The 57,671-nt window shown below is 42.4% G+C and carries 54 protein-coding genes (2 of these 54 running past the window's edge); 31 read left to right on the top strand and 23 right to left on the bottom strand.

Features of this window, described 5'->3' with window-relative positions:
- Positions 1 to 449 carry the 3' portion of a hypothetical protein gene (locus QEP08_RS02540; RefSeq protein WP_285055358.1) on the top strand. Its footprint begins 316 nt before the window's first position, so the window shows 449 of its 765 coding nt (coding positions 317–765); its start codon lies beyond the left edge, outside the window; it ends in the stop codon at positions 447 to 449.
- A gap of 78 nt (positions 450 to 527) precedes the next feature.
- Here the strand turns inward: QEP08_RS02540 and QEP08_RS02545 are convergent, their stop codons facing one another.
- The 10 genes from QEP08_RS02545 to QEP08_RS02590 form a co-directional block, all read right to left on the bottom strand.
- Positions 528 to 1,202 (bottom strand): hypothetical protein, encoded by a 675-nt coding sequence (locus QEP08_RS02545; RefSeq protein WP_285055360.1) that lies wholly within the window; start codon positions 1,200 to 1,202, stop codon positions 528 to 530.
- A 94-nt stretch (positions 1,203 to 1,296) separates the two neighbouring features.
- A complete protein-coding gene (locus tag QEP08_RS02550) occupies positions 1,297 to 1,659 on the bottom strand; it encodes a helix-turn-helix domain-containing protein (protein ID WP_285055363.1) in 363 nt (120 codons plus the stop codon).
- Positions 1,660 to 1,792: 133 nt separating this feature from the next.
- Complete coding sequence (locus tag QEP08_RS02555) at positions 1,793 to 2,395, bottom strand: hypothetical protein (RefSeq protein ID WP_285055364.1); 603 nt, start codon at positions 2,393 to 2,395, stop codon at positions 1,793 to 1,795.
- On the bottom strand, positions 2,395 to 2,649 hold the full coding sequence (locus tag QEP08_RS02560) for a hypothetical protein (RefSeq protein WP_285055368.1): 255 nt from the start codon (positions 2,647 to 2,649) through the stop codon (positions 2,395 to 2,397). The genes QEP08_RS02555 and QEP08_RS02560 overlap by 1 nt, the downstream gene beginning before the upstream one ends.
- 318 nt (positions 2,650 to 2,967) lie before the next feature.
- Entirely contained in the window at positions 2,968 to 3,684 is a 717-nt protein-coding gene (locus QEP08_RS02565) for a DUF2625 domain-containing protein (RefSeq protein ID WP_285055372.1), read from the bottom strand.
- Positions 3,685 to 3,977: 293 nt separating this feature from the next.
- A complete protein-coding gene (locus tag QEP08_RS02570) occupies positions 3,978 to 4,352 on the bottom strand; it encodes a hypothetical protein (protein WP_285055375.1) in 375 nt (124 codons plus the stop codon).
- Positions 4,353 to 4,504: 152 nt separating this feature from the next.
- Entirely contained in the window at positions 4,505 to 5,035 is a 531-nt protein-coding gene (locus QEP08_RS02575; protein WP_285055378.1) for a hypothetical protein, read from the bottom strand.
- A gap of 414 nt (positions 5,036 to 5,449) precedes the next feature.
- Positions 5,450 to 6,310: a hypothetical protein gene (locus QEP08_RS02580; RefSeq protein ID WP_285055381.1), complete on the bottom strand. Its 861-nt coding sequence runs from the start codon at positions 6,308 to 6,310 to the stop codon at positions 5,450 to 5,452.
- A 105-nt stretch (positions 6,311 to 6,415) separates the two neighbouring features.
- Entirely contained in the window at positions 6,416 to 6,703 is a 288-nt protein-coding gene (locus QEP08_RS02585; RefSeq protein WP_285055384.1) for a hypothetical protein, read from the bottom strand.
- A 164-nt stretch (positions 6,704 to 6,867) separates the two neighbouring features.
- Entirely contained in the window at positions 6,868 to 7,956 is a 1,089-nt protein-coding gene (locus QEP08_RS02590) for a DUF695 domain-containing protein (RefSeq protein ID WP_285055386.1), read from the bottom strand.
- A 190-nt stretch (positions 7,957 to 8,146) separates the two neighbouring features.
- Here QEP08_RS02590 and QEP08_RS02595 point away from each other — a divergent pair, with 190 nt between their 5' ends.
- From QEP08_RS02595 to QEP08_RS02605, 3 genes are all read left to right on the top strand, one after another.
- The gene (locus QEP08_RS02595; protein ID WP_285055388.1) at positions 8,147 to 9,058 is read left to right on the top strand and encodes a hypothetical protein; all 912 of its coding nucleotides are present in this window, start codon (positions 8,147 to 8,149) and stop codon (positions 9,056 to 9,058) included.
- Between the two features lie 316 nt (positions 9,059 to 9,374).
- The gene (locus QEP08_RS02600; RefSeq protein WP_285056900.1) at positions 9,375 to 9,743 is read left to right on the top strand and encodes an STM3941 family protein; all 369 of its coding nucleotides are present in this window, start codon (positions 9,375 to 9,377) and stop codon (positions 9,741 to 9,743) included.
- A gap of 101 nt (positions 9,744 to 9,844) precedes the next feature.
- Complete coding sequence (locus tag QEP08_RS02605; RefSeq protein WP_285055391.1) at positions 9,845 to 10,018, top strand: hypothetical protein; 174 nt, start codon at positions 9,845 to 9,847, stop codon at positions 10,016 to 10,018.
- A 509-nt stretch (positions 10,019 to 10,527) separates the two neighbouring features.
- Here the strand turns inward: QEP08_RS02605 and QEP08_RS02610 are convergent.
- Entirely contained in the window at positions 10,528 to 10,785 is a 258-nt protein-coding gene (locus QEP08_RS02610; protein ID WP_285055394.1) for a hypothetical protein, read from the bottom strand.
- Between the two features lie 144 nt (positions 10,786 to 10,929).
- Here QEP08_RS02610 and QEP08_RS02615 point away from each other — a divergent pair, with 144 nt between their 5' ends.
- Positions 10,930 to 11,313, top strand: coding sequence for a GreA/GreB family elongation factor (locus QEP08_RS02615; protein WP_285055396.1), 384 nt, complete (start codon positions 10,930 to 10,932; stop codon positions 11,311 to 11,313).
- A gap of 108 nt (positions 11,314 to 11,421) precedes the next feature.
- Here QEP08_RS02615 and QEP08_RS02620 read toward each other — a convergent pair whose 3' ends face one another.
- Positions 11,422 to 11,943: a TlpA family protein disulfide reductase gene (locus tag QEP08_RS02620; protein WP_285055399.1), complete on the bottom strand. Its 522-nt coding sequence runs from the start codon at positions 11,941 to 11,943 to the stop codon at positions 11,422 to 11,424.
- A 101-nt stretch (positions 11,944 to 12,044) separates the two neighbouring features.
- Between QEP08_RS02620 and QEP08_RS02625 the strand changes: the two genes are divergently transcribed.
- Positions 12,045 to 12,542: a putative periplasmic lipoprotein gene (locus QEP08_RS02625; RefSeq protein ID WP_285055401.1), complete on the top strand. Its 498-nt coding sequence runs from the start codon at positions 12,045 to 12,047 to the stop codon at positions 12,540 to 12,542.
- Positions 12,543 to 12,557: 15 nt separating this feature from the next.
- Here the strand turns inward: QEP08_RS02625 and QEP08_RS02630 are convergent, their stop codons facing one another.
- Together QEP08_RS02630 and QEP08_RS02635 are read right to left on the bottom strand one after the other, a co-directional pair.
- A complete protein-coding gene (locus QEP08_RS02630) occupies positions 12,558 to 13,472 on the bottom strand; it encodes a helix-turn-helix domain-containing protein (protein WP_285055402.1) in 915 nt (304 codons plus the stop codon).
- Positions 13,473 to 13,481: 9 nt separating this feature from the next.
- Positions 13,482 to 14,411, bottom strand: coding sequence for an alpha/beta hydrolase family protein (locus tag QEP08_RS02635; RefSeq protein ID WP_285055404.1), 930 nt, complete (start codon positions 14,409 to 14,411; stop codon positions 13,482 to 13,484).
- Positions 14,412 to 14,628: 217 nt separating this feature from the next.
- On the opposite strand from QEP08_RS02635, the gene QEP08_RS02640 reads away from it, so the two are divergent.
- Both QEP08_RS02640 and QEP08_RS02645 read left to right on the top strand, forming a co-directional pair.
- Positions 14,629 to 15,834 (top strand): ATP-binding protein, encoded by a 1,206-nt coding sequence (locus QEP08_RS02640; RefSeq protein WP_285055406.1) that lies wholly within the window; start codon positions 14,629 to 14,631, stop codon positions 15,832 to 15,834.
- A gap of 405 nt (positions 15,835 to 16,239) precedes the next feature.
- A complete protein-coding gene (locus tag QEP08_RS02645; protein WP_285055408.1) occupies positions 16,240 to 17,688 on the top strand; it encodes an ATP-binding protein in 1,449 nt (482 codons plus the stop codon).
- A 284-nt stretch (positions 17,689 to 17,972) separates the two neighbouring features.
- Here QEP08_RS02645 and QEP08_RS02650 read toward each other — a convergent pair whose 3' ends face one another.
- Together QEP08_RS02650 and QEP08_RS02655 are read right to left on the bottom strand one after the other, a co-directional pair.
- Complete coding sequence (locus tag QEP08_RS02650) at positions 17,973 to 19,514, bottom strand: serine hydrolase domain-containing protein (protein ID WP_285055410.1); 1,542 nt, start codon at positions 19,512 to 19,514, stop codon at positions 17,973 to 17,975.
- A gap of 93 nt (positions 19,515 to 19,607) precedes the next feature.
- On the bottom strand, positions 19,608 to 21,890 hold the full coding sequence (locus tag QEP08_RS02655; protein ID WP_285055412.1) for a M60 family metallopeptidase: 2,283 nt from the start codon (positions 21,888 to 21,890) through the stop codon (positions 19,608 to 19,610).
- 167 nt (positions 21,891 to 22,057) lie between these two features.
- On the opposite strand from QEP08_RS02655, the gene QEP08_RS02660 reads away from it, so the two are divergent.
- The 3 genes from QEP08_RS02660 (at position 22,058) to QEP08_RS02670 (ending at position 25,043) form a co-directional block, all read left to right on the top strand.
- Positions 22,058 to 22,561 carry a hypothetical protein gene (locus tag QEP08_RS02660; RefSeq protein ID WP_285055415.1) on the top strand — a complete coding sequence of 168 codons (504 nt, stop codon included), beginning with the start codon at positions 22,058 to 22,060 and terminating at the stop codon, positions 22,559 to 22,561.
- Positions 22,542 to 23,729, top strand: coding sequence for a retropepsin-like aspartic protease (locus QEP08_RS02665; RefSeq protein WP_285055417.1), 1,188 nt, complete (start codon positions 22,542 to 22,544; stop codon positions 23,727 to 23,729). The genes QEP08_RS02660 and QEP08_RS02665 overlap by 20 nt, the downstream gene beginning before the upstream one ends.
- 117 nt (positions 23,730 to 23,846) lie before the next feature.
- Complete coding sequence (locus tag QEP08_RS02670; protein WP_285055419.1) at positions 23,847 to 25,043, top strand: ATP-binding protein; 1,197 nt, start codon at positions 23,847 to 23,849, stop codon at positions 25,041 to 25,043.
- A 93-nt stretch (positions 25,044 to 25,136) separates the two neighbouring features.
- On the opposite strand, the gene QEP08_RS02675 is transcribed toward QEP08_RS02670, so the two are convergent.
- A complete protein-coding gene (locus QEP08_RS02675; protein WP_285055422.1) occupies positions 25,137 to 26,249 on the bottom strand; it encodes an acyltransferase family protein in 1,113 nt (370 codons plus the stop codon).
- A 160-nt stretch (positions 26,250 to 26,409) separates the two neighbouring features.
- Between QEP08_RS02675 and QEP08_RS02680 the strand changes: the two genes are divergently transcribed.
- Positions 26,410 to 26,970 carry an NADPH-dependent FMN reductase gene (locus tag QEP08_RS02680; protein ID WP_285055424.1) on the top strand — a complete coding sequence of 187 codons (561 nt, stop codon included), beginning with the start codon at positions 26,410 to 26,412 and terminating at the stop codon, positions 26,968 to 26,970.
- Positions 26,971 to 27,036: 66 nt separating this feature from the next.
- Positions 27,037 to 28,155: a serine hydrolase domain-containing protein gene (locus tag QEP08_RS02685; RefSeq protein WP_285055426.1), complete on the top strand. Its 1,119-nt coding sequence runs from the start codon at positions 27,037 to 27,039 to the stop codon at positions 28,153 to 28,155.
- A gap of 80 nt (positions 28,156 to 28,235) precedes the next feature.
- On the opposite strand, the gene QEP08_RS02690 is transcribed toward QEP08_RS02685, so the two are convergent.
- Both QEP08_RS02690 and QEP08_RS02695 read right to left on the bottom strand, forming a co-directional pair.
- Positions 28,236 to 28,787, bottom strand: coding sequence for a dihydrofolate reductase family protein (locus QEP08_RS02690; protein WP_285055428.1), 552 nt, complete (start codon positions 28,785 to 28,787; stop codon positions 28,236 to 28,238).
- Positions 28,784 to 29,179 (bottom strand): DoxX family protein, encoded by a 396-nt coding sequence (locus tag QEP08_RS02695; protein WP_285055430.1) that lies wholly within the window; start codon positions 29,177 to 29,179, stop codon positions 28,784 to 28,786. Before QEP08_RS02695 ends, QEP08_RS02690 begins: the two co-directional genes overlap by 4 nt.
- 217 nt (positions 29,180 to 29,396) lie before the next feature.
- Here QEP08_RS02695 and QEP08_RS02700 point away from each other — a divergent pair, with 217 nt between their 5' ends.
- The 9 genes from QEP08_RS02700 (at position 29,397) to QEP08_RS02740 (ending at position 43,183) form a co-directional block, all read left to right on the top strand.
- Positions 29,397 to 29,951: a DUF1572 family protein gene (locus QEP08_RS02700; protein ID WP_285055432.1), complete on the top strand. Its 555-nt coding sequence runs from the start codon at positions 29,397 to 29,399 to the stop codon at positions 29,949 to 29,951.
- A 108-nt stretch (positions 29,952 to 30,059) separates the two neighbouring features.
- On the top strand, positions 30,060 to 30,629 hold the full coding sequence (locus QEP08_RS02705; RefSeq protein WP_285055434.1) for an RNA polymerase sigma factor: 570 nt from the start codon (positions 30,060 to 30,062) through the stop codon (positions 30,627 to 30,629).
- Positions 30,630 to 30,847: 218 nt separating this feature from the next.
- Positions 30,848 to 31,951: a FecR family protein gene (locus QEP08_RS02710; protein ID WP_285055437.1), complete on the top strand. Its 1,104-nt coding sequence runs from the start codon at positions 30,848 to 30,850 to the stop codon at positions 31,949 to 31,951.
- A 163-nt stretch (positions 31,952 to 32,114) separates the two neighbouring features.
- Positions 32,115 to 35,687 carry a SusC/RagA family TonB-linked outer membrane protein gene (locus QEP08_RS02715; RefSeq protein ID WP_285055439.1) on the top strand — a complete coding sequence of 1,191 codons (3,573 nt, stop codon included), beginning with the start codon at positions 32,115 to 32,117 and terminating at the stop codon, positions 35,685 to 35,687.
- A 9-nt stretch (positions 35,688 to 35,696) separates the two neighbouring features.
- On the top strand, positions 35,697 to 37,106 hold the full coding sequence (locus QEP08_RS02720) for a RagB/SusD family nutrient uptake outer membrane protein (protein ID WP_285055441.1): 1,410 nt from the start codon (positions 35,697 to 35,699) through the stop codon (positions 37,104 to 37,106).
- A gap of 106 nt (positions 37,107 to 37,212) precedes the next feature.
- Positions 37,213 to 38,160, top strand: a complete 948-nt coding sequence (locus QEP08_RS02725; protein ID WP_285055443.1) for an ABC transporter ATP-binding protein — start codon at positions 37,213 to 37,215, stop codon at positions 38,158 to 38,160.
- Between the two features lie 12 nt (positions 38,161 to 38,172).
- Positions 38,173 to 40,485: a Gldg family protein gene (locus QEP08_RS02730; RefSeq protein WP_285055444.1), complete on the top strand. Its 2,313-nt coding sequence runs from the start codon at positions 38,173 to 38,175 to the stop codon at positions 40,483 to 40,485.
- Between the two features lie 2 nt (positions 40,486 to 40,487).
- Positions 40,488 to 41,843 carry a MutS-related protein gene (locus tag QEP08_RS02735; RefSeq protein WP_285055447.1) on the top strand — a complete coding sequence of 452 codons (1,356 nt, stop codon included), beginning with the start codon at positions 40,488 to 40,490 and terminating at the stop codon, positions 41,841 to 41,843.
- Entirely contained in the window at positions 41,840 to 43,183 is a 1,344-nt protein-coding gene (locus QEP08_RS02740; protein WP_285055449.1) for a MutS-related protein, read from the top strand. The genes QEP08_RS02735 and QEP08_RS02740 overlap by 4 nt, the downstream gene beginning before the upstream one ends.
- Before the next feature lie 40 nt (positions 43,184 to 43,223).
- Here QEP08_RS02740 and arr read toward each other — a convergent pair whose 3' ends face one another.
- Both arr and QEP08_RS02750 read right to left on the bottom strand, forming a co-directional pair.
- Entirely contained in the window at positions 43,224 to 43,637 is a 414-nt protein-coding gene (gene arr / locus QEP08_RS20865) for an NAD(+)--rifampin ADP-ribosyltransferase (protein WP_349019023.1), read from the bottom strand.
- A 349-nt stretch (positions 43,638 to 43,986) separates the two neighbouring features.
- Positions 43,987 to 44,463, bottom strand: coding sequence for a MarR family winged helix-turn-helix transcriptional regulator (locus QEP08_RS02750; RefSeq protein WP_285055452.1), 477 nt, complete (start codon positions 44,461 to 44,463; stop codon positions 43,987 to 43,989).
- A gap of 211 nt (positions 44,464 to 44,674) precedes the next feature.
- Here QEP08_RS02750 and QEP08_RS02755 point away from each other — a divergent pair, with 211 nt between their 5' ends.
- The 8 genes from QEP08_RS02755 (at position 44,675) to QEP08_RS02790 (ending at position 56,587) form a co-directional block, all read left to right on the top strand.
- Positions 44,675 to 45,598, top strand: coding sequence for an AraC family transcriptional regulator (locus tag QEP08_RS02755; RefSeq protein ID WP_285055454.1), 924 nt, complete (start codon positions 44,675 to 44,677; stop codon positions 45,596 to 45,598).
- Between the two features lie 84 nt (positions 45,599 to 45,682).
- Positions 45,683 to 46,915 carry an MFS transporter gene (locus tag QEP08_RS02760; protein WP_285055456.1) on the top strand — a complete coding sequence of 411 codons (1,233 nt, stop codon included), beginning with the start codon at positions 45,683 to 45,685 and terminating at the stop codon, positions 46,913 to 46,915.
- 78 nt (positions 46,916 to 46,993) lie between these two features.
- Positions 46,994 to 47,377: a hypothetical protein gene (locus tag QEP08_RS02765; protein WP_285055458.1), complete on the top strand. Its 384-nt coding sequence runs from the start codon at positions 46,994 to 46,996 to the stop codon at positions 47,375 to 47,377.
- 402 nt (positions 47,378 to 47,779) lie between these two features.
- Positions 47,780 to 48,379 carry an RNA polymerase sigma factor gene (locus QEP08_RS02770; RefSeq protein WP_285055461.1) on the top strand — a complete coding sequence of 200 codons (600 nt, stop codon included), beginning with the start codon at positions 47,780 to 47,782 and terminating at the stop codon, positions 48,377 to 48,379.
- Between the two features lie 199 nt (positions 48,380 to 48,578).
- The gene (locus QEP08_RS02775) at positions 48,579 to 49,991 is read left to right on the top strand and encodes a FecR family protein (RefSeq protein ID WP_285055463.1); all 1,413 of its coding nucleotides are present in this window, start codon (positions 48,579 to 48,581) and stop codon (positions 49,989 to 49,991) included.
- Between the two features lie 398 nt (positions 49,992 to 50,389).
- Positions 50,390 to 53,824 (top strand): SusC/RagA family TonB-linked outer membrane protein, encoded by a 3,435-nt coding sequence (locus QEP08_RS02780; protein ID WP_285055465.1) that lies wholly within the window; start codon positions 50,390 to 50,392, stop codon positions 53,822 to 53,824.
- A 27-nt stretch (positions 53,825 to 53,851) separates the two neighbouring features.
- Positions 53,852 to 55,240 (top strand): RagB/SusD family nutrient uptake outer membrane protein, encoded by a 1,389-nt coding sequence (locus QEP08_RS02785; protein WP_285055468.1) that lies wholly within the window; start codon positions 53,852 to 53,854, stop codon positions 55,238 to 55,240.
- Between the two features lie 27 nt (positions 55,241 to 55,267).
- Positions 55,268 to 56,587: a redoxin domain-containing protein gene (locus tag QEP08_RS02790; protein WP_285055471.1), complete on the top strand. Its 1,320-nt coding sequence runs from the start codon at positions 55,268 to 55,270 to the stop codon at positions 56,585 to 56,587.
- Positions 56,588 to 56,689: 102 nt separating this feature from the next.
- Here the strand turns inward: QEP08_RS02790 and QEP08_RS02795 are convergent, their stop codons facing one another.
- On the bottom strand, positions 56,690 to 56,899 hold the full coding sequence (locus QEP08_RS02795) for a GNAT family N-acetyltransferase (protein WP_285055473.1): 210 nt from the start codon (positions 56,897 to 56,899) through the stop codon (positions 56,690 to 56,692).
- A 39-nt stretch (positions 56,900 to 56,938) separates the two neighbouring features.
- Complete coding sequence (locus QEP08_RS02800; protein ID WP_285055475.1) at positions 56,939 to 57,148, bottom strand: hypothetical protein; 210 nt, start codon at positions 57,146 to 57,148, stop codon at positions 56,939 to 56,941.
- Positions 57,149 to 57,491: 343 nt separating this feature from the next.
- On the opposite strand from QEP08_RS02800, the gene QEP08_RS02805 reads away from it, so the two are divergent.
- Positions 57,492 to 57,671: the beginning of an RNA polymerase sigma factor gene (locus QEP08_RS02805; protein WP_285055478.1), read on the top strand. 390 nt of this gene lie beyond the right edge of the window; 180 of the gene's 570 nt are visible here — the first part of the coding sequence; its start codon is at positions 57,492 to 57,494; its stop codon lies beyond the right edge, outside the window.

Genomic DNA, 57,671 nt, shown 5'->3' on the forward strand with positions numbered 1-57,671 from the left:
TAGTCGAGGATCATCCCGACCAAACCCTGAGTTTCCCGGATATCAGGACCCGTTATTATTACGATGATCGAAAATTCTTAAAAAGCAGTACTGAGGAGCGTATGAATAATTCTAATGAGTTTGTGTTGCGTAGCAAAACGGACTATGTTACTGATGATAAGGGGAATATTTTAAGAGAGGAATTCAGTTCTCTTCTTTTCGGATCTTCTACGACTGTCTATAAATATGGCGACAAAATCAACGTGTATTATAAGCATTTCCATAACCCACAATCGCTGGCATATTTTTCTCCGAATAATATAACTGAAGTCCAGCAGATAGCTCCAACAGAAGGACAAGTTTTTAAGTCTAGTGTGGAATACAACCAACTCGGTCAACCGGTAAAAGCCTTCGAAATATTGGCCGGTGGTGAGAAGCGACTGAGCACGGAATGGGAGTATTATAAGTAAAATGCCGATTTTTAAGGCCTTTCGTACTCTGTAGCGTCTGGGCGAGAATGAAAATAATAACTTGGTTTGTATAGCGCCTTATTTGGCTTTTACGGTCAATAAATACGTTTTTACAATAATTGTATCTCTATCTCCAATTCTATTGATGACATCGGCATTGAATTCGTTAATGACCAGGCCGCCTCTGCGGTTTAAACCGCTAACCGGACCATTGATCCAGGAGGATGTAACATATGCAAACATGGGGATTTTGTATTCACTGTAACCATTGCCATACGCAATTCTGATATCCTTGCTGATTTCTATGTTACCTTCAGTTTTGATGGACTGATATTTGGCAACATGATGGTACAACTGGTTCTGAAGAACTGGCAATGGTGAAATGGATTCAATGGCAGAGGTCAGGGTAAGCATTTCGCCATTTCTGGAAATTACATAAGGAGAATGCCTGTTAAAGAAGTCAACGCTATCTTTGGCTATGAAAGTCATAAAGGTTTCACCTGCATTCTGCAGCTCCTGTTCTAATTTAAAATGACGGCTATAAGTCCACATGAGCTCCTGGTTTTTTTTCGGATCGTTTAGCAAGCCGCCTTTAACATAGACTTTAGTGTCTGAAACTACGGTTGCTTTTTCAGCGTATAATGTAATTGGAAAATTGGTAGTATTCTCGTCCTTTTTCCCGTCTTTTTTACATCCGGATAGGGCTACTATAAATAAGAAGTAAAGTGTGCTGTACTTGGCAAATGTCTTCATGGTAGCGTTTAATTGGGTATTGCGTAGACGAATATAACATTTACTCAGGAAATAATATTGTACCCTTCTTTGTGCTTTCAAGAAGAGCTTACCTTCAAATCGCTTTTGGTAAAAATACTTCTGGTGGAATTCCTAAGAATACTCTTAATGCTCTTGCCATTTTTAATGTTACTTCTCTCTTGCCTGATAAAATAAGGGATACATGGCCTTTAGACCCGATTATCGGCTCTAAGTCCTTTGCCTTTAAGCCTCTTTCTTCCATTTTGAGTTTAATCACCTCAATCGGATCTAATTCAGGAATTATAATATGTTTGTCTTCATAATCCTTAACAAGCAGTAATAATAACTCCAGTTCTTCAAATTCTGATGTACCTGAATCTGCATGAAAAATTTGAATAGTCCTGTTGAGCGCTATTCTGTATTCTTCCTCAGTTTTTAACACTTTGTAATGATTCATACTTAGCATAGTATAATTGTTTTGGGCAACTTATACTAAGCTGAGCAATTAATGGTAATGGGAATAATTTTTTCGTAACAATACCTTTGCGGCTATCCCTTCCCGGACAATGTTGCTCATAAGCTTTAAACTCTCAAGAGTCTACAACAAGAACGAGCACTAGTTTCTTGCCTGAGGTTTCATAGACTTGTATCTCTGCAAGAACCAGGTCTGCGATATCATGGCCCCAGATTCCGTATTTACCATTGGTCTCGTTGCGATTGTACATCTCAGTTCGTTTTTCTGTCGGGATAGTTTTTACAGTTGACGTAGCTTCCTCTTCGTCATAAATTTTATAATATTCCTTGCTGATTTCTTTGAGCAGAAACTCCCTTGTAAAGCCAGTTTCAGAGTTGAGTTCAAACTTATATTCATTTCTCAATGGATAATCTATCAGTACAGTGACCGCTTTTTGGCTGATTAATGTCTCTTGTGCGTCTTTAAGTTCTGGGATATCATGCTCAGGTTTCTCCAAACTAGCCCAGGGTATAAGACCATCTTTGAAATTGGCAGTGTCGGTTGTCTTGACCTCAAAGGAAATGGTGCCAAGGAATTTACCCAAATAAGCGTAGTCTTTTTCCCCTGATGCTTTCTCTCTTTTTTTGATGACTTCTAGAGGATCGGCTAGTTGTTTATTTGTTTTGGCACTGCAACCAAACAATGCGGAAAGGATCAGTACCGATAGCAGATATTTCATTAAGATTTGGTCTGTGAATATTTTGAAATGGAGAATTTGATTGCCCATGCCAAAATCGCCGCTATAAGCACATCATACAGTAAATTCAGGGGGCGCCAGGCAATTATTAATGCATTTCCATCTGCGGCATCAAACGTTTTCTTAAATAAGTAAATGAATGGAAATCCTGCTTCAACAAATGAAAATTGATTCCATAAAATAGGCAGGGCAGACATCAATAGGAGACACAAGATGAAGGTGATAAAGAATTTCATACAGAGGTTAATTTGTAATACGAATATAATAAACAGATCAGACATTCGGAATAATAGCACCTATGGTGGCAATCCGCAATAATGATGTTAAGACTCAAGATTATCCATCGGACAATTAAAAAAACAGGTAGCATGACCGAGGTTGCTCAAATTTCAGAAACCGTTAGTCCTGTCGAGTTGACAACGTGTCCGACTGGCGTTGATGGCGTTTCAAATCGGGTTACCAACCCGGCTATGTCGTCACCGATGATGCATTTATGAAAGGTAAAACCATCGTCGTACGCAATTACACCGTTATCTAGCTGTTTGCCCTTGCGCCTACAATTGCTTTTTTAAATCTATATTCAGATTATACTGCTCTTCTATCGGAATGGCTTTCCTTGTGCACTTATTAATATCTTGCCCTTCATCTGTCCAAAGAAAAGGGAAAAAATTAAAAACTTCATCACCACCCAGTTTTGATAAGTCTGTTTTCCAATTTTTCCATCTCAGTCCATTGTAGAATTTACCCAGATCACCGTTGAAGCAGAAATCAAGAAATTCAGAATAGCTGCGGTCCAACGGTTCATAATTAAGATTATCTGGTGAAAAATAATATACCTTCCCAAAATCAGACCCTAATCCACCTCCGTTTAAAATAAAAAATCCACCAACAGCATCATCTGCAATCAATAAGTAATCTTTTGATTTGTTCTTGTTCCAACCGGGCAGTGATCTGGATAGCTTTTCATTTCCAGATCCAAGTATCCTGATCCATCCGTTGTCTATGAGCAACCCGCCAGAGTGATAAACTATTGCACCCATTGGAGATCTGGTTGTAACCTGTGTCTGTAACAGTGCTTCTTTAGCTTTCACGGTATCGACACGCAGAACCTCAACCTTGTTCTTCGCTGACTTGACCCAGTCGAGTACAATCGGCCATCCCGAATCTTCAATGTTAACTAATTTATCAAGTGGCTGCATTTTGTTTTGGGCGAATGTATAACTGGCTATTGCCATAAGAACCAATGAAATGAGTGTCACCAGAGATTTCATGAAAAGGTATATTATTGTTGTGCTAATATAATCCTTTGTCCACAATTGCTCAGAGGAAATATTTTCCACCACAACCAAGTTTTTAGAAACGTTTACCGATCGTGATATGATAGCAGTGCAGGTCGTTATGCGTAAATTCAAATGGAAGTATTTTTTGTCGTCCAGTATCCTTAAAACAAGGCTCCCTCTCCTGAAGATATACGAAACAACCACTGGAATGATCAGATACGGTAATAGAAATAAAAGATACTTTAGTTCCATACACTTAATACGGGTTGTCTTGCAAAGTAATCCTACCTTAAAGTCACGACCCAATTTAAACTGTCAAGATCTTCCCTGCTGAGCGTTACCATTTTATATTTCTTCTTCTTTATAAGTGTGTCATTACCTTTGTAAACTTTCAGGTCATCAGAACTGAAAACATATAGCCTGATTTTCCCTCCCTGAGTTTCTTTTATAATATTTTTCCAGCCGTTTGGGCCACTTTGAGCAACTTCCAGTGTATCATCGAGCGCTAGTGGACTATTTAAGAAGGCCTGCCCATCGAAGTTGTTGTCTTTAGAGAGCAGTTCAGTCTTTCTGCCAATAATGTACACGTCAGCCTGCGTACGATTTACAATATAAAGGAAAGAGTCTCCTGGATCATAGATGCATGATGTCAAAAACATGAAACATAGATGCCGGTATTTCTTTCCGCACGCAGTAAAAACAAACTCTTTATTTGTTAGTATTGGAAATTTGAGATCATCTCGCTTTCTTTGAGTTTTTGGTTTGCCATTGAAGATGCTGGTAATGAGGTTTAAAATTTTCATATTTTTTATTACCACTTCCAGTCAAGCTGCACCTCATGATCAATCTTGTGACGCTCGATCATGGCCAATATTTCTTCATTTAATGCGGCATTCGTTTTTGGGAGAATCAGAGTAGGTCCGGTTGTTAATCTTATCAGATAATGATTTGGAACCTCAATCACTACACTAATTTCTGAGATTTTGACGGTGCTTGAACCAGTTTTCTCAACAGTGCTGATCACATCATCAGAAATTTCAATTTCAAATTTTTCATCAGTCAATTTCTTATACGCGTCTCTGACATGATCAATGTAATGTTTCTTTGCAGCCCACTTAAAGTACATAGAGCCAAACATTGCAGCCAAAACAAACCAAGCTATCCCGAAATAGAATGCAAAATCATAACCATTTCGATATCCATGGAATATGAAGGGGAGCGATGCTAAGGTGATAATGATATAGCCTCTTCTCCTGGCTTTTCTTTTAGTTGGATTTGTGGAGGAGTCGTACAGCTGAAAAGTGAGGTAGTCATTTTCAGTGAGCGTTATCTGATGTTTCATTATGATTTGGTCTGTTGATATTTTGAAATGGAGAATTTGATTGCCCCAGCTATGGCCGCTGCAATAAGCAGGTCGTATAACAGATTCAGAGGTCGTGAACCAATTATTAATGCACTCCCGTCTGCTGAGTCAAAACTTTTTCTAAACAGGTAGGGGAATGGAAAGCCGGCTTCAACAAATGAAAATTGATTCCACAAAAAGGGAAGTAAGGACATCACCAGGAAACACAGAATGAAGCTGAAAAAGAATTTCATACAGAGGTTAATTGTTATACTGCTAATATAGTTCTTTATGCACAATTGCCGGGAATAATACTAAATTCATCGATGAATACTTTAAAATCCTTCATGCTTTATGATGGACTGCGTATAAACTCTGGTGGTGCACATCGACTGAATGGCCATCACATGACACTTAAATATAATCTTCCCATCTCACCGGCCAGCCATCTGGCCAGCATCTGTAAACTTCGTAATAAGCTCGAAGATCATCAGGGGGTTCTGACCGAAGCACCTCGTTAAAAGCCGCCTCGAAATCAAAATTTTCGTGCTCTTCTTCCGCTGCGTTATTCAACGATGCAAGTACCTGTTTTTCCGGATCATATTCAGAATGGTCTATTGTTCTTGACCGGTTATCTTCATCGATTTCCTTATTAAGACGTTTCACAAAAAATAGATATTCGCAGCGGTAAACAAAATCCAGACCGGCACGCTGCATTTCCCGGAATGCGAGAACGTAAAATGGGTAGGTGTTAACATTGGAGTTGTTGAAATACGGTCCCCAGAGTTTGGCTTTGTAGAAGTAGTCTTCTTCATCCGCAAATTTCCTTTTAAGCGTTTGCTTTAGGGCAAATTTTACAATTCCTTCTTTACAATTATTTCCCCGGGGCAGTTTTAAATAGTTTTGTTCGTCGACTTTGATGTGAAAGTCTACGTCATTGATGATGCTTGCAAAACTCTTCAACAATAATGACGTCATTTCCATTTCGACATTTAGCCCGGGCCAGAATTCATAGGTGCTCAGAAACTCTTGATAGGATTGAAGAGGCACGTAAGGAGGAACTATTTTTTGATTTCTTTTGGCGTCCAGGTAGCGCATTGCCCTTACTCTCCGACAAATTAGATAGTCGCGATCAGGGCCCTTCCTGTTGCAGTAAAAATACTCGCTCACTGCAAATCCGAAGGGAGCAATTTGTGAGGTTACCTCTGGAATAGCATCCATTATGCCGTTAATAGCGGTATGGATTTTTTTCCAGGGAAAGCGTTTGATAATCATACCTACTAAGTTACACAAATCTGGATTGCTGGATATAATCGCAGATCAATTTTTAATTGCGCTGTCAGATTTTTTCAGCATACATACCTGGCAAGTTTAGTAAGTTCAATAAGGTCTTCTTTTTGACGATACGTGGCTCGATCTCAACATAAAGGCTTCACCTGCATTCTGCAGCTCCTGTTCTAATTTAAAATGACGGCTATAAGTCCACATGAGCTCCTGGTTTTTTTCCGGATCGTTTAGCAAGCCGCCTTTGACATAGACTTTAGTGTCTGAAACTACGGTTGCTTTTTCAGCAAAGAGTGTAATTGGAAAATTGATTTTGTCCTCTTCCTTTTTCCCGTCTTTTTTACATCCGGATAGGGCTGCTATAAAGTGTGCTATACTTGGCAAATGTCTTCATATAAGCGTTTAATTAAGCGTTACGTAGACGAATATAACATTTACTCAGGAAATACATATTTACAATTATACTCCTAACGGTCGTCTCGCCACTTCGCTACCGGAGAGAAGGACTGGCAATTTTACTGATACTAGGTACATTTGGGATTTTTAGTTTACGCAAAGTGCGCTAAAGATTGCCAGTATTTGTCTTTATAAATTTCATAGGCAATATCGAAGCTATACTTATACTTTTGCTTGATCTGGTCAGCAATTTTTGAACAGTTTCTGAATTCCTTGCAGGCAATATATATGTCCCGTACGTCTTCCGAAGTTTCCCTGCCGAGATAAAGGTATCCTTTGTGATCTTTTAGTGCCAACAGCAGTTCGTCTTCTATAGAATTGAGGGCTTGAAAGGTACTGGTATCTGGTAGCCCATCGTTTTTAGAACCGTCAAAAAAAACTTCCATTTTCAACATCCAGGGATGTGATGCTTTATTCTCCCATTTCAGAAGTTCCATGTCTATCGCTGCAATAATAGGCTTACCATTCTTCTTATGACCTTCCATTAAAGAAAATTCATCTTCCTGAATTTTAATGAGGACGCTGTCATATTTTTCTACAAACTCCTTTTCTCTCCAGTTGAGGAATGCTTTTAGTTTTTCGAGAGGTATGAGCTCTTGTCTTGCTTCTGATTTCTGAATGATCCGGAGGTTGTCGATGCTTGTGGCAAATTTGAGGTCACCAAGATAGGTGTCAAGAAAGATATAGATGCCGTTGGCAATCGAATCCCGGTTTTCATTGTTAAGATCATCATGAGTGACAACGATTTCTATCTCGTCTGGATGATCTGCTCGCTCTTCTGCGTAAAAATTTAATGTATCTGTACTAAAGCGGTAATCTCCCATCTTTATGCTTGTAGCAGAGTCTTTTGTTTCAGGCTTATGTGCAGTAAATTTCCAGCCCGGAATGTCGGGAGCGGAGGCGACGAGCTCTTCTACAAAGACAAAATTTTTGATAGTGCCGTCAGCGGTGAATATTAGCTCAGCTGTGTTTTCATCTAACATACCTGTGAGATAAAAATAACCTTCCCTAAGCTCAGATAGTTTTGGGCTTAATCTGCTAAAGAATTCTTGTTCTATATTGTCATGTCTTTTTACAACATTGTGGAACTGTTTAGCATTTTTGCCAAACCATTTCCAGAATTCATCATTTGAACCTATGGCGGCTTCTTTCGTGCCGAAAATCTTGTTTAGGAATCCCATTATCTGCGTTAGTTTCAAGCAAAATAGTCAAAACCTGGATTTTTTCATCATTGTGAGAATGAAAATAATAACCTGATTGCCTATGCCAGTACCGCTGCTATAAGGTACGCTAAAGGAAACTCTGTGGAGATAGAGTTCTCAGTTCATTAAATTGTTTTATCTTACTTTTCAATAAAAACTTATACAAAACATGAAAAATTTCTTATTAACGCTATTTATCTCCTTTACAACGGTTGCCTTTGGGCAAACAGCTGCTCACAAACAAGTACCCGGAACTAAATGCAGTTTAGTTCCCCCTGCTGGTTTTGTCCCCGCCACAAGTTTTAACGGCTTTCAGCATAATGAATCAGGCTCTTCTATTATGATCACTCAGATGGCAGGGCCATATAGCAAGATTGTAGCGGGGTTTGTGCCGGAAAACCTGGCCAAACAGGGAATGACGATGGCAAAAAAAGAAGTAGTAGACTTCAATGGGAATAAGGCGTTATCGATTAAATTAAGCCAAAAAGCTAACGGTATGGATTATCTAAAAGAGATGCTGGTAATTGGGAATGAATCGACTACTGTTATGGTGATAGGGACCTATCCTGAAACCTCTAAAAATATGGAAGCGACTATCCATAAGGCATTGTTTAGCACGGTTTACGATGAGAAAAAGAATGATGATCCGGTTGCTGCGGCAAATTTTACCATAGACGTTACAGGTTCAGATTTTAAGATAGATAAAACCATGAGTGGAATGGTCATCTATAAAATGGATGATGAAATTCCATCGAAAAAGCCCACATTGTTGGCTGGTCAGTCAATTGGAAAAGTTATCTCTACTGATTTAAAACAGTACGCAATTAATCGCGTAAAGAAGCTTCCAGATTTGCAGCAAGCAGAGATTAAAGCAGCCAACCCGATAACTATTGATGGGTTAAGCGGATATGAAATTGTAGCTTTAAACAAGAACAAAGATGATGTGGCCGAACAAACTTATGTAGCAATGTTATTTAAACCGGATAATGGCTACTTCATCATTGTAGGTAAGGCACAAGCAGACCTGGAAATGAATTTGAATCTTTTCAAAAAAATTGCTTCAACCTTTAAACAGAAATAGGGCAATCTCTTAAATCAGATAACAACATCCATTATAACGCTATGACTAAAGAAGAACAATTTTGGAACTGGTTTCGGACTTTCTACAAAGCGCTATATATTTGTATATTCGGCCATGCTTTCAAAACCAATAGCGATCCCTTTTAGCAAATCTAAACTTTTGTTATGTTTATCGCTTCATTAATTTTAATGGCTGTCGGTATTTCCTTTTTCCTATATGTAATAATCAATCCTGACAGCCCTTTTGCTCGGTATCATTTTGGCATTATCAACGGAAGTATCTTAACATTGATTTTTGGACAAACTGCTTTTTATCTATACAAACAATGCTGAATGAAAAGCCTGGACTTATTATAAACAGTGAAGGGATCGTTGATAACACTAATATCATGAGCCTCGGCCTCATTCCCTGGGGTGATGTTCTGGCGATTAACGAAATGATTGTACAAGGCCGTGTTTTTATCAATGTTACTGTTGCAAATCCTGCAGAGTATTTTGACCGGCAGAAGAACCCTTTTAAACGTGTACTGATGAAGATGAACTATAAAGCTTATAAGTACGTAATTGACGTGAGAGCTAATCACTTGAAATGCGGTCATCAGGAATTATTCAGTTTACTTCAAGCATCATTTCAGGAGTTTAAAGCACTGAAATATGTTGCTCTGGGAAGTTCGGATGATGAATAACCAAGTCATCGAATTTACATCAATGCCATAACAAATTATAGAATGAAAGGACTTCAGATATATTTCCATGGTCTGGTGGATAAATTTCAATTCATCCTCAGATGAGCACGCTCAAAAGCATTTTATCGAAAAAGTCAGACAACCAGTTGATGTTCTACGTCAACAACCCGGATAAACACAAAATCAGTACCCCTTATAGTTTCATTCTGAATACTATGGGAACTGTGCTGCTATATCACCTGTTCTGGAGGCGTGAGGTTCCTGCACATTATTGACAAAACAGATACAATCACCTAATATCTTTAATGAATGACAGTAAATTTTCTGATTAAAATTGTATCTGATTGGATTATCTTGGCGATATGAAATTTTTAGCTCTTGCGTTTTTTATACTATTTTTTGGTGCCACAATCCCTTTAAATGCGCACAGTGTTTACAGACATAATTAACTCAATTTTTTATATTGGACGATTAAACTAGCGCACATACTTTTCAAAAGTTCTAAGAAGGTAGTTCCAGAAATTCCAAAATCTGAATTGATTGTGCTTATTAATTCTATATTTTAGCACTAATGTTAGAAGATACTTCTTTTGGATTGCAATTGATACGAGGCTTTCTCGAAGCCGTCGGTTATTTAGTCAGGAATATATATTACCTATTTTTTGCCGGTTCGTATAAAGAAGCTGATAAAGAATATCAGAAGAAAAGAAGGAAGGCGATTTTCGGATATGTGTTCAGTCCGAATCAATTGACCGGTCTGATAACTATTGCTGTAATCTTGTTACTAGTTCTTTTTTTGAATTCGAATTGAAAGCATGTAATTATCATGTATGGAGATTTCGAGCTGATCCACTTCATTCACCACCATTTGCCCATTCAAACATCTATCCGTATATTTGTGACCTGTGAAAACATACACAAACCATATAACCCCAACTGCCTTTACTATTTCCATATCGGAAATGGCAGTTGCCGTTGTATCGTTTTTCTCAAGATCTTCTATTGCTTTTTTTGGCAAAGTATTCGATAAATCATCTTTCAAGGATTTTAACAATCTTGCCTCAAGCCTTTAATTAATTTTGGTTTGAGGCTTCAACCCATTTAATTTCTTGTAATGAGCGGAGCCATTCTCGATGATGGCTAGACAATGCACGTTACCATATATAAATTTTTTAAAATCTACGTCATGAATCAGAATGAAAAAAATCCTGTATTAATTACCCAGGAAGATTATAACCTATTAAAGCCTTACTTTACCGGGCAAAATGTCAATTCCAATGAAATGTCTTTGTCTGCTGAACTGAGCAGGGCCATTATAGTTAAAGATGAGGCTTTTCCGCCTCATGCAATCAGGCTCAATTCCAGGGTTTGGATTGCCGAAGAAAACACAGGTGAAACGATGGAATTGTCGATCGTATTGCCGAAATATGCAGACATTAAGCAAAAAAAAGTATCTGTTCTTACACCTATTGCTGCAGCACTGATCGGTTTTAGGAAAGGGGACAGCGTGAAATGGCAGGTTCCTGCAGGAATGAAGGTGTTTAAGATCGTTGAGGTGTTGGCGCCATGATGTATATCGCTTATATATTATGACGATAAAATAAATATTGCATCAAATGGAAGCAAACGTATCCCGGGCACAGATCTTTTAAATGGTGATCGGTCAAAAACATCACCCTTATTTTGACAGCGCCTTCATTCGCAGATCAATAAAATCCACCATTTCTTTAAATTCCTTTTCAGAAAAGCCGATGGACTGGTAAATGATATTCCCTTGTTCATCGGCGATCACATTGCGGGGGATTGACTGAGTTGCAAATTTTTTAAATATCTCCCGGTTCATGTCGGGTATCATCGGAAAGCTGAAGCCTTTTTTCTGCTTAAAGGGGTCCAGGATCTCCCAGCCTTCTTCACGGCCAAAGACAAAAAAAGCAAACTTTTGATGATCCTTATACTTCTCCCAAATTTGCTTTTGCACGAGCGGAAGTTCCATATTGCATGGACCGCACCAAGTGGCAAAGAAGTTGATGAGTATCAGTTTACCTTTATAGTCGCCGATTTTTACGGTCTTGCCTTTTTCCAGATCAAAAGAAAAATCGGGCAGTTTGTCCCCGACTTTGGTCAGGGTAGTAGAGTCTGTTTGTGCCAGCAAAACTATTGGCAGTAAACTCATAATGAGCGTTAATCTGAGGAGTTTCATACCTAAAGTTAATTAACAATAACTACATAACAAAACAATTCTGCTGTAGCGTTTTCGCACTCTGTTGCGTCTAGCCGAGTATTAATTCTTAGCTTTACAACATGAAAAACATCCTTATTACCGCTGTAGCAGCAACACTTTTGCTATCGGCCTGTGGTTCAACCTCCAAAGTCTCTGATGGCAATTCCGACTCTGTTGCAGTCGCTAAAGACACTTCATTGACGGCTATTTTACGTGCTGGTGCCGAAGCTAAATTGACTGATTCTGTTAAAGTAGGTTTCATCGTCTATAACCATACGGATAGTGTGCGCCGATTTTGCAAATGGCATACTCCGTTTGAGCCTTTAATGAGTAAATATCTGGACGTCATTGCTGCGGATGGTACGGAGGCTCAATATCAGGGCCCTATGGCAAAACGGATGATGCCGCCACCTGCAGATAGTTACATCAGTGTTCAGCCGGGGGATAGTTTAGCGGTGCAAGTGAATGTTTCTAAGGGCTATCAGATTACCAAACCGGGGAAATACATCATTAAATACAATGGCTCTGGCCTTAGCGGTATCACCGTGAAAGACAGCGTTACAATTGATGTAAAATAGTTAACGTGCCCTGCTTTAATTGAAAGAACGTCTGAAATCCAGGGGCGACATACTGGTTTTAAGCTTAAATAGTTTACTAAAGGACGGGGGATGTTCAAATCCTAGTTCATAGGCGATCTCGCTTATCGACGCCTGGCTTGTCGATAACTGTTCTTTTGCTTTTTCAATCAGGTAGTTATGAATGTGCTGTTGTGCATTTTGCCCGGTAAGTGATCGCAGCATATCACTTAAATAACTGGCACTGACGTTTAATTGTGCAGAAAGAAATTGGACAGTAGGAAGCCCGTGCTTTTGTGTGTGTGGTGACTGGAAGTATGCGCGTAAAATGTCTTCTACCTTTTGAAGTAAATCGCTGCTTACCGCCTTACGGGTGATGAATTGCCGGTTGTAGAACCGGTTTGCATAATTCAGCAGCAATTCAATCTGGGAGATAACAACGTCCTGGCTGAAGTTATCAATTCTGTCTTTCAATTCTTCTTCAATACTTTGAAAAACAGAAATGATCATGGTTTTTTCTTTCTCCGACAAGTGCAGCGCTTCATTGGCCGAATAGGAAAAAAAGCCGTACGCTTTAATTTTTTTGGCGAGCTCGTAACCCAGTAAAAAATCCGGGTGGAAAAGTAAAGTATAACCAGATTGATCGCTTAGCGGTTCGTGGCCTCCTGTGATTTGATTCGGCGAAACAAAAAACATTCCTCCTTCGTCGAAATCGTAATAATGCTGTCCATATTTGAACTTGCCCTGGAAGTTCATCTTATAGGATATCTTGTAAAAACTTAAAATGTGGGGACTGGGGAGTTTTTCCAGCGGAATGGCCCCTTCGGCATTATTTATTAAACTTACCAATGGGTGCATAGGTGCCGGCATGTCCAGCGCCTTATGCAACCTTGATAAAGAATTAAATCTGTGGTCAGACATTTCATCCTTCATATTGTCTGTTTATAATTTGCTTTCAATGCTGCCTAACGCACCTTGTACGCCGTTAAGGCTTTTCTTCGCTTGTTCCCAACTTGAATCGGTTGGATCGAATGTACTCCGAATATACGCAAGAATGCTTTCACAAACAAAGGCAACACGCTCCGGATTTTCATCGCTTGTCTCACGGGCATCATACCCTGATATGCCACCAAAGATGTGTTCAGCACCAAACACGGTCAGCAGGTCTTTCGGGCCGGGACTTTGATAATAAGCGTCCGCACGCCAATTGTCCACGTCAGAGAACATGAGGTTTATGTCTTTGTCCCCGTTCACAATGAGTGCTGGCAAAGTCATGGTGCTGAAATCGCCGGCCGCCAGCACGGGATAGTGTTGTCTGGCTGCTCCGTTAAATCCTTCGGGTCCACCGGACGCGCCAATGAGCACCCGGGCCTTTAATCTTGGTTCTGCGGCATTGACTATTTTGCCTGTTGCGGGATCAGTTACCTCCATACCAGCCAACATGGCTACGGTCTGTCCGCCCATCGAATGGCCTACGACGGCAACTTTTTCTTTATCTACTCTTCCGGTTAACCCTGGTACTGTGGAAATGATTTCGTCCAAATGATCCAGGATAAATGTCATGTCAGCTGGCCGTGAACTCCAAAACAAGGGTGCTTCGGGCAGGGATGAAGAAAGCCCGAGCGCTTTGGAATTTTGATGAGTAGGTTGGATGACTACAAAACCTTCTGCGGCGAAAGAATCTACCATGGGACCATATCCTCTGTACGAAGAGAGAAAGTTAGACGGGCCATGCCCATGCGAAAGAAGAATAACCGGCAGATTGTTTCCGCTCGCGGGAGCAGAAACTTTTATTTCAAGGTCTACATGACGGCCGGAAACTGGTAATACAACCGGACTAAAGCTGATGGTGGGTGTTTTTGACTGTTTCATTTTATTTTTATTTTGATACAGGCAAAGTTCATCAGCCTTCAGCTCCCCGGCATAGTCAAAACGGGGCATTGCATAGCCAAACTCCGGATCTAACTTGCCTTTAAAAGGTGTGTAATGGGGATGGCTATACGATATACATGAAACTTTATGAAATTTTAAACAAAGTATACGGTATACATGAAATTATTTGTATTTTTGAATAAAGTATACGATATACATGAAACTTATTCGAAGAACAACCTATACCGATAAAGTAATCCCTTTTATCGATAAACAAGTAATTAAGGTGTTTACAGGTCAAAGACGTGTGGGGAAAAGTTATGTAATGCTTCAGTTAATAGCGCATATAAAACGTTTAGATAAAAATGCCCATATCGTTTATGTCAATATGGAACTAGACGACTATATTCACATTAAGACCCATATAGACTTAAGTAAATATCTTGAAGATAAATTCGTTGAAGGTAAGAAGAACTACTTCTTTATAGATGAAGTTCAGGAAGTACAGGAATTTGAGCGGACATTGCGAAGCTTGCTTGCCAAAGGAACATGTGATATTTATTGTACCGGCAGTAATGCCAATATGCTATCAGGAGAATTGGCTACTTTTTTGTCTGGCAGATATGTTGCGTTTCATATCCATAGTCTGAGTTATCTTGAGTTTTTACAGTTTCATAAGACGGAAAAGTCGTTTGAGTCTTTATTGCTTTATCTAAAATACGGTGGTATGCCCTTCTTGTCCAATATCGGATTACAGGAAGATTTGCCTTATGAATACCTTCGAAATGTCTATTCAACAATTTTATTGAAAGATGTGGTAGCCAGGGAAAATATCAGGAATGTCTCTTTCCTGGAAAATCTGGTGGCTTTCCTTGCAGACAATGCCGGCAGCCTTTTTTCAGCAACTAACATCAGTAAATATCTGAAGTCGCAAAGGGTTGATATATCCACCCAACTTACCATCAACTACCTGAAGGCATTGAGTAATACATTTTTCGTGCATAAGGTAGTCCGGTCGGAAATCGGAGGGTTGAAAATATTTGAAATCGGGGAGAAGTATTATTTTGAGGATTTGGGGTTACGTAATGCAATTGTCGGTTTTAATCAACGTGCAGATATTCATAAGCTGATGGAAAATGCAGTCTATTTGTATTTGAAACAACAGGGCTATCAGGTCTTTGTTGGGAAACTAGATGATAAAGAGGTTGACTTTGTTGCCGAGAGAAATGGAGCAAAGGTATATGTTCAAGTGAGCCTTACAGTAATGGATGAAAATACAGCTAACAGAGAATTTGGAAATCTTTTGAAGATTGAAGATAATTATCCAAAGTATGTAGTTACTTTAAATGACGTACTCATTGGCGATAGCAATGGTGGAATTATTCAACTAAATCTGGTCGATTTTTTAACGAATGCGCTTTAATTGATCTGCTCTTGCCTTTTACGTTTTCGAAAAACAAAAGAAAATAACTTACCACTTCCAATCAAGATGCACTATATGATTGATTCTATGACGCTCGATCATGGCCTGACGTCACTTTAATGGAATTTGCGCTGTGAGAGACTATGCCCCGGGTTAAATTTCGGCGAGTAGTCAGGATATAAGTAAGGTCAGGAAAATTTTAGTATAAGGATTTATGTGTTTAGTCCTGTGATTGATGCTATTCGTCCTAAAAATTTGCCTATTATTAATTTTTGTATATAGCCTGTCTTGGGCAAAAGTGGTGCGGGCCATGTCGTGTCATTTTTCTTATTCCCCCATTTTTAGTAAAAATAGACTTGTTGTAACAAGTCTATTTGTTTATATTTGAGTGTAATAAGTGCTTTTATGAAGATTTATAGTGTTATTCCTCCTGAGAAAATTATCGAACGTCTCCATTATGAAAACCCATGGTGGATCACGAAAGAGATACAGTCGGGATACAAAGCCATGCAAAGAAGGTTGTATTTCGACCTGTTTTTTCCTTTTGTTAAGGAACAGGACGTACGGAGAGCTGTGGTTTTGATGGGCCCCAGGCGCGTAGGGAAGACGGTAATGATGTTTCATGCAATAGACAAATTACTGCAGGAAGGGGTCAATCCCCAACAAATTTTTTTTGTAGGTATCGATAATCCTATTTATTTGAGCCTGAGTCTGGAAGATTTATTGTTTTTAGGGAAAGAGGCAGTTAAGCTTCAAAGTCTGGATGGCTGTTATGTATTTTTCGATGAGGTTCAGTACTTAAAAGACTGGGAGCGGCACCTGAAGATTTTGGTAGATTCATATCCCAATACCAAATTTATCGTTTCAGGTTCAGCCGCTGCTGCGCTGAAATGGCATAGTACGGAAAGCGGAGCGGGAAGATTTACTGACTTCATGTTACCACCACTGACCTTTCAGGAATATATTCATTTAAAAGGAATGGATCATTTAGTCCTGACTTCTGAAATTGAATATGGTAAACACAAAATTCCCTATAAATTAACACATGATGTCAAGGCATTAAACAAGGAATTCATCAGCTATTTGAATTTTGGAGGTTATCCGGAAGTTGTTTTATCTGAAAAAATCCAAAGTGATATGGGCAGATATATTAAAAGTGATATTGTGGACAAGGTACTTTTAAGGGATTTGCCAAGTCTGTATGGTGTAAAAGATGTGCAGGACCTAAACCGCTTTTTCACATATATAGCCTACAATACGGGCAATGAGTTTTCTTATGAAAGTATGTCTAAGGAAAGTGGGATGCCTAAGGAGACGCTGAAAAAGTATTTGGAATATTTGGAGGCTGCTTTTTTAATTAAAGTTTTAAATAAAGTAGATATCAATGCAAAACGATTGAAAAGAGTTACGAGCTTTAAAGTGTATCTGACCAATCCATCATTGAGAACAGCTTTATTTTCTCCAATCACTGAAACTGACAGCGAAATGGGTAATATGGTCGAAACAGCCATCCTTTCGCAGTGGATGCACCGCGAAAATCTTGATTTAACCTATGCCAGATGGAAAGATAAAAAAGAAGGTGAAGTGGATCTGGTTCTTCTGGATGACAAAAAGTTTAAACCTGTATGGGGAGTTGAGATAAAATGGAGTAACCGGTATTTCGACAAGCCACAGGAATTAAGTAGTCTGATACAGTTCTGTAAGGCAAATAATTTTAAAAATGCCCTGGTAACCTCGATAGATGAGTTGGGAGTCAGGGAGATAAGTGATTTGCAGTTTACTTTTGTACCTTCTTCGTTATATGCGTACAACATTGGGGAAAATACACTTAAAATGAAAAGCACTGCCTATTAAGCTACCATTTAGAGTCGGGCAGTTTTAAATATGCCAGGTTCTACAACATCCCGGCTAAGCTTTCCTTTTCTTCATCAGTCAGGTCAGCTACGTTATTTATGATTTCAAGGATATTCCCGCTGTTTCCTGTAGCAAGTACCAGGTTTAAAAGGCCACCAGTGCTTTACTCTGCTGATTATTTGAAGCCTGGAATATGCAAGGTTGCGGTTGATAAATAATTGTAATATCAAAGCGGTAATTCACCTTCGCTTGATCATGGCAGTCAGATAAGTGTTCTGGCTGATTTATAAAACTCTTTTTCCCGTATAGACAATTTCTTTTCCTTTTTCAACGCTATTGGTCTGGTGAACCGTGATGCTGTCTGCAGCAAATTCACATACAAACTTTTCCGTATGCGGACTTTCAATATACCTGAGGGTTAATGCTAAGCGATGATCACCAGTCCAGGAGTAGCTGCCTGCTACTTTTGCCGGAACCAGCATGGTGCGTATCTCTTTTGCTCCGGCAGTTAGTGAAGGGCCGGGCTTGTTCGTCAAACCTGCAAGCCAGCTGCCCGCACCGAAACTTAGGCTATAGTTCGCTGTGTCACCGCTAAGGCTTATCCGGCAGTTGCCATCACCGCTAAATTTAAAAGAGATGTTACTGATTTTAGAACGATCGTTTGCCAGTGTGTAAGATTTTCCATCGATCTCAGCCGCAAACCCGCTCATTTGTTTGGTAAGCGGAGGTAAGGTCAGTTCCTTTAAAGTTTTTTTCAATTGCGCTGCAGCAGGTTTGTTTTTTGGCAATTTATCCCGATGCATTGCCGGCAATAAGTACTTCCATACCAGATCAATCTCTCCCTGCATATCGGAAGTTTCGGCAGTAATGGCGATTACGGCGTCCTGATCTGGCATAACGATCATGTATTGCCCGAAAGCCCCGTCTCCCCGGTAGGAGTTGTTCTTGGATCGCCACATTTGGTAAGCGTAGCCCTGTTCCCAGTCACTGGCATCCCGCTTTTCTCTGGGCATATCCGGATGCTGGATTATTTTTGCCGTGCTGGCTTCTTCTGCCCACCCCAATGGCAATATCTGTTTGCCCTTCCATTGGCCTTTTTGGAGGAACAGCTGTGCAAACTTGGCCATATCTTCTGTTTTCAGACGTAAGCCCCAACCGCCTGTACTGATACCTTTCATGTCGGTTTCCCAATCCATGTTTTTTATGCCGAGCGGTTTGAATAATCTTGGCGTAAGGTATTGTAGTACGGTCTGGCCGGTGACTTTCTGAATAATGGCCGATAGCATATAGGTTCCCAATGAATTGTATAAAAACACAGTCCCTGGTTTATGGACGATAGGTGCTGCTAAAAAACCCTTTACCCAATTGGTATCGGCAGCTATGTAGCCTGGCTCCGGATCCTGTCCGTCAGCCATGATCAGGGCGTCTCTTACGGTAAGCTGTGCCAGGTTGGGGCTAATCGTCGGCGGTGCCTGATCCGGGAAGAAAGAGATGATCTTGCTGTCCAGTGCCAGTTTCCGTTCACCGATGGCAAATCCAATTGCAGTTGCGGTGAAGCTTTTGCTGCAGGAGTATAGCGAATGCCTAAGATCCGGGCCATAGGGGTTCCACCATCCATCCGCTATCACTTTACCGTGACGGACGAGCATGAAACTATGGAACTCTGTCTTGCTGGTACGGGTTGCGTTAACGAAATCAAGGATGCCTTTGGAATCAACGCCTTCTTTCTCCGGAACACTGTGTGGTAAATGCTGGGGATGTGCCGGGAGATAAAAAATTACCTGTAATAGCAGGACAAAGGAGAGGGTACGAATATTGAAATGCATATTTTTAGATTAAGCGGCCAGGTTTAAACACATAATGAAGGTGATAAAGAATTTCATACGTAGGTTAATTTCTACAACGAATATAGTAAACGATCATTGGATTTTAACCCCTGATCCGTTCAGCTCTTCCGGAAACCAGGGACTCAAATGCACTGCCTTCTTTTTTGCTTCTTCCGATACTGGTACTTTCCAGGTTTCAAAGAACCTGGTCAGGTTGCTGTTTGTTGACTTGCAGATGTTTAAGAACCACATGTCCCGCTTATCCTGATCGCTTTTGGGATACCTTGCCGTCGGCATGCTGCGGTAGGCCCGGTGAACATTCAGAATTGACTCCCAGCCAAAACGGTCGATGATCTGTACATACATACTCAGCGCCAGAAAGGGATCTGCCGACCACTTTTCATAGCTTGGATTGTTTGTCAGATAGGCTTTGATTCGCTGGATTACATCCTCCTTCCCTTTTAAATTGTCATGGTTATATATTCCTTTGTGCAGCACTTTGTCGTACACGTACATGGTATAAAGATTCACCGTTACCTCACCGGTACCGGGAAAATCAAAGTAACCAAACTGATGACGGTGTCCGAGCTCGTGAAATGTGCCCCATGATCCGTTCTTGCGCATGAATTCCTCGTTGAGCATCCATTCGCAGCTCTGATCGTCCGGCACGACAATGCGCTCCCAGGTGGTAAACATGTAGCCGTAAGCTACGTCATTGTCCACAATGATCCTTTCCTGATGTACCCGTTTTTTGGAGATCACGGCCAGTTCTGCATCCGCATCCATTACCTCATCCCAAAATTTCATCAGCTTCACAGGGTTATCCAGCTTACGTATCCTATAAGAAGGAACGGTCAGCACAATATTGTCGGTAGCCAATTCCGCCCAGGGCCCCGGATAGTCCCTGACGGTGCTCAACCATTCAGCTTCGCTGGTCTCGCCCAGTTTAAAGTAGGGTGCTTTCACTGCCCCGTCTATGCGGATAGCAATGGTGTCCTGCCTGGTATTGTCAGGAATGTTGAGCAGTAACAGTCCGCCGAAAGGGGAGTATACTTCTGTCGTCTCCTGTTCCAGTTTAAATTTTCTGACCAGGTCGGCTGCATACCGGGTGACTTTGTCGAGATGCATTACATTGTCACCATGTACACCGATCTGGGCAATCAGCCCCAGCTTGAGCAGGCTTTTATCAATGGTGATTTTAACCTTTTCTCCCGCAGGAATGTAATAGCCGGTTGAATGTCCTCTGTGATAAACCGATGGAGGATCGATCAGACCTTGTGTGCCGACTTTGACCGGAATACGCACGTTTTCTTTAACCCTTGTGGCTGTTGCAGGGACCGGGCCCGGGAAATCTTCATGCCCCGGCGCTTTTTTTTCCGGATTGCTTTTGAAATCCATGGCTTTTTCGTAAAACATATTGAGCAGCTTGTAGCCGGCTTTGTGCTCGTCTGTTGGCAGCATCATCGGGTTTTTAGGTGTCGGGATCCTGATCGAATCGGGGAGGTGATAGTGTGCTTTGATGCTCTTCATCACGGGAGCGCCCTTTTCATTGTATTTGAAGATGAGGTCGAGCATGGGGTTGACCAGGTAATAGTCCGCATACATTCCCAGCCGTTCTCTTTTTGTTGATAACCAGGGCAGCAGGGTTTTGATGTGAAGGTAATCCGGGATGTTGCCGGTACTGAGGCTGGTATTTGTAGATGAACGTTTGATGACCATGTTGTAGTTAAAAACGCCCGCTTTCACCAACAGGGAATTTATAAGCAGTTCTGTAGTACCTTCAGCATTGCTTGCCGGTTTTTTTACTTGTTCCCCATTGGGCGATGCAAACCACAAAGTACCGCCGTTGCGAACAAACTGCTCGATACGGTCCAGGTCGGCCTGTCTGCTAATGTCTTTCGTCAATAACAGGATATCTGTATTGTCTTTAATGGCTACTGAACTCATTTCATAAGGCTGAGCACCCTGTCCCTTCATTAATTTAATTAATTCCGAATCGGCGTTGCCTAAAATAGCAATGTGTGGCCGGGAACCTGATAGTGCCATGGCGTTTTTAAGCAGTTGGGCTACACCACTGTGTTTGAGCTGGGTACTGCGGAAGTAAGCCGGAGAACCGATCAGCAAGATTCTGCCTTTGTCCAGCACAGTCGACATCACCACTGTCGCGCGAAGATCTACGCCGACTTCAACCTTAGTCAGTGCGATGATTTCAGGATTTTCATTTACTGTAAAAAAGACTGACATTCCAGGCTCGCCTTTTTCAGGCATGGGCAGGTAGGTGACATCTTTAAGAAGCTGCGATTTGATGTCTTCCTGAGAACAGGCTGAACAGATGTGGATCAGCAACAGGCAAAGTGTAAATAGAGCGTTTTTCATAAATGCAAGATACAGTGCGTTTTAGACGAAACATAATCGGGCAGGAAGAATTAACGATTTTTAACATTACCGGGTAGTATGCTCATACACTCAGAAAAATGAAACATTTTTATTGGTGCATGGAAAGTAGTTGATATATTTACTATAACCAATTAATTAACGCCAATATGAAAGGAAAATCACTAATTCTTATATTAGTAGCTATGCTCATCGGAGTTGCCGGTTTCGCTCAAACACTGAAGAAAAAAAACATTAAAAGCACTGCGGGGAACACAGCAGTACAGCGTAGTACACCCTCTGAAAACACAGCACATATTGGAACCTGGAAACTGATCCGCCAAAAGATAACTTATGGAAATGGTCAAATTCTAATATCAGACAGTTCATCCGTTTTTTTACGAAAAATATTGACCCCAACAAATTTTGTCGTGATAGTTGAAAAGAAAATTCCTGAGCTAAAGGATAAAAAAATTGTTACCGGAGCATCGGGAGGAACCTACACGCTGCAAGACGGAAATTATCAGGAGTTTACAAAATATGCTGCTTTTGATGGTTTTGAGAAAATGGAAATTAACTACAAACTAACGATGAAGGACGGCAAGCTTCATACAATCGGTACTATTGGCGGGCCTGAAATATATGAGGAATTATATGAAAGGGTGGATTGGTAGCTTAGTACTCCTGCTTGGCCTAAGTGTCACCTGTGTTTATTCACAAGAGGTTTTTACGGCCAACCAGGGGGGGACCAGTCAAAAAAACTATTATACTGAAATTGATTATGAAAATATAGGGTGGGCACCGATTATAAAAGTGACCATTAACGGCAAGGAATATCGTTTTGCCATTGATACCGGCGCACCCAATACGATTACAAAAGCCTTATTTGATCTACTCAAACCCAAAATACTAAGCAAGGTTCCAATTTGGGATGGCAATGGGAGTGTAGACAGTTTAAATATTGTAAACCTGAATGAAATTACCGTAGGCGGTGTGGTGTTCAATGATATTCCAACTGTGGTTCCCAGGAATCCGGTCTTTTTTGATTGCCTTAAGATCGATGGTTTTATAGGCAGCAATATGCTGCGAAATTCTATTGTGCATTTTTCTTCAAAAACCCAGAAAATAATACTTACAGATCAGCCGGACAATCTGAATTTGAACCAGAAACAATCGACTGATTTATTTCTGTCCCCGAATCAAAGCGAACCTTTCGTTACCGTCATTTTTATAGGAAAGAACGCTGGCACCATCGGTACATTATTCGACACAGGCAGTGCAGGACTATTTGCGCTTTCTCTGCTTCATTTTACAGGCACGGAGAAAGCTGAGGTTTTTAATGTACTGGCAAAATCAAAAGGGAGAAATAGCATGGCTCTTTACGGCACGGGGATAGACATGGCACAATATCGGCTAAGGGTGCCTGAGTTCAGAATTAACGGAGCTGTTTTTAAAAATGTAAGTGCCAGTACCACACCCGGAGAGCAATCCACGATTGGATCACAACTTTTAAATTACGGAATAGTAACCGTTGATTATAAAAACAGAAAATTCTACTTCGAGCCTTTTGAAACTTCAGTTGATCTGCTGGAGGGTATGTTTCCGGTAACGTTTATTCCAAAAGACAATAAAGTATTTATAGAGATGGTTTGGGATGAGCAGCTAAAGGAGAAAATCAGTGTCAATGACCAGGTACTGGCGATTGACGATATCAGCTATGCAAATATTTCCATGTGCGATTTCTTGCTTAAAACCGATCTGTATGAAGGTAAAGACCGGTCGGTCCTGACCCTCAAAACCCCGGATGGTAAGATCAAAAAGGTACCGATAAATAAGAAGTAGAATATCAGCTCCTTGCTGTCTGCAGGTACGGTCTTGCATTCATAAAATTCAATATTTAAACAAAAATGCACATAAAAAATGCAATTTTTAGTTATTTTTGCATATATTTTTTGCAAAATGGAGAATTTAAGACTGAAATCTAACATTGTCATTCAGGACCTGTCCATGGCCATCATACGCAATAGGGCCCGTGAAATAGATTGGAATGATCGTTTAATCGGCATATTAGGCGCAAGAGGAACTGGAAAGACTACTTTAATGTTACAACGCTTAAAAGCGGAATATGGGTTCAGCAGGGAGGCAATGTATATCACTATGGATGATATTTATTTTACTTCAAACCTGCTTTCTGATTTTGCACTTCAGTTTAGGCAACAGGGTGGGAAGATATTATTTATTGATGAGGTACATAAGTATCCGGATTGGGCCAGGGAAATAAAAAACATATATGATTTTTATAGGGACCTCAAAATTGTGTTTACAGGATCTTCCATCATTGATATTTCCAGGCAAAATGCTGATTTAAGCAGACGTGCAGTTCAATATGAATTAACAGGCCTTTCTTTTCGGGAGTTTTTACATTTTTCGAACATTGCCAATCTCCAGGCAGTTTCCTTAAAAGACTTATTAAAAAGTCATGTGGAAATTGCTCATGATATGATAACAGGTTTTAAGCCGTTACAACATTTTGCTGATTACCTTAAGTTTGGATATTATCCTTTTTTTATCGAAAATATCAATACTTATCACATGCGGATTGAAAAAGTTGTAAGACTCATTATTGAGGAAGATCTGCAGTTCATCGATGGCTTTAATCCGCACCATTCAAGAAAGGTTTACCAGCTTTTATATATTCTGGCTACTAATGTGCCGTTTAAACCAAATATTTCCAAACTGGCAGAAAAGACAGAGATAAATAGAAATATAATTGTGGAATACCTGCATTATCTTGAAGGCGCACGTTTGGTAAACTCACTTTCTGCAGCGGGCCGGAGTACAAGTATTTTGCAAAAGCCGGATAAAATATTTTTAGAAAACACCAATTTGCTATATGCACTGACACCGGAAAATGTGGACAAGGGAACATTACGGGAAACATTTTTTATGAGTCAGTTGAAAAATGGGGGGTATGATGTTAAGCTTCCCTTAAAAGGAGACTTCTTTGTGAATGATCAGCATACCTTTGAAATTGGCGGAAAGGCCAAACCGGCCAGGCAGCTAGAAGGCATTCAGGATTCGTTTATTGCTGCAGATGATATGGAGGCGGGAACAGGCAATAAAATCCCGCTTTGGTTATTTGGAATGTTAGGTTAGCACCCCTGGTGGGGGGAAAGATGGAACAACAGGTTTTAAAGTGACATGTCTATTAAGCTGGAGGGTATTCAGAAAGACCGGAGGAAATGCAGACTAACTAAGGTTTTTCCGCAGCCATTTTCGAACCGGCTCATCATACCATTTTGATGAGGCATATGCCAAAATAATGCTGCCCAAAAAAATAAGTAACCCATAAGGCCAGGCGGTTGCGATCGTTATCCCTTTATTGTCACTGATCCAGGCAACGTAAAAGTAAACGATGGGATAATGCACTAAATATAGCGGATAGGATATGTCACCCAGGAACTTACAGATCCTGTTTTCTTCCTGGCTTTGCATTACGCCACTGGCGCCAAGATAAACGATAAGCGGGAAAACGATGATAATACAAACAGCATCATAGATCCCATTCATCCAGCCCTGTTCGGTACCGCCAATGCGGGGCATATAAAGTACAACGGCTACTAAAAGGCTGCACCACAACAATGCATTTTTTATTCTTGTGGGCTTTGCGATCCGGGAAAGCAGTACGCCGGCAAAGAAGGGAAACATCACACGTGTAAATCCAATGCGCAGGTGTTCTGCGTTAAATGTCCAACCACCGCTGACATCACCGTTTGAAATGGCCAGATGCGCCAGAACGACTGCCGCAATGCCTACTAAGACGCTTAAGGCTGTTTTAGAGAACCGCCTTATCCAGACCGCATAAAGAATGTTAGCGATGTATTCAAAAAACAATGACCATCCCACACTGTTCAGGGGATGCATTTCTTGCCAGCCTCGTATATCAAGGGATAAGGGTACAGGCAGGATGGTGTAACCTACCAGTAGCACCAGGAGCATCTTCCAGAGCGGTACAGTATGAATGAGCGGCCATAATGTAGAATCTGTGAAATAAAAGCCAATAGCTCCCAGCGTCATTCCCAGGATCACCATTGGCTGCAAGCGGATAATCCGACGTTTGAAAAAACTGCCGAAGGTCATTTTATGCCATCTGTCGTCGTAAGCATAACTCATCACAAAACCCGATAACAAAAAGAAAAAGTCGACTGCCAGGTATCCGTGATTAATGAGTTTATCTACATTACTTGTCGAAAACGGCTCAGCGAGGTGAAAGGTTACGACAATAATTGCAGCGACACCACGGAGGCCGTCTAATATGGGATAGTGCGGCTTACTGGCCAGCTCGTTCAGGTCATTTCTCATGAGTGGGTTGTAAAAATTGCAATTTGTAAAAAATTACTCAGTGAAAATTAGTTTTTATAAACCTTTATAAAAAGTTCTTTCCCACGGCAATGAAGCTTCTTTGAACAACTCTTTACAGCTGTAGTTGTAGCGCTTCCAAATAATTCTTAGTTTTAGCTGTATGAACAAGACAATAGGAATTATCGCAGGGAGTCTGCGCAGGGAATCATTTTCCAAAAAACTGGCTGCCGCTGTACTCGAAATGGCGCCTGAAGGCTTTACTTTTAAGATCATTGCAATTGATGATCTGCCCTTATATAACCAGGACTTTGATGATGACGGCACTGCGCCGGCTTCTTACCATGTTTTTAGGGAAGAAGTAAGTTCGGTTGATGGTGTAATTTTTATTACTCCGGAATACAACCGGTCTGTCCCGGCGGTACTAAAAAATGCACTCGACGTGGGTTCCCGTCCGTATGGGAAAAGTGTATGGAATACCAAGCCGGCGGCTATATTCAGTAACTCCCCTGGTGCACTGGCGGCATTTGGCGCTAACCATCATTTGAGGCAAAGTCTGGTTTTCCTGAATATGCCTGTAATGCAGCAGCCGGAAGTTTACCTCTCAAAGGTAGCTGAAGCTTTTGATGAAAATGGCGTATTGACTGGCAGGACCAAAGATTTGCTTGAAAATGCCGTTAGTGAATATGTAGCCTGGTTTTCAAGAACTGTTCAGTTTTCCTGATTCTGGAATAGCGTCTTGTTAAATTGGTGAGCAGCCCGTCTTATAAACGATGAATAAGCATGTACAATGAAGATAAGTAAATCAACAATCACACTTTCTGCCGTTTTATTACTAAATACTTCATTTGCTAAGGCACAGGATGCCAGTAGAGATCTATATATTCAGAAACTTGGTAAAGAATATGTCCGTTCGCCTGAAGCTATGGGATTATCTGTTGGCATATTTTACCAGGGCAAGCCGGCACAATATCATTTCGGCACCATTAGCAAAAACAGAAGTGAGCCGCCAACAGGTCAGACGGTCTATGAACTCGGTTCAATTACCAAGGTCTTTGCCAGCACGCTATTGGCTAACGCTGTACTGGAACATAAGGTTAGTTTAGACGATGATATAAGGAAATACTTGCCCGGCAAATACCCAAATCTTGTCTACAAGGGGCATCCGGTCAAATTGGTTCATTTGGCCAATTTAACGTCAGGGCTGCCAAACTGGATTCCAGATGCTGATTCGTTGTTTCAGTCGCTACCGCAGGATTCGATTCCGCAAGCGCTGATTCGACAACACAAAAACTTCAGTAAGCAGCAGTTTTATAAGGAATTGCAAAAGGTTACTTTAAGTACTGAGCCGGGTATCACCCCAAAGCATTCTAATGCCGCGGCACAAATGTTAGGTTTTATCCTTGAAGAGGTTTATCAAAAGCCGTTCGAAAATCTGGTGAACAGGTACATTACCGGGCCGTTGAAAATGAAGCAAACCGTGTTACAGCCAGCTAAAACAAAGTTGCTGGCTACAGGTTACAATGATAAAGGTGTAATAATGCCTTATATCACAACGCCGGATCTCCGGTCGTCAAGTGAACTGGTATCTTCAATAACTGATATGTTAAAGTTTTTGCAGTATGAATTGGATACTGCCAATAAGGCCGTAAAGCTTACTCAGCAAGCTACGGTCTTTAATCCAAGTGACACGGTGGCCCTGAACTGGCATGTGGCTGGTGAAGGGCCGTCAGGATACCTGTGGCATACCGGGGGTACCTTTGGCTTCAGCAGTTATGTAGTACTTGTACCTGCCCAAAAACTTGGGCTGATATTCCTTGCGAACGTGTCAGATGCGGCAACGCAAACAAAACTTGACAGCATGGCTGCAGACATCATAAAATACCTCAATACAAATCAGGTTCACTAATTCCAAAAAAAATCATTTCATAATGGTGACAATGGCTGCAATAAGCTCAATGGTAAAATACAGTCTGTTGAGATTAAATATCAGTCAACGCCCGGCTTGTAGTAAAGTATTACTGAACCACCAGTAAAGGTTTTAGTTTTTATGAGCTTCAGACCGGTTCTGTCGTTTAAGTTTTCAAATAATTGCATGCCGTTTCCGGCGATGACGGGGTGAATACACAGCTGGAATTCATCAATTAGGTTGAGTTTGATCAGGCTGATGATTAAGCTGCGGCTGCCGACTAAAATGTCCCTGCCTGGTTGTTTCCTGAGTGCCAATACTTCTTCTTCCAGTGTTCGGGTTGCCAGACTTGCAGTTTCCCATTCCAGGTTTTTGAGCGTCCGGGAAAATACAACCTTGGGAATGCGGTCTATCGCTACGGCAAAGTCGTCCATTGCTTTGTCTCCTGATGGATTTTTTAGGAGCGCAGGCCAGTATTCCATCAGCTGATAGGTGATCCTGCCATACAGGATCACATCAGCCGCTCTCAGCAGATCAGCGTAGTGGTGGTGTATTTCTTCGTCTGCAATACCGGCAGTATGGTCGAAAACCCCGTCCAGTGTCATGTTGATTGCCGCAATTACTTTTCTCATTGCACCATGTCTTTTCCGCTGATCATTGGCAAATATTTCGCTCTGTTTTCATAGATGATCCAGATAAGAATGAGACAGAAAGGCAGTGCGATGGGCAGGCCGGAGGGTTCGGTCACAGTATTGGTGAGCATGATGCCTACCATTACAGGTACGATGATCAGTGCACCGAGCGCCCGTGTTCTGGGAAAGATGATGAGCAGGCCACCCAGCAGTTCCGCCCAGCCCACAAGCGGGATCAGCCAGCCGATGGTCATCATGGCGGTCATTGCTTTTACCAGTGATTCCGGCATATTTTCCGGTGCTGGCATGTAATTGAAAAATTTGTTGAGCCCGGCATTGATGAACATCAGTCCGAAGAGCAGGCTAAGTACGAAGGTGATTTTGTTTCTCATTTTAGTTTTTTAAGTTTTTAAACATTTTGCTTTCACAAATATAGCTGACTGTTTCCTAAATGGTGATGTGTTAAAATGACAATTTTGAGGGTAGATCACGACATGACTTCAACTCAGGCTGCGCCATAAACTTGTATAAAACTACTTACTTTTCAGTGTATATTGCTGATATTTATCAACTGGAGATACAAAAGATGATAAATCATAATTTGATCATATGGACACAGGATATTTAACTAGCGTCATCAAGCAGTTCCAATATTATAAATCACTCGGTGAAAAAGCGATGGAGCAGATTTCTGAAGAAAAACTTTTTTGGCAATATAATTCTGAGAGCAACAGTATCGCCATCGTGGTGGGACATCTGACGGGAAACATGCTGTCGAGGTTTACCAATTTTCTTACTGAGGATGGTGAGAAACCCTGGAGGAACAGAGATGCCGAATTTGAACTTAAGTATGATAGCCGCGAATCACTGATGCTGAGCTGGAATAAAGGGTGGCAATGTCTGCTGGATACGCTTAAAAGTCTCAGTGAGGATCAGCTCGAAAGAATCGTGTATATAAGAAACGATGGCCATACGGTGATGGAAGCCATCAACCGCCAGCTTGCGCATTACCCTTATCATATCGGTCAGATCGTGTTTATTGCGAAAATGGTGGCAGAAAGTCAGTGGCAGACCCTTTCTATTGCAAAAAACCAGTCGGGAGCATATAATAACAGGAAGTTTAACCAGGAAAAAGAAAAGCGTCATTTTACTGATGATCTTTAATGAAGTAAGTGGGAAAGGCGAATTTCATGATATCGCGCTGGTAATAAAAAATTATATATACTTACCGTAACTTATTGTTAACTTTAGGAGAGGGATTCATAAAAAAAGATGGCTGATTATGGTGCATATACTGATGAGGAATTGTTTGGCTTGTTAAAACAGGACGATCAGGGAGCTTATCTGGAGATATATGACCGTTATAAGGTGCTTTTGCAAAACCATGCGATCAGGAAGCTTACTAACATGGATGATGTGGAAGATATTTTGCAGGAATTGTTTATAGACCTCTGGGATAAGCGTGCTGCAATTCATTTGACTACAGGACTGGTCAACTATCTTTATACCGCTGTGCGAAACCGGATCTTTAATCATTTTTATAAAAGACAGCGCGAAAGTAACTATCTGAATTCGCTGGTTGATACAGTTGAAAAGGGCGAGTATGTTACGGATCTTACAATAAGAGAGAAAGAGTATGCTGAAATCATTAAATCAGAAATTGATGCGCTACCTCCAAGGATGCGTGAGGTGTTTCTGCTGCACCGTAATGAGGGACTGACCTATAAGGAAATTGCCGAGCAACTGGGCACATCGGAACTGACTGTAGCTACCCAGGTGAAGAAAAGTTTGAAAACATTGAGGCTGCGGCTGGGATCCACTGGATTTAATATGTTTATTTGAGATTTAATCTCAAATATTAATAGACTTATCAGTTTATTGGAAAGTCCATTTAAATCAGGCTGGTCACTGAAAACGCAAGTGGAGTAGAAACAGGTTGAAATTATGTCGTTGTAAATGAGGGTCTTGTGCATTATTTCAGTTTTTTATTATTTTCCGATACCTTGATGGCCTGCCATTATTTGTCATGTATTAAAGAGGGATTAAATTCTTGTTAATAAATGAATACGTCGGATATCAACAGCTTACTGGAAAAATACCTTAAGGGCACTTCAACAGAGGAGGAAAATGCTATGCTTGAAACATGGTATATGCGGTATGAAAATAAAAGCCTTTCTGATGTTGCTGATCAGGCAAGGATAGCGCAGCTTGATAGGATCAGACAGCGGGTAGTGCTACATAGTGCTCCGGCAAGAACTTATAAACTATGGACAAGGATAGCAGTAGCTGCTGCGGTAGCAGCAATTGTGCTTGGGGTGTGGTTTAATGCCAGCCGTTATACTGACACACCTCGTTATCCTGAATTTGCTTCAGGATCTCAAGACATTGCTCCTGGTAAGAACGGGGCGACGATTACGCTGGCTAATGGCAAGATGATACGATTGAGTGATGCAAAGAATGGAGTTGTGATCGGGAATAACAGCATAAAGTATGATGATGGATCATTCCTCTCTTCCGAGGTGACTTCCGGAGGAGGCATGGCGCTTACTGCGTCAACCGCCCGTAGCCAAACCTACCAGTTCACGCTACCCGACGGTACAAGAGTCTGGCTTAACGCCGACTCAAAACTTGAGTTTCCATCCAGTTTTATAAATAGTAAAACAAGAAATGTGAAACTTTCCGGTGAAGGGTATTTTGAAGTAGCAAAAGATAAGGCGCATCCGTTTATGGTAAACTTTAAAACATTGACATTAACGGTATTGGGTACACACTTTAATGTAAATACTTATGAGAATGAAAAGATTGCGAAAGCAACCCTGCTGGAGGGCAGTATAAAAGTAGAGAAGTTATTTTTAAAACCCGCTCAGCAAGCCATATTTGACGATCAAAAGCGGCTTAGCCTGCAAACCCTGGAAAATGCAGAAAAGGAAATTGCGTGGAAGGATGGTTATTTTCGCTTTTATGATGAGAAGATACAGGACATCATGAAGGAGCTGGAGCGCTGGTATGATATAGAAGTGGTCTATGAAGGCAAGATGACCAATGAGGGCTTTACAGGAAAGGTATCAAGAAACAAAAACATTAGCCAGGTGCTGATGATACTGGAAAAAACAAAGGGTGTTCACTTTAAAATAGACGGAAGGAGGGTAACAGTTATAGACTAGACCATTACATTCCTGTTGTAAACAAATCTGTCAAAAACAAGGTCATCTCAACGTGAATTGAAATGACCTTTGAATGGCGGATCAAATAACGAATTATCATCAACCTCGCAGCGCCTGCTCATCTGGAAAATGTATGGCAAAGCGATAGAACCAAACAAAGCAAATGTACAAAGTTTTACAAGAAAAACTATGGGCGCCGCCTGGCCCTGTAGCAAAAATATTGCTGATTATGAGGCTAACCACCATCATTTTAATTGCAGCTATAGTTCAGGTAAGCGCAAGCAGTTTTGCGCAGAAAATAACGCTGTCTAAAAAGAACACGCCGCTGGTAAAAGTGCTGGAAGAAATCAGCAACCAAAGCGGCTATGATTTTATGTTTAGCAGCACCACATTAAAAGAATCAAAGGATGTAACCATTGATGTCCATAATGCCGAACTCAAAGATGTGCTGGAAATGATATTCGATCATCAGCCGCTTGAATATGAGATCAATGCAAAGGCTGTTGTGGTGTCGAAGAAGACACCCAGTTTCCTTGACAATCTTATTGCCAGGTTTAAGTCTATTGATGTGTACGGTGTTGTGGCTGATGATAATGGCAATGCGCTGGAAGGGGCGACGATCGTCGTGAAAGGTACCAAACGTAAGGCAGTCACCAATGCAAAGGGTCAGTTTATGTTAAAAAATGTAGACGAAAATGCTACGCTGGTCGTCAGTTTTGTGGGTTTTGAAGAACAGGAGATCAGCGCGCTGGCCGCCGTTAATGATTTGCTGGTTAAGCTTAAACCCGCTGTTTCCGGGCTTGAAGAGATAGAGGTTACCATCAATACCGGGTACCAGCAGATCAAACCGGAACAGAGCACCGGAAGTATTTCCGTGCTCAACAGAAAGGAATATGAGAGCCGCATTAATACCATAGACTTTTTAACCGGTTTGCAGAACAAGATTCCTGGGCTGCTGATTAATAACGATGTAAAATTTGAAGGTAACGGTCTCTTCCAGATCCGCGGCATTTCGACCATAAAAGGGAACAGAAATCCACTCATCGTCGTTGATGGCTATCCTACCGAACTGTCATTAAATATGATAGATCCAAACGAAATAGAGTCGGTGACGGTTCTGAGAGACGCTGCTGCTGCGACAATATATGGCGCCCGCTCCTCTAACGGAGTGATCATCATAGAACGCAAAAAGGCGAAAGCGGGAAAAGTTCAGATTAATTTTCGGAGCACTGCAAGCGTCACACCCAAAGAAAATTATGAGCGCTATCGCTGGGATAAAAATGGATCTCAAACCGTCATTGACTTCGAAAAGCTGAAAAACTTATCACAAGGCCCCACGGCCTGGACCACATTACAAGGTGCTGGGGGAGCCTATTACAATTATAACCTTCCCTCACTAATCATGGCCCATTGGCGGTCGGGAACAGATCCAATAACCCTTGAAGAACGTGACCGTCAGCTTGCTGAGCTGGCGTCCTACAACAATGCCGGAGATTATGGCCGGCTGTTCCTTAGAAACGCTTCCGGCCAAACGTATAACCTGGATTTATCCGGAGGAAACAACAACATATTGTACTATTTGACGGCCAATTATTCCAAAAACAATTCGACCAGCCGGAACAACGACAACGGTATTTTTCGCCTTTCAGGCAGGAGTACAATAAAATTATCCAACCGCTTGCAGCTTGAACTGAACATGGATCTGCAAGAGAATAAAACCCGTGCGGCGCCTATACCTGATATTGAGGATATATATACTTACGAGCGCTTTGAGGATACACAGGGAAATCCTGTGGCTATGTACAATACTTACCTCCCACGGGGCAAGGGAAATATGTATTACAATCAATACATGAAATCAATGGGACTGCTGGATAACGCATATTACCCTTTAACAGAAATGAATGAGGTAGCAGACAGGGGAAAGACGATCTCGGACCGGATTACCGCAAATCTCCGCTACAATGCGGGTAAGGGATTCAATCTTAGCTTTGGGGGTGTCCACGAAAATGCCCAGGGAATTTTAAGGCATCTGGCCAGTGAAAGCTCCGCTGAGGTTCGCCAATACGTAAATTATTATACCAGATCAGGCGCCAACGGGCTGACTTATAATGTGCCAAAAGGCGCTTTTTTAAAGCAAAGTACCATTGGTACAGAAAGTATCACAGCAAGAGCCCAGGCAAATTATGATCAAAAAATTAATACGGACCACTCGGTAAACCTGATTCTGGGAGCCGAGGTGCGTAAGGTGATCAATCAGTCTAATACGGCATCTTATTTCGGATATAACGACCAGACCTTAAATAATCAGCAGGTAGATTTCAAGACACTCATGAATTATTCGGCATCATTTGCGAATAGCAATAACCCGCTTGCTTACAGCACTTTATTTAATCATGGGTATGTTGACGACCGCTTCATTTCGGGTTACTCCAACCTGGTATATGCCTATAAAAACAGATATTCAGTTACAGGCAGTATCCGTGTTGACCAATCCAACCTGTTTGGTACAGACCCTAAATACAAATACAAGCCTTTGTGGTCTGTGGGCGCTGCCTGGAATATTCACAACGAGGGCTTTATGCAAAATGTGACCTGGGTAGATGCTTTGCGGTTGAGAGTGGCACATGGCTTTAACGGAAACGTAGCAAAAGACGCCCTGTCGCAGGTTATTGCCGCCGATGTGTTAAATACAATCAATCCAAGCGTTGCCACCCCTGCGTTGAATCTCTTGTCGTATGCGAATAGTGGCCTGCGCTGGGAACAGACCAAAAACTTAAACCTGGGACTGAACTATGGATTATTTAAAGGAATAAGTGGCAGCATAGACTATTACGTTAAAAAAAGCACGGACATCCTCGCCAATAATCAGATCGATGCCTCCAAAGGCGGCGTGTCGGCATTGATCAATCAGGCTTCTATCCGCAATACCGGTCTGGAGTTTAGCTTGCAGGCCGACTGGATCACCCGAAAAAGCTTCAACTGGAACACCGGACTCGTTTTTGCCCGCAATACAAACAAGATTTTGCAGGTATATAACCCCAATATAACGCCGAGCAGTGCCGCAGGTTTTTATGTTACCAGCAATTATGCCGACTATATAAAAGGCTATCCGGTAGGTGCATTATTCAATTACCGCTATGCAGGTCTGAACAACACAGGATATGCCCAGGTGTACAATAAATCGGGCGAGGTAATCAACTATAGCGACAATACGGCAATGATCAATGCCGCTATTGATCTGGCCGGCAGCGCAATTCCCGTTTTTAATCTTGGGATGAGTAACCGGGTGGACGTAGGTAAATTTTATGCCTACTGCATGATCAACTATTTCAGTGGTTTCTCTGTTAGGGTGCCTGTTCCGGACGCAACTACTGTGAGACCGTTTGAAGGCGCACAAAATTACTGGAAACAACCTGGTGATGAAAAAAATCCGGATGCACTGCCAATCTTATCGAGTCCGAGTGGCTATAGCCACTACTATACTTTGGCGACCAGCGATAAATACACAGTAAACGGCGCTTATATCACAGTCGGCGATCTCACAGCGGCCTACAGTTTTAGAAACAGTAAACTTGTGCAGCGCGCAGGACTCTCCAATGTGGAGATCAAGCTACAGGCTTCCAATGTGTACACGGTGGCTTTCAACAAATACAATTATAGCCTGGCAACAGGCAGTTATGCCAAGTCTTACCTGACGCCTACCTATAGTGCGGCACTTTCTATTAACTTTTAACCGTTTACGATGATGAAAACATTGAACATATTAAACGTAAATACCAGGATTTGGGTGGTTTTAGCTGCACTTCCGATATTGTTGCTAACTTCCTGTGATAAATACCTGGATGTTCAGCCAAAAGGCAAACGACTGCTCAAAACAGTTGGAGATTATGACTTATGGCTAAATAACGTCACTAGCCTGGAACAGGCCATTCCTAATGAACTGAATTCGCTGGACGATAATGTAGACGACATTTATATAAAAAATCCGTTTACCACACGAGACAATTTCGTGTATACCTGGCAGCCACAGTTCAGTACCGATCTTGGAACTGCCCCGATACTCTGGAAAGATTTCTACGAATCCATTTATTATTATAATGTGGTTTTGAACGGGATAGACGAGGCCACTGGCGGCAGTACCGGGCAAAAAAACAGCATCCGTGCAGAAGCACTGCTCGGCAGAGCTTTCGCCTACCTTTATCTGGTCAATCTTTACGGAAATGTTTACAAGGCGGAAACAGCAGACAAAGATCTGGCCGTACCCTTTGTTACGTCCCATGATTTGAATAAGCCGACACCACCCCGCAGTACAGTGAAGGAAATATATGATCACATCATTGACGATGCAAATGCAGCGATTGCCGGACTTCCTAAAGACAATAGTCAAAATCGCTTTCGCGGTTCATTGCCTGCAGCCTACAGCGTACTGGCGAGAACGTATCTGTATATGGGGAATTTCGCTAAGGCAGCTGAAAACGCACAGCTTGCATTGGATAACGGACAAAAAAATGTTCTTGATTTTGGCGCGCTTTCCAACGTTAGTGCTATTCCTTCGATCGCTATACGTCCGGGCGCGATCTATGCCCGTGTGCATAAAACCACTTTTACCCAGTTCACTCCAACATTGAGCCTGTTAAAACGTTTTGACAAAAAGGATCTTCGACTGGCGTTCTATTATACGAATCTGGGCGACTATAGCTTTAACAAACGAGGCGCGACGGTTCACCTGGGCTGGGGTGTATCTTATTCTGGTGCCTACCCCAATTGTGGAACATCTGTAGAAGAAATGCGTTTGATCCTAGCAGAGACGGCGGCACGTGGAAATGACCTGACGAAGGCCTTGAGTGAACTGGACCTCGTCCGCAAAGCACGCTTTAAGCCTGCGGACTATCAACAATATCAATCAAACGTGCAGGAGGAAGTGCTGCAAAAAGTACTGACAGAAAGGAATCTTGAATTTGTATTTAACGGTACGCGCTGGTTTGACATGCGCAGACTCGATGCGGAAGGCCGTATGCCGGAAATAAACCGGTACGACCCACAGAATAACCTGATCGCTACACTGTCTCCGCATAGCAAGAAATATACGTTACAGATCCCGATCCAGGTCATGGCCTTCAATCCCGGATGGCCACAAAATTCCTCGGAATAACCTTTAGCTGAGCCGCGGCAACAAAACCGGAGCAATTTTATTACAAAGTTGCTCCGGCATGCCCGGCATATGCCTCAACTTTTCAGACTACTAAATAAAACACACATTGAAAGAAAGTATTATTAAAATTGAACACCTGTCGCATAAGTACAGCAGTTCCTGGGCGATTCGCGACATCAACATGGAAATTGACCATACGGGCATCGTAGGCCTTCTCGGCTCTAACGGGGCCGGTAAATCTACCACAATGAACATTCTCTGCGGGGTCTTAAACCAAACCGAGGGAAAGGTTTTCATCGATGGCATAGATATCCGGGAGCAGCCGGAGATGGCCAAACGCCAGATCGGCTTCTTGCCCCAAACCCCGCCGCTCTATATGGACCTGACGGTGGATGAGTATTTAAGATATTGTGCCGAACTGCGCTGGATCCCCAAAGATAAGATCAAAGCAGCCATGGAAGCGGCAAAGGAACGTTGCGGTATTACCCACTTTAGCGGCAGGCTTATCGGGAACCTATCGGGTGGGTATCGCCAGCGGGTAGGCATCGCCCAGGCCATTATCCACCATCCAAAAGTAGTGGTGCTGGATGAGCCGACCAATGGACTTGATCCTAATCAAATCATTGAGGTACGGGCGCTGATTAAAGAGATTGCGCTAGATAGACTGGTTATTTTCTCTTCTCATATTTTGACAGAAGTACAGGTACTTTGCAAAGATATCAAAATGATAGAAGGTGGCCGGATTGTGTTTGCCGACACCATGGATGCTTTTAACAACTATGTGGAACCGCATAGTTTGCTGTTAACTATGGAAAATCCGCCTTCAAGGGAGGAATTACTAAAAATAGAAGGTGCAACAAGCGTGGAATTGCTGACCGACAGGCAATTGCGGCTTTACTTCAGCGGAGACCAGGAGATCACGGAAAGGGTTATCGCGGCCAGCATGAATGGCGGTTGGAAATTACGTGAAATCACCCTGGACAAAAGTGCCCTCGACGAAATATTCAAACAATTATCCGGCAAATCGGGACAAGCAGTTCAATTACCCAAATAATTACACAAGAAAATGACGATGATATTTAAAGTTGCGAAGACAGAGCTTAAGAACCTGTTTTACTCACCTATTGCCTGGTTTTTAATGATTGTATTTTTAATCCAGTGTGCCCTGAGCTATCTGAAAGTGCTCGATTCTTACACAAGTATGCAGGAAGCAGGCGGATCAAGCCTGGATTATCTGGCACCACTCACCTATAAGATCTTTTCGGATCCCCAGGGGGGGCTGTTTGGGAATGTGATGAAGAATTTATACTTATATATTCCATTACTTACGATGGGCCTGATCAGCCGGGAGATTAACGGAGGTACCATTAAGCTGTTATATTCTTCACCAGTAAAGGTAAGCGAGATCATCTTTGGCAAGTATCTGGCCATGGTGGTCTACAGTCTGATCCTGGTTGCGATTGTCGGTATTTTTATGGTTGCCGGCACATTCAATATTATAAATGTGGAGTACGGAATATTGCTATCCGCCGTACTGGGATTTTTCCTGCTGCTTTGCGCTTACGCTGCTATCGGCTTGTTTATGTCGTGCCTGAGTACCTATCAGGTAGTCGCGGCGGTGAGCACATTTGTGATGATCGGGATCCTCACTTATATCGGCACCCTCTGGCAGGAACATGACTTTGTAAGAGATATTACCTACTTTCTTTCCCTGGCGGGACGTACCAGTCACATGATGGATGGATTGATCACTTCAAAAGATATTATTTACTTTTTGATCATCATCTACATTTTTCTGGGTCTAAGTATTTGCAAGCTAAAGGCAGGCAGAGCGTCGAAATCGGCATTGGTAAATGCCAGCCGGTATCTGGCGATAGTCCTTTCCGCCCTTACTATCGGCTACCTTACCTCCCGTCCGCCGATGATCGCTTATCTGGATACAACCGATCATAAAACCAATACCTTAACACCCGGTGCGCAAAAGATCATTAAAGACCTGGGAGCGGATAAGCTGGAGATAACGGTCTATAATAATTTGCTGGATAACCGCAGTTATCTGGGGATGCCTTCTATTCGTAACAAATTCCTGTCAATATGGGAACCCTATGTCCGGTTTAAAAACGATATCGCCTTTCATTATGTGATGTACTATGACGAACCGCTTGCGAATAATTACTTCTCTAAAGCTTATGCTGGAAAGAGTTTGAAAGATATTGCCAAAATGAATGCAAAAGGCTATAGAATGGACCTTGACATGTTTCTGAGTCCTGAGGATATCAGTAAAACAATTGATCTGAAGCCCGAACTCAACCGCTTTGTCATGCAGCTGAAATATAAGGACAGGAAAACTTTCCTCCGGATCTATGATGACATGCGGGTATTCCCGAGTGAAACTGAGGTTACTGCGGCCTTTAAACGTCTTCAGCAGGCAAAAATACCCAGGGTCGCTTTCCTGACAGGCCAGTTGGAGCGAAATATAAACAAGACCGGGGACCGTGAGTTCAAAACCATCGCCAACCTCAAAACTTTCCGCTATGCGCTGATCAATCAGGGATTCGATGTAGACACAGTGTCTGTCGGGACGACGGAAGTGCCGTCCTGGGTTTCAATTCTGGTTATTGCCGATCCAAAGATCAGCCTCCCTGCTGCGACTTTGGCCCACATACAGCAGTACATAGATAAAGGAGGGAATCTGCTGATTATGGGTGAACCAGGTAAACAGCAGGTATTGAATCCATTGCTGCAACAATTTAACGTGCAGCTGATGGAAGGCAGCATCGCACAGCCCAGTGCAAACCTGGCGCCTGACCTGGTGCTGAATGAAATCACCCCTGCGGCTGCCGGCTTTACTAAGTTCATTGCCAAAAGTGCCGCCGATAGTATCCCCGTAAGTACGCCAGGGGCAACTGGAATTGCATATACCTCTGGTGGTAAATATCAAATAATACCTCTGTTGAAAACAAACAAGGAAAAGAGCTGGATGAAGATGAAAAAAATGGTAACTGACTCTGCTGAGATGGTTTTCTCTGCAGCTGATGGGGACCAGAGGACTTCTGTTGCAACTGCAGTTTCCCTGACCAGAAATATCAGCGGAAAAGAGCAGCGCATTGTGGTGACGGGCGATGCAGATCTAATGACCAACACTGAGCTGATGCGATACAATGTGAAGACAGCCAACTTTGCCTTCAACATCGGATTGTTTAGCTGGTTGAGTTATGGAGAATTTCCGGTAGATACGTCACGTCCGGATGCTAAAGACGACCGCTTAAATGTAAGTTCAGAAACGATAAGCCAATTAAATATCCTGTTTGTCTGGGTCTTGCCGGCAATATTACTGGCCGTGGGAACTATCCTTTTAATCCGAAGAAAAAGAAAATAGAAATGATGTCTTTTACAACTGACAGGCAAACGCTTGAGGACCTGAACATCTTCGGCAAACACGGGCGCGACTCAGTTTATTCCATCTTCAATCGCTGCATGACCAGGGGTGGTGCAGCGATCCTGGAAGAAATGTTCCGCTATCCCTTATCCGATGATGAAGCAATCAACCGGCGCAGCAGCATCATTCAGTATTTTGCTGAAAGGGGTAGCGTCTTTCCTTTTTCTTCTGCAGACTTTGATTCGACAGGGATTTATCTGAGTAACACTGATGAGCGGAGTAAGCTTTCTGCCCAGGAACATTCTGTCGGTAAGCAGTTGGGCAACATGATTGCCCCGGATGCCGAAACGCAGGTGATCCACAAAGGGATTGTAGCCTTAACCAGGCTACTCAAGGGTCTGAGTAGTTTTCTGGGTACCCTGAAGTTAAGTGAGGTTGATGGTTACTACAATGATGCTGCGGCGATTGCAGCTTTACTCGCAGAACCCGTATTTCTTCCTGTCCTGGGTCATGGCAAGGATAAGCTGACTGCTGCTATGATGGCAGATTTTGATGTGATCTTTCGTTTCAGGAACCGGGATGCGGTACAAAAGCTGTTGCGGCATATCTATTTCCTGGATGTTTATCTGTCTGTAGCCAGGGTAGCGGTGGAGCGGGGGTTTATTTTCCCAAAAGCCATGCCGAAGGACAAAAATGAATTGGTATTGGAAGGAGTTTATCACCCGCAGGTGGAAAATGCAGTTGCCAATAGCATCCGGATCACGCCAGCTGGTAATGTGATTTTTCTAACCGGAGCCAACATGGCCGGCAAATCTACTTTCATGAAAACCTTAAGTGTCTGCCTGTTCCTTGCCCATATGGGCTTTCCGGTGGCTGCGGCAAGAATGGAGTTTTCTGTGCTGGATGGCATTTATACCACCATCAATCTTCCTGACAATCTGGGTATAGGGGCCAGTCATTTTTACGCAGAAGTACTGCGGGTAAAGAAAATGGCTATGGAACTGGCTCAGGGAAAGAAGCTGTTTGTTCTGTTCGATGAACTTTTCAGGGGTACCAATGTTAAAGATGCCTATGAAGCGACCATAGCGATCACCAGTGCTTTTGCTTTAAAGGTCAACAGTATTTTTGTGATTTCCACGCACATCATAGAGGCAGGAGACGTGTTAGGTAAAACACATGAGAATGTGCGTTTTCTTTACCTGCCTACAAAAATGGAAGGGACTACACCCGTGTATACTTACAGGCTCGAGGATGGGATTACTGAAGACAGGCATGGGATGGTGATCATCAACAATGAAGACATCATTGGGATCCTGGAAAGAGGAATGAACCCGTTCAATAATAGAATAATAGCATGAGTTTTACAGCAGACAAACAAACCCTGGACGACCTGAACCTCCTGGGTAAACATAAAGCGCATTCCGTCCTGAGTATTTTCAATGAAGTAAAAACCGGAGGGGGAGAGCGGATGTTACAGGAAATGTTCCAGCAGCCTTACTCAGATGCGGGTCAAATCAACCGGCGGAGCCAGATTTTCCAGTATTTTCAGCAAAAGAGCCTGTCCTTTCCAATCGATGGAATGACATTTAATATGGCAGAGAATTACCTGACTATGGGCACGGGTGGAAACCTGATTGCTTCTGTAGCTGGCACGCTGGTTAAAAAGTTCTCCGCCTCCATATTACACGACGATCAATTCGGGCGCCTGCAAAATGGACTGTTGGCTGCCGTTGAACTTTTAAAGGCGCTGCATGGTTTTTGGGATAAACAGGAAGCATTGGGACCGGATCATCCCTACATTGAACAACAGCAGCGTTTTGAACGCATACTTTCGGACCCGCGACTGGCATGGGTGTTTATTCAACGGCAGACATCAGGGCTTTCTGTCATGCAAATAGGGAGATACGATTATCTGCTGCGCCATACGCTCAGCAAAGAGATGGAGCAGTTGCTGAAGGACACCTGCCTTTTAGATGTATACCTGGCTGTAGCAGCAGTCGCCGCAGCCAAAGGCTTTTCTTATGCCCGTGCATTACCCAAACAAGAAAATAGATTTGCCGCTACCGGACTGCGGCATCCGGCGCTGGACAAGGCAGTGGCCAATCCCCTGTCATTTGATAAGGATGGTAACTTGCTTTTTCTGACGGGAGCAAACATGGCAGGAAAATCGACGTTCATGAAGTCCTTTGGCATAGCCGTTTACCTGGCACATATGGGTTTCCCGGTTCCGGCAGACTACATGGAGTTTTCTGTGAAAGACGGTATGTATTCTTCTATCAATGTATCTGATGATCTGGGTCAGGGATTAAGTCATTTCTATGCAGAGGTGCTGCGTGTAAAGAAGGTTGCCGAAGGAGTGGCCTCGGGGAAAGACTTGATAGTGATCTTTGATGAGCTTTTTAAGGGAACCAATGTGAAGGACGCTTATGATGGTACCCTTTCTGTCACACAGGCCTTCGCCGGGTATAGGAACTGTTTTTTTATTGTTTCCACCCATATTATTGAAGTAGGAGATGCGCTTCGTGGAAAAGTTAGCCATATTCAGCTGGGTTATCTGCCAACTGTAATGGACGGGAATACCCCGCGTTATACGTACAAGCTTGAGGCGGGAATCAGTGCTGACAGGCAGGGAATGCTGATCATCGAAAATGAGGGCATACTGGAGATCTTAGGTTCCGGTTTTTTATTTGCTGATTAACTTTGTAAGAAAATAATAAAGACGCAGGGAGATCATTGGATTAATTGATGATCTCTCCTTTATTATTGGCCAGTCTTTCACGCCATTTTTGGAGTTCCTCAGGGGCCATTCTTACCCAGTCCGTCACTTCGCCGACGATTTTTAATGGCGATGCTGAGCGGTATGAGCGGGTCGGATTGCCTGGGAATTTTTTGTCCGTGACATTCGGGTCGTTCTCAAAGCTTCCTGTCGGCTCCACGATATACACACGTTCAGATCCGTTGCCTTTAGCCAATGCGGCAGCAAGTCCGGCCCCGTTAACAAGGGCTGTGAAATAAATGTGGTTCATTTTGAGTTCAGCGCTGTAATTAGAATTGATTCCGGGTGTCAGCAGATCGCCAGTCTGCAAATCCGCTTTAGTCCCATGATAAAAAGGACCTTTGTCAGACGGTTTATCGTTAAACCAGCTTGCCAGCTCATCATTCTTTTTTGCCTTGCCGGGGTCGCCCAGCTCCTCATGGCACCTGGCAATGTTTGAGTACAGAGAGGGCAAGGCACTCTTAACACTGTCGTCATTTATTTTCAATGCAAACTGCAAAGCCGTTTCGAGCCAATTTAGTTTGTCAGAAACATTTTTTTGATGTCGTGCTACATAATGGGCAGCAATAAATTTTTCTAAGTCGTCGGTCGCTTCGTTCCAGGCCTGAAGAAAAAGCTTGTTTGCCTCTTCAGGTTTACCCTGTTCCTCCATGTTCATGCCTTGAAGACTGAGTTTGACTACATTGTTGGCAGGATTGAATTCCATGATCTGGTTATTTTAGCTGTTAATTATTCTTTTTTTTGATTGTTTCGTTACCAAGGTTATTTGCTACGTCGATCATGATTTCGATTGCCTTTGAAAAATAGGTTTCAATGATCTTGTTTTCCTCTTCTGAAAATGAAGCAGTAAGCATTTCGGACTTGTGGCGGAACTCCTTATAAAGCGGCGCAAGAAGCGCCATGATCTTTTCGGTGTTCGGTACGATGATTACTTTGCGCCTGTCGTCTTTGGAGAATTGTCTTTCCAGTAAATTTTTCTTTTCAAACCTGTCTATTAGACCTGTAACGGCACCTGTCGTTAGGCCGGTTAGATTTGAAAACTCTCCAGCTGTCATTTGTCCCCTCTGAAGTAAAAACCCTAAGTATTTATGGTCGGTGCCCGAAAATCCTGCCTTTCGGCCAATGGCTTCATGCATTTGAATAGAAGTATATGCATATGCCTGGACAAGTTTTCTGATTCGGTCAACTGCGCTTTTATTCATTTTCTATCTTAATAGCTGATTATCTTAGTTACAAAGATAAATCTAATTTTTCGATTACTGGGTACATAAAAACATCAGGCCCGGGAAATTGTACTTAAAAAAATAACGAAAAATGACATTAAGGCTGATGTTCCTTTTCAGATTAGATAGATTTTAATGGCAGCCTTGAGATCTGCAGATTTTTTTATAACTTTGATTTGTATAATCCATCATGATGTCAACAGGGGTAGAAACATTAGCGCAGTTTTACAAACGCACCAATCAGGAAATACCTGCTGAACTTTTGACCGCAGGTGCAAACGGGAGCCATTTTAATGTCAGGCAGCGGTGCTACCTCAGAAAGCCAACTCCTTACAACCGGCGTGATTATTATAAGATTTGTCTCATTACCGGTAAAGGCGTGCACATTTCAAATGGTGTGTCCACGGAGATCAATGGCAGCGCTATTATCCTGTCTAATCCGGCTGTTCCGTGTTCGTTCGAGGCGATTTGTGAGCGACAGGGAGGTTTTTATTGTCTGTTTAATGATACTTTTCTGCAAAACAGCATCCGGTATGATGTCAAATATCAAAGCGCATTGTTCAATGAACACATTGAACCGGTACTGCACCTGAACCAGGAAGAAACCGAAAGGCTCCACAGGTTATTCGTAGAACTGGAAGGGTTACGGGATGGTAATTATGTGTATAAGAATGATATGATACGCAGTATTTTGCAGGTGATCATCCTGGAGACCATCCGCATCCGCGGACTGGTTGCTGACCCGGCTGCGCATGAAAGGCTGATCAGTCGTTTTTTTGGATTGCTCAACCAGCAGTTTCCTGTTGACTCGCCTGAAAATCCGCTCCGCCTGCTGACGCCCGCCGCTTATGCAGACCAGTTGAATATACACGTCAATCACCTGAATAATGTGGTTAAACGTACAACGGGGAAAACTACCCGGGATATTATCCATGAACGCATTATTGCTGAAGCAAAAACTCTGCTGATGAACACCGACTGGGACGCCGCTGAAATTGCCTATAGTCTCGGCTTTCTTTATCCCTCGCATTTTAACAAGTATTTCAAACAGCATACCCTGACAACACCATTGCTTTTCAGGCATGAAGGGCGCTCTTTGCAATTGAATGTTTGATTTGTATAATCATTCATTTGATTCGTCTTACCGCCGTGGATGAAATCCACATTAATTTTGCGTCGTAAATTCATGGAGCGAAATATGAAAGCATTAAAAGAATCAAACCACAGGATAGGCACTTTTCTCGCCTTTGCCATTATACCCATATCCGGCTTTGCACTGGATGTTTATATCCCTTCGCTGCCTGATATGGCGGCAAAACTGCATACTGATCAGTCGTCTGTCCAGTTAACATTGTCGATTTTTCTCATCACCTACGGGCTGGGCCAACTATTGGTTGGCGGGATTTTGGACAGTTATGGCCGCTACCTGCCAAACCTGGTTGGTCTGGCCGGTTTTATCGTGACAAGCATCATTATTGCAAATACAGGCAATCTTTATGTTATTTACGCAATGCGCGCATTGCAGGGGATCGCGGCGGCCATTGTGATTGTCAGCAAAAGGGCTTTCTTTTTTGACCTGTATACGGGTGAAAAGCTGAAGAGTTTTGCGAGCTTGTTTTCTGTTATCTGGGCTTCGGCTCCGATCATCGCCCCGTTTTTGGGTGGTTACCTGCAAACACATTTCGGCTGGCAGTCTAATTTTTATTTCCTTGCCCTGTTCGGTCTTGTGTTTCTTATTCTTGAACTGGTCTTTAGCGGAGAGACGCTCAAAAGCAGGACATCCTTCAATTACAAAGGTATTGGAAAGACTTACTGGTCCATGTTGCGTGCGGCTGATTTCACGGCAGGCCTGCTCATCCTCGGTTTGTCTTATGGTATGCTGATGGTCTATAATATGGCCAGTCCTTTTATCATCGAAAAACTGCTGCATTATCCACCAACAGTTACGGGTAATTGTTCCTTGCTGTCGGGACTTGCCGTCCTTGCCGGAGGTACGGTTTCAAAGATTTTCATTTCCAGGCCCTTGTTCAAAAAAATGCTCTTGTCGATCGGATTGCAGATTGTTGTGGTCATAACATTGATGACAGTCACATTCCAAACGCAAAGTTTGTATACCTTGATGGCTTATGTAATTCTCCTGCATTCCCTCGCTGGTTTCATCTTCAATGGGATGCTGGCTTATTGTATGACCCGTTTTTCTCATCACGGCGGGTTGGCCAACGGGCTTGCGGGTGGTGGATATATTATATTTACTTCTGCATTGAGCTATAGTGTGGTTAGTTCCATCACAATAACCAGTCAGTTTTGGTTGGGCGTGGCATATAGTGTATTGATTGCGGGTGTACTCACACTTGTGCTGAAGGTTAAATGGAAAGATCAGGCCGCAGTTGCCCGTGCTGAAAAGCAGCCGGAGATCGCGTTGTCGGAGTAATTGAACGATATCTTGCATTCCACAAACCAAACAAAACCAAAACGGTGATGTTATTGCTTTATACAAAGCCCGGAGATTATGAAACTCAGTATTTTATTTATAATGGCCTCAGTTTATCTTGCGGTAGCGGGCCTTGGTTTTATTCTGATACCGGAGGTTTTTGGTGTTGGAGCAGTTCCTGCTAATCCTTCTCCCGAGTTAGTTACCTATCTCCGGGTTTTTGGAAGTCCTTTATTGGGCATCGCAATACTTGACTGGATGGCCAGAAATGAAGGGCCGTCCAGCGCAAGAAATGCAATTGTTTTGGGCAATATCGTGGGCTTCGGAATTATAGCTGCACTTGATGTCTGGGGCCTTTTACATGAGGCCAGGCCTGCAACAAAAGTGTTTGTCGTCATTCACTTGTTTTTTACGCTTGCCTTCATTGTGGCAGGACGGAAGAACTGGTGGGTTTCTCCTTAAACATCACACACACATCCCATACAGATCCCACACGGGTTTGACAGGTCCCGCGTGTGCCGGACCCGTCTGTCATCCGGGTGGGATACGAGTCGGATGGCCAAAACCCATTATAGAAGCGCGCACAGCTATAGGCCTTCTATGCTGAAACTGCTTACAATTGTTTTGTTGTATTCGAGTACCAATGCGTCGTATTTCTTAAGCAATTTGTCGATCATAAGCATTTGTCATCAAATTAGCCTATGGCAGAACAAAAACAACCCATTTTTAAAATGCTAGGCAATTTGCCGGAAGTAGTAAGGTTAAAAAAGATTTTGCAGGGCGATGACCCAGATAAATGTTATTAGGGAAAAATGTATAGACTTGCAGAAAAGTTTATTAAATTTATTAAGGGAAAACTAAGCCATGGCGGATTACAAGTTGCTTATAGAGGAAGAACTGATTACTTTGCTGAAAGCTGGTGATGAGCGGGCCTTTGGTGTATTGTACGACCAGTATAAGGAGCGTTTGGCAGGGAACCTTTATAAACTCTTAAAATCTTCTGAATTAACAAAGGAAATCCTGCAGGATCTGTTTTTGAAAATATGGGATACCCGGGAACAGCTTGATCCTAAGAAATCTTTCCGTTCTTATTTGTTCAGGATTGGCGAGAATATGGTAAACGATTATTACAGGAAGGCCGCCCGGGATAGAAGTATGCGCAATAAAATGATGCTAGCCAATACGGAATTGTATAGCCATATTGAAGAAAACCTGTTTAGTAAAGAAAATGCTGAATTGCTGCAACAGGCGGTCGATAAAATGCCACCTCAGCGCAAACTGGTTTTTACCTTATGTAAGCTGGAAGGCAAATCTTACAAAGAAGTGGAACAGATAATGGGTATTAATGCCAAGACAATTAACAGCCACCTTTTTCAGGCCAATAAATTTCTGAAGCAGTATTTTACACCTAAATCCGGAGCAGCCCTGGCGATGGTATTGGCTGCGATATTCAAAGACATTTAAGTGATTTGAACATTAGATTGTGCGGAAATGATCGAATATGCACATACGACGGGGTTAAAGATCGCCCAACCAAACTATATAGAAATTGCCCAGTCAAGCTATATAAATTGACAGGTTTTTCGGTTTTTTATAATAATTTTTGAAAACAGACTAAGTACTTTTTTTCTTTCAAGCGTATTAGCTGCAAAAAGGGATAAAATTGGAAAACTCGCAACATATCAAAAAGCTTTATCAGAAGTATCTGGATAATGAATATTCTGAGCAGGAGCTTGACGAATTGCTGGAGTATTTTTACCATTCCCCTGAGCATCATGATTTAAGCGCGATGATTAAGGCTGAGCTGGAAAATAATGAGGAACATGTTCAGTCGGAAGCTGTGGTAAAGTCATTGCTTGCTGAATTGGACCTGGAACTTTTTACTGAAATAGAAAAACGGAAAAAATCAGTTAAAACGATAAAACTCTGGCCGCGTATTGTTGGTGCAGCTGCGGCGGCAGCCGTAATTGTTTTTGGGATTTGGTTTTATAATGCCCGTCATCCCGAGGGAAGCGAAGCGACGAGAGATCTCTTGAACTATGCTAAAAATGACATTGCACCAGGTAAGAATGGTGCGACGATTACTTTGGCCAATGGTAAGGTGATCGCGTTGAGTGATGCGAAGAGCGGGGTTGTAGTGGGGGGTGAAGAGGGCTTGGTATACGATGATAATACAAGCGTCATCTCGAGCGATAACACCGTCATCTCGAACGAAGTGAGAGATCTCTTGAATAGCACAGACAAGGGATCTCTCCTGCGTCGAGATGACGGGCGTGGTGTTGATGGAAAGGGCGCCAACGGAAAGGGCGGCGAAGCCGGCGCGGCAGCGCAGATGTTGACCGCCAGCACAGCCAAAGGGCAGACGTACCAGTTTACTTTACCTGACGGCACAAGGGTGTGGCTGAACGCTGACTCAAAGATTAGTTTCCCTAGTCAATTTATTGGAAAAGAACGAAAAATATTGTTATATGGTGAAGGGTATTTTGAGGTATCTAAAAACAAGGAGAAGCCTTTCATCGTACAAACGGATAAACAAGAGGTGACTGTACTGGGCACACATTTTAACATTAACAGTTATGCTAATGAGGGTAGTGTAACGACGACGTTGCTGGAGGGCAGTGTGAAGGTGTCACGTCATCCCGACGATAGGAGCGATCTCTTGAATAGCACAGACAAGAGATCTCTCGGTGCCCTCGAGATGACGGCAGGGCGTCGAGATGACGGCAGGGGGGGAATGGACAATCGCATTGTGGGTGATGACGTGGTGTTAAAACCCAACCAGCAATCGGTCATATCCGGTTCTAACCGGATCGCTGTAAAAGACGTGGATGCTAACGAAGCTATAGACTGGAAAAGCGGGCAATTTGTTTTTAACGATGAACCATTGGAAAGCATTATGCGTAAAGTAGCCCGTTGGTACGATGTGGAAGTGATTTATAAGGATGCAGATCCTAAAGCACTTTTCTACGGCAGCGTTTCGCGGTACAGCCAGGTATCTAAAATACTGTCCAAGCTGGAGGTAACCGGGGGTATCCATTTTAAAGTAGAAGGCCGAAAAATATACGTAAGTAAATAGAAGATATTCATCACCTATGATATGAACCAAGCTATGAACCGATTAAAAAACCATTGATGAATAAAGCGCTACTAAGGAAAAAATAAGACAAAAAACAACCAGACCTGTAGCAGGCCTGGTTGCAGTTGGCGTCAGCCAATAAAAAATTATCAACTGTTTAAACTGCAGTTTGCTACAGGCCGTGGAAAGTTGAAGCAAATGCACATAACCAACTAAACAAACTTAGTTAAAATTGCCAAGAAAAGCAATTTGAACGGTCTCTTGTCGGCCTCTAAGAGAGTTTAAGAAACAACGACAAAATGTACAATATTAAACCAAAGACTGGTATACCTATAAGGCTGTACTACAAAATACTGCTAATTATGCGACTAACCACCGTACTATTAATAGCATCCCTAATGCAGGTCAGCGCAGCTGGCTTTGCACAAAAATTTTCTTTAACCACCACTAAAGAAAGTTTAAAGAACGTTTTTGCAGAAGTACAGAGACAAACCGGCTTTAGCGTTCTGGCCAAATCAGAATACCTGAACAACAGCAAGCCAGTAACCATCAGTATCAAAGATATACCATTAGAAGAGGCACTGACCAAAATACTGGCAGGGCAGAATTTAAGCTTTAGCATAGAAGATAAAGTGGTACTGATAACAGAAAAGGAAGTTTCCCTGCTGGATAAACTCTCTACCGTCATCTCGAACATGGTGAGAGATCTCAATGTAAAAGGCCGGGTAGTAGATCAGGACGGTAAACCGCTCCCAAACGCCTCAATCAGAGTGAAATCATCAGATCCCGACAAGTCGGGAGGGAAAAATACTGTCATCAATACTAACCAGAATGGTGAGTTTGAAATTAAAGATGTGGCAGAGGATGCTGTACTTCTGATCAGCTACGTGGGTTATAAAACACTTGAAATACCAGTTAAAGGAGCTGTAATGCCTTTAGAGATCAAACTAAACGTGTTAACAGGAGAGCTGGAAGAAGTGAAGGTAACTTATACTACAGGTTATCAGTCTTTACCAAAAGAAAGGGCTACAGGCTCCTTCGTTCAAATTGACAATGATCTGTTCAACAGAAGGGTCTCTGCTGATGTTTTAAGCCGATTGGAAGGTATTACCAGCGGTTTGCTGTTCGATAAAACCTCGGGCAATGATCTTGGAATCAGCATCAGGGGAAAAAGCACCATATTTTCCAATACCCAGCCACTAATCGTATTAGATAATTTTCCGTACAGAGGGGATATCAATACTATCAATCCAAATGATATTGAATCGGTTACCGTGCTAAAAGATGCGGCTGCTGCTTCAATCTGGGGTGCCTATTCCGGCAATGGAGTTATTGTAATCACTACAAAAAAAGGAAGGTACAATCAGGGTTTAAAAATAGGCATCAATTCAAATCTCAGTATTGCAGAAAAACCAGATTTGCAGTATGACAAGCAGTTTCTTAATGCTTCAGACTACATTGATGTAGAAAAATACCTGTTTGATAAAAATTTCTATGATGCTGATCTGGCGGATGCAGGCAATCCTCCGCTTTCGCCGGTAGTAGAGATTTTAGCTAAGTTAAGGTCTGGCACTCTATTGCAAACCCAGGCTGATGCACAGATTAACAGTTATAGAAACCTGGATGTAAGAAATGATTATTCCAGGTATTTTTACCGGAAAGAAGTAAAGCAGCAGTATGCGCTTAACTTAAGCGGCGGCAGTGAAAAAACAACTTATTTTCTATCTGCCGGATACGATAAAAACCTGGCCAGCATTAAAAGAAACCAGAACGACCGCCTGTCTATCAATTCTTTGGTTACCTTCAGGCCCTTATCTAACCTTGAAATTAGTGGCGGGATAACCTATACTTATACCCATACCAAAAACAACGGCATTCCAAGGGTATCGGCAAGTGGCAAATACAATATGCTGTACCCTTATGCGCAACTAGCCGACGCACAGGGAAACCCATTACCACTGATTAATAGGTATCGGGAAACATTTGCAGCAAACCCGGGTGTAAACGGAATGCTGAACTGGCAGTACTACCCGCTTAATGAATTGGATTTAACCGATAATACAACGGCAAGTAACAACAACAGGATTACTACCGGGGTTAAATATACCTTTTTGAAGGGGCTGAGTGCAGAACTCCGCTACCAGCTTTTAAAAGACCAATCTTTAACCCGGGTAAGTTATTCGGCTGATTCTTATTATGCCCGGGACCTCATTAACCAGTATTCGGTTGTCCAGAACGGAGCTGTTACCAAAAGAAATATTCCATTGGGGGCAGTCAGAACAGACAGGAATGGCAACCTTACGGCCAATAACGGGCGCATTCAGCTCAATTACAACAATCTATTTAAAGACCACGAAATTTCGACAATAGTTGGTGCTGAAGTACAGGAATCGAAGCAGGAAGGCACCAGAATTGCCTTATATGGTTATGATAAAGCTGTGGGCACCTCTGTTCCTGTAGATTTTGCCAACCCGCTTACTGTATATCCTTCTGGTGCACTAAGGTTAATACCGGGGGCACCAACAGAGATACCTTATACGCTTGACCGCTTCCGTTCGTACTTTGGTAATGCCGCTTATACCTATAATGGCCGCTATACACTCTCGGCCAGTGCAAGATTGGACCAGTCTAACCTGTTTGGGGTAAACACCAATCAGAAAGGGGTACCACTTTGGTCGGTTGGCGGAAAATGGAATATCGACAGGGAGGCATTTTACAAAACCGATTGGCTGCCTGTGCTGAGCCTGAGGGCCACTTACGGGTTTAACGGAAACCTGAACAGAAATTTAGCTGCAGTAACAACAGCTATTTATTCTATCGCTTCGCAATTTAACAATTCGGCCTATGCTTACATCAATACGCCCGGGAATCCTGAATTGCGCTGGGAGAAAACAGGGATGTTCAATATCGGACTAGACTTTGGGCTGCGCAATAATATATTTAGTGGAAGCATTGAGTATTTCAGGAAAAAAGGGACAGACCTGATTGGCTATACCACAGTAGCCAGCAGTACAGGCTTTTCAAATTTTCAGGGTAATTTTTCCAGCATGAGAGGAAGCGGGATTGACATCAGCTTAACCGGCAGAATTGATATTGGCGGGCTTAACTGGGAAAGCGGCCTGCTGTTTAGTCATGCAACAGATAAGATCACTAAAAATGAAAGCAACGATCTGCAGCAGCCTGGAAAGCCAGTAAATGGCATCTTTTCTTATCGCTGGGGAGGTTTGGATGCCTCCGGTGATCCATTGGGCTATGTAGACAATGCCTTGAGCAAAGATTATGCATTGATTCTGGAAAAAGCAGCTACAGACATCAGTCTGTACCAATACAATGGCCCTGGAACACCGCAGTATTTCGGCTCCTTCAGGAATACCTTTACCTGGAAGGGATTAAGTTTATCGGCCAATATATTGTATAAGTTCAGTTATTTCTTTCGTAGATCTTCTCTATCGTACCAGGATTTGTTTAATTCGTCTGTAGGGCATGCCGATTTTTCCGGGAGGTGGAAAAACCCTGGTGATGAAGCATTTACAGCTATTCCGGCAATGGTATACACTGATTATCCACAATTTGCAAGCAGAGGTGTTTTCTACCGGGGATCTTCTGCCCTTGTTGAAAAGGGCAGTCACATCCGCCTGCAGGACATCAGGCTGGGTTATGCTATCGGGAAATCGCAATGGGCAAAACTTCCCTTTGAATCCATACGCTTTTACCTGTACGCCAACAATCTTGGCTTATTGTGGAAAGCAAACGACAAAAACATTGACCCCGATTTTATTGAAGGTTTTGTAAACCCTAAAAGTTTTTCATTAGGTATTCAAATAGGGCTATAATGGTATTTATCAATTAAACTGAAGACGATGAAACGATATATAATTCAAATCTGTATGGCAGTAACAACATTAATAGTATTGTCCTGTAAAAAAGGCTGGCTTGAAGAAAAGCCATTACAATCCTTAGTTACCCTAAATTCTGTAGGCTCACTGCAGGGCCTGCTGGACAATACCACCTTATTTAATACCGGACAGCCGCGTTTAGGCGAAATGGGTAATGACGATTATTATTTGCCTGATAACATTTACAACGGCCTTGGGCTGGATAACAAGAATATATATACCTGGGCACCCGCCGCTGATTTTTATGCCGGGGCCACATTTGTTAGCGACTGGAACAATACTTACAAGGTTATTTATACCTGTAATACCGCATTGGAAGAGCTTGAAAAGCTACCATCCAATGCCGGGAATTATGCCGACTGGGCAAATGTTAAAGGAAGCGCTTTGTTTTACCGTGCCATGGGTTTTTATAACCTTTCGCAGGTATTTTGCAAGCCCTATGTGGCTTCGACGGCAGGTTCAGATCCGGGCCTGGTATTGCGGCTTTCATCAGATATTAACCTGAAAACAGGCCGTTCTACTGTAAAGCAAAGTTATGACAGGATACTGGGTGATTTAAAAGCTTCCATTCCCCTGCTGCCGGTACTGCCGCCGGCATTTAAAACCAGGCCATCAAAAACCGCCTGCTACGGGCTGCTGGCCAGGATTTACCTTTCCATGCAGGATTATGACAATGCCTTTTTATATGCAGATTCCTGCCTTAAAAATGTAAATACGCTGATGGATTATAACCTGGTAACACCGGGCACTACCTCGGCGTTTACCCAATATGGAACCTATACACCAGAAACCATTTATTATGCTGCAATGGCTACGCCAGCAACTGCAACAGCAAGGACCCGCGTGGGAAATGTAGATTCGGTACTTTATAAATCTTATGCGGCTACAGATCTTAGAAGGAGTGTATTTTTTGCCGACAGAAACGGCAGGATTTATTTCAGGGGCAGCTACGCAACGGGTGGCGATTACTTTAACGGCATTGCCAGCAATGAAATGTACCTGATACGGGCAGAATGCTATGCCCGGAAAAGTGACCGTACGGAGGCCTTAAAGGACCTGAACACACTGCTGGAAAAAAGAACAAGAAACACCCTGAACTATACTCCCGTTACAGCCACTGATGACCTGGATGCTTTAAAAAAAATATTGACCGAGCGGAGAAAGGAACTTTGCTACCGGGGATTGCGCTGGAGCGATTTAAGGCGGTTAAACTTTGATACCCGCTTTCAGCTTACTTTAAAAAGGGTAATAGCCGGACAAACGTATACCCTTCCACCTAATGACAGCCGGTATGTTTATCCCCTCCCGAATGATGAGATCATTTACAATGGCACTGAACAGAACCCCAGATAAAAACAGAAACACATAAATAAAAATAACATGAGATTTTTCTTGAAAATGACTGCAATCTTGTTTTTAACAAGTATTTGCCAGGCGGCTATTGCCCAGCCGAAAATTAAAGGCTTAACTGTAGGAAATCAGGTTCCGGACCTTGAGATCAAAAAAATAATCAATTACAACACTGCGGTTAAAAGCCTGGCCGATTTTAAAGGAAAAGCACTGATATTGGATTTCTGGGCACCCTGGTGCGCACCTTGTATCTCTGCTTTTCCAAAAATGGATTCGTTACAGCAGGAATTCGCCAGTGTGCTGAATATTTTGCCGGTTACGCAAAGCGCCGAGGATTATTCAGCCAATACGCTAAACAGCCTGAAAGAAAATAAGGGAATTAAGATGACCTATTCTGTAGTTGGCGATAGAGTGATCAGCAGGGCCTTTACGCACAGGTTTATACCGCATTATGTTTGGATTAATGCGGAGGGCATTGTAGTTGCCATAACGGGCAGCAACGAAGTAACAAAGAAAAATGTAAAGGCCCTGATAGACAACCAGCCGCTTAAGCTTCCCCTCAAGGTTGATAAGGTGATGCGTGATTTTGGCTATAACCCTATTCTTGCCGATAATGATTTGATAACCAGGGAAAACCTGGCTTTCAGATCGCAGGTACTTAGGTATACAGAAAATTTAGACGATGTAGCCACACAAGTTGACGGTTTGATACGCTGTGGTAATCATCCCATAAGCCTGCTGTATATGCTTGCATTTGGTAAATTTGATTTAGGTTTTCTTAACCACAACAGAATTGTGCTTAAAAATTTTAGTCCTGCTGATTCACTTATGATCGGCTTTTTTAAAGACGGGGCATCAAAAGCAGCGTACCTAAATAATAAACAAGAATATAAATATACCTACGAGCTTACCTTTCCTAAATCCATGTTTTCAGTTGATGAGAAGTTTGAAATCATGCAGCAGGACCTGAACCGTTTTTTTTTCAAAAAGAGCGGCATAAGCGGAAAACTTGAGCAGGGGCCCGTTAAAGTTTATTCATTGGTTAAAACAGGTAATGCTGACAAATTTAAGAGCAGCACAAGCCAGTTCGTATTTGAGGCCAATAGATATGCCATTAAGGCACGAAATACGCCCATGGCTACGGTGCTGAAAAAGATACAACTGTCTTCCCCTTTTAGCAAACATATCCACATCATAGATGATACAGGTTACAAGGGAAATATTGACATCGATATTTCGGGTGATGTCATCGATCCAAAAGTTTTAAATTCAAACTTTGAGAAGTATGGATTGAAGCTCGTAGAAAAGAGCCTGGTAATGCCTGTAATTGTACTGACCAAGTCTGAATAAGATTAATGACAACAATTTAGGTGTGTTACAAAGTCAGGCCGCGGATGCGGCCTGCTTTGCTTAAATTTTTGCTTTGACCGATTAGAAATTCCGGATCCTGGCTTACCTCGCCTTTCTTAACATGGGCCGTAACACAGGCGAACTGCCAAATTGAATTTCGCCGATAACCTCGAAACCGTGGCGCTCATATAGTGAGATGTTTTTAGGATTTGAAGATTCGAGATAGGCGATCGTTCCATCGCGGTCAACGGCCTTGAGTCCTTCTGACATCAGTGCCTCGCCGGTTCCCTCCCCCTGATGCACTGGGCCCATTTACCGGACCGGGCAGGTCTTTGTGGTGCTTACACAGGATCAGATATCGGTCAAAAGAAACTCCCTGAGGTGTATATGCTGAATACCTTTATAAGTATTGGTAGGTTTTATTTCATCCATACTCACTACATACTTCGGATAATTGTCTGCGATCTCCGCAAGGTTTCCGAACTCCCGCTCAATGGTCTTCTTATCATATAAAAGATAGGAGACCTGGATATACAGCCGCTCACCATTCTTTTCTGCCATGAAATCAATTTCTTTGATGCTGTTTCGAAGGCCCAGATCTTCGAAATAGTATTTTCATAAAGTTTCAATTACGATGGAATCTTTTAGTATATTTCTGATATTCTTCCATTACGATGGAAGTGTACATCGCAAAAGCAACAGGCCTGTCTTTTTTTCTTTAAACACCGAAACACGAAAAATTTTTCTAAGTAAAATACCGCCTCGTTTGCCTGTTCTGCTATGTTTTATGTACCTAACTTGCTAAGTGTGAACTGTACACCGTGTGGTTTATTAGTTGAAATATGTATAGACTTGTATAAAAGTTTTAGTAAATTTATATGCGAGGGGTATAACTTTATTTATCATGGCTGCTTATAGCGGATATTCTGACCAGGAACTGACGGCTTTGCTAAAAGACGGAGATCAATATGCCTATACGACGATTTTTGAGCGGTACCATGCCCTGCTTTATATTTTTGCCTACAAGAAGATTCATGACAGGGAAGAAGCCAAGGACATCGTGCATGATCTGTTTGCTGGTTTA

Origin of the sequence: Pedobacter ginsengisoli, assembly GCF_030244015.1 — a bacterium.
Classification (GTDB): domain Bacteria; phylum Bacteroidota; class Bacteroidia; order Sphingobacteriales; family Sphingobacteriaceae; genus Pedobacter; species Pedobacter ginsengisoli.

Excerpts from the sequence above, each read along its gene's own strand:
- QEP08_RS02545 (WP_285055360.1), bottom strand. The coding sequence starts at position 1,202 with ATGAAGACATTTGCCAAGTACAGCACACTTTACTTCTTATTTATAGTA.
- QEP08_RS02550 (WP_285055363.1), bottom strand. The coding sequence starts at position 1,659 with ATGAATCATTACAAAGTGTTAAAAACTGAGGAAGAATACAGAATAGCG.
- QEP08_RS02555 (WP_285055364.1), bottom strand. The coding sequence starts at position 2,395 with ATGAAATATCTGCTATCGGTACTGATCCTTTCCGCATTGTTTGGTTGC.
- QEP08_RS02560 (WP_285055368.1), bottom strand. The coding sequence starts at position 2,649 with ATGAAATTCTTTATCACCTTCATCTTGTGTCTCCTATTGATGTCTGCC.
- QEP08_RS02565 (WP_285055372.1), bottom strand. The coding sequence starts at position 3,684 with ATGAAATCTCTGGTGACACTCATTTCATTGGTTCTTATGGCAATAGCC.
- QEP08_RS02570 (WP_285055375.1), bottom strand. The coding sequence starts at position 4,352 with ATGTTTTTGACATCATGCATCTATGATCCAGGAGACTCTTTCCTTTAT.
- QEP08_RS02575 (WP_285055378.1), bottom strand. The coding sequence starts at position 5,035 with ATGAAACATCAGATAACGCTCACTGAAAATGACTACCTCACTTTTCAG.
- QEP08_RS02580 (WP_285055381.1), bottom strand. The coding sequence starts at position 6,310 with ATGATTATCAAACGCTTTCCCTGGAAAAAAATCCATACCGCTATTAAC.
- QEP08_RS02590 (WP_285055386.1), bottom strand. The coding sequence starts at position 7,956 with ATGGGATTCCTAAACAAGATTTTCGGCACGAAAGAAGCCGCCATAGGT.
- QEP08_RS02595 (WP_285055388.1), top strand. The coding sequence starts at position 8,147 with ATGAAAAATTTCTTATTAACGCTATTTATCTCCTTTACAACGGTTGCC.
- QEP08_RS02605 (WP_285055391.1), top strand. The coding sequence starts at position 9,845 with ATGAGCACGCTCAAAAGCATTTTATCGAAAAAGTCAGACAACCAGTTG.
- QEP08_RS02615 (WP_285055396.1), top strand. The coding sequence starts at position 10,930 with ATGAATCAGAATGAAAAAAATCCTGTATTAATTACCCAGGAAGATTAT.
- QEP08_RS02620 (WP_285055399.1), bottom strand. The coding sequence starts at position 11,943 with ATGAAACTCCTCAGATTAACGCTCATTATGAGTTTACTGCCAATAGTT.
- QEP08_RS02625 (WP_285055401.1), top strand. The coding sequence starts at position 12,045 with ATGAAAAACATCCTTATTACCGCTGTAGCAGCAACACTTTTGCTATCG.
- QEP08_RS02630 (WP_285055402.1), bottom strand. The coding sequence starts at position 13,472 with ATGAAGGATGAAATGTCTGACCACAGATTTAATTCTTTATCAAGGTTG.
- QEP08_RS02635 (WP_285055404.1), bottom strand. The coding sequence starts at position 14,411 with ATGAAACAGTCAAAAACACCCACCATCAGCTTTAGTCCGGTTGTATTA.
- QEP08_RS02640 (WP_285055406.1), top strand. The coding sequence starts at position 14,629 with ATGAAACTTATTCGAAGAACAACCTATACCGATAAAGTAATCCCTTTT.
- QEP08_RS02645 (WP_285055408.1), top strand. The coding sequence starts at position 16,240 with ATGAAGATTTATAGTGTTATTCCTCCTGAGAAAATTATCGAACGTCTC.
- QEP08_RS02650 (WP_285055410.1), bottom strand. The coding sequence starts at position 19,514 with ATGCATTTCAATATTCGTACCCTCTCCTTTGTCCTGCTATTACAGGTA.
- QEP08_RS02655 (WP_285055412.1), bottom strand. The coding sequence starts at position 21,890 with ATGAAAAACGCTCTATTTACACTTTGCCTGTTGCTGATCCACATCTGT.
- QEP08_RS02660 (WP_285055415.1), top strand. The coding sequence starts at position 22,058 with ATGAAAGGAAAATCACTAATTCTTATATTAGTAGCTATGCTCATCGGA.
- QEP08_RS02665 (WP_285055417.1), top strand. The coding sequence starts at position 22,542 with ATGAAAGGGTGGATTGGTAGCTTAGTACTCCTGCTTGGCCTAAGTGTC.
- QEP08_RS02670 (WP_285055419.1), top strand. The coding sequence starts at position 23,847 with ATGGAGAATTTAAGACTGAAATCTAACATTGTCATTCAGGACCTGTCC.
- QEP08_RS02675 (WP_285055422.1), bottom strand. The coding sequence starts at position 26,249 with ATGAGAAATGACCTGAACGAGCTGGCCAGTAAGCCGCACTATCCCATA.
- QEP08_RS02680 (WP_285055424.1), top strand. The coding sequence starts at position 26,410 with ATGAACAAGACAATAGGAATTATCGCAGGGAGTCTGCGCAGGGAATCA.
- QEP08_RS02685 (WP_285055426.1), top strand. The coding sequence starts at position 27,037 with ATGAAGATAAGTAAATCAACAATCACACTTTCTGCCGTTTTATTACTA.
- QEP08_RS02690 (WP_285055428.1), bottom strand. The coding sequence starts at position 28,787 with ATGAGAAAAGTAATTGCGGCAATCAACATGACACTGGACGGGGTTTTC.
- QEP08_RS02695 (WP_285055430.1), bottom strand. The coding sequence starts at position 29,179 with ATGAGAAACAAAATCACCTTCGTACTTAGCCTGCTCTTCGGACTGATG.
- QEP08_RS02700 (WP_285055432.1), top strand. The coding sequence starts at position 29,397 with ATGGACACAGGATATTTAACTAGCGTCATCAAGCAGTTCCAATATTAT.
- QEP08_RS02705 (WP_285055434.1), top strand. The coding sequence starts at position 30,060 with ATGGCTGATTATGGTGCATATACTGATGAGGAATTGTTTGGCTTGTTA.
- QEP08_RS02710 (WP_285055437.1), top strand. The coding sequence starts at position 30,848 with ATGAATACGTCGGATATCAACAGCTTACTGGAAAAATACCTTAAGGGC.
- QEP08_RS02715 (WP_285055439.1), top strand. The coding sequence starts at position 32,115 with ATGTACAAAGTTTTACAAGAAAAACTATGGGCGCCGCCTGGCCCTGTA.
- QEP08_RS02720 (WP_285055441.1), top strand. The coding sequence starts at position 35,697 with ATGATGAAAACATTGAACATATTAAACGTAAATACCAGGATTTGGGTG.
- QEP08_RS02730 (WP_285055444.1), top strand. The coding sequence starts at position 38,173 with ATGACGATGATATTTAAAGTTGCGAAGACAGAGCTTAAGAACCTGTTT.
- QEP08_RS02735 (WP_285055447.1), top strand. The coding sequence starts at position 40,488 with ATGATGTCTTTTACAACTGACAGGCAAACGCTTGAGGACCTGAACATC.
- QEP08_RS02740 (WP_285055449.1), top strand. The coding sequence starts at position 41,840 with ATGAGTTTTACAGCAGACAAACAAACCCTGGACGACCTGAACCTCCTG.
- QEP08_RS02750 (WP_285055452.1), bottom strand. The coding sequence starts at position 44,463 with ATGAATAAAAGCGCAGTTGACCGAATCAGAAAACTTGTCCAGGCATAT.
- QEP08_RS02755 (WP_285055454.1), top strand. The coding sequence starts at position 44,675 with ATGATGTCAACAGGGGTAGAAACATTAGCGCAGTTTTACAAACGCACC.
- QEP08_RS02760 (WP_285055456.1), top strand. The coding sequence starts at position 45,683 with ATGAAAGCATTAAAAGAATCAAACCACAGGATAGGCACTTTTCTCGCC.
- QEP08_RS02765 (WP_285055458.1), top strand. The coding sequence starts at position 46,994 with ATGAAACTCAGTATTTTATTTATAATGGCCTCAGTTTATCTTGCGGTA.
- QEP08_RS02770 (WP_285055461.1), top strand. The coding sequence starts at position 47,780 with ATGGCGGATTACAAGTTGCTTATAGAGGAAGAACTGATTACTTTGCTG.
- QEP08_RS02780 (WP_285055465.1), top strand. The coding sequence starts at position 50,390 with ATGCAGGTCAGCGCAGCTGGCTTTGCACAAAAATTTTCTTTAACCACC.
- QEP08_RS02785 (WP_285055468.1), top strand. The coding sequence starts at position 53,852 with ATGAAACGATATATAATTCAAATCTGTATGGCAGTAACAACATTAATA.
- QEP08_RS02790 (WP_285055471.1), top strand. The coding sequence starts at position 55,268 with ATGAGATTTTTCTTGAAAATGACTGCAATCTTGTTTTTAACAAGTATT.
- QEP08_RS02795 (WP_285055473.1), bottom strand. The coding sequence starts at position 56,899 with ATGGGCCCAGTGCATCAGGGGGAGGGAACCGGCGAGGCACTGATGTCA.
- QEP08_RS02800 (WP_285055475.1), bottom strand. The coding sequence starts at position 57,148 with ATGGCAGAAAAGAATGGTGAGCGGCTGTATATCCAGGTCTCCTATCTT.